Here is a 45,511-nt window from a genome sequence, read left to right as displayed (position 1 = left end):
CCCCCCCCCCCCCCCCCCCACTACCGGAATACGACCGTGCGGTGCCCGTTGAGCAGGATGCGGTGCTCCACGTGCCGGCGCACGGCGCGGGCCAGCACCTGCGACTCGGTATCGCTGCCCAGCCGCACCAGTTCGCGCGGTGCCATCGCGTGGTCCACACGGGCCACGTCCTGTTCGATGATCGGGCCTTCGTCCAGATCCTCGGTGACGTAGTGCGCGGTGGCACCAATGATCTTGACCCCGCGTGCGTGCGCCTGGTGGTACGGCTGCGCGCCCTTGAAGCTGGGCAGGAAGCCGTGGTGGATGTTGATTGCCCGGCCGGCCAGCACGCGGCACAGCGTGGGTGACAGGATCTGCATGTAGCGTGCCAGCACCACCAGGTCGATGCGCTCGCGCTCGACCAGGTCGATGATCTGCTGTTCCTGCACGGCACGCGTTTCCGCGTTCACCGGCAGATGATGGAACGGCACCTGGTAGGACGCGGCCAGCGGCGCGAAGTCGGCGTGGTTGGACGCCACCGCGGCGATGTCCACCTTCAGCTGGCCACTGTGGGCGCGGAACAGCAGATCGTTGAGGCAGTGGCCCTGCTTGCTGACCAGCACCAGCAGGCGCGCGCGGCGGCGGCCATCGTGCAGCTGCCAGTCCATGCCGAAGCCTTCGGCGAGCGCAGCCATGCTCGTGTGCACGGTCTCCAGCGGCAGGCTGGCGTCGCGGTCGAAGTGCACGCGCAGGAAGAAGCGGCCGCTCTCCTCGTCACCGAACTGCTGGGCGTCGAGAATGTTGCAGCCGTGGTCGAACAGCAGGCCGGACACGCGGTAGACGATGCCGGTACGGTCGGGACAGGAGAGGGTGAGAATGGAATCGGGGCGCATCGTCCGAGTGTAGGGCAGCGGCCTGCCCTCAGGATCGATGGTCACCGATGCAACCGACCTGCTTGGTTCAGTCCCAAGCGATACTTGGGTGTCCCCGTGGCAAGCTGGTTGGTCATGAACCTGTTGCAACTGATCCGCAGCTTCACCCGTACCGCAGAGACCGGCAGCATTGCCGCCGCGGCCCGCATCCTTGGCATCAGCGCCACCGCAGTCGGCCAGAACATCAACCGGCTGGAGGCCCATCTGGGCGTACGATTGCTGAACCGGAGCACGCGCCAGCTGGCCCTCAGCGAGGCCGGTGCGCTGTACCTGTCCCAGGTGCGCCACATCGAAGCCGACCTGGCGCGTGCGCAGGCCATGGTCACCGCCGGCGACATCGAACCGGCCGGGCCACTGCGCATTGCCAGCAGCAGCGCGTTCGGTCGTCATGTGCTGGCACCGTTGCTGCCTTCACTGCAGCAGCGCTATCCACAGCTGCAGCTGGAGCTGCGCCTGACCGACCGCGCCGTGCAGCATGGGCCGGAAGCGGTGGATGCCAGCATCCGCATCGGTGCGCAGCTGGAAGATGGCGTGGTCGCGCGGCAACTGGCGCGCGTACCGTTCGTGTTCTGTGCCTCGCCGGCCTATCTGAAAGCGCACGGCACCCCGCAGCAACCCTCCGACCTGGGCAGCCATCGTGGTCTGCTGCACCGCTTCCCCACCGATGGCCGACCATTGCGCTGGGGCCTGCTGAAGGACGGTCAGCGCGTGGACGCCGCGCTGCCACCGAGCATGGTCTGCGATGACATCGATGCGCTGGCGACGCTTGCCGCGACCGGTGCCGGCATCACCCGGCTGGCCGCATTCGTGGCCGAGCCGTACCTGCGCGATGGCCGCCTGCAGGCCGTATTCGACGCCGACACTGCGTGGCGCCCGGAACCGATGGAGGTCTACTTCTGCGTCAGCGACCGCCGCGACTTCACCGCCAAGATCCGCGCGCTGTTCGAACACCTGCAGGCCGGCATGGCGCCGGCCTGGCGGGTGTGAGCCTCAGCGCGCCTTGAACACGCCGCGCGCATCGCGCGGCTCGCAGCGCAGGTACTGCGGCGCCGGTTCCACGCTGTCGCGCAATGCAGCAGCAGCGTGCCACGGCCAGCGCGGGTCGTAGAGGATGCCGCGAGCCAGGGCCACGGCATCGGCGTGGCGATGGCGCAGGATCGATTCGGCCTGCTCCGGTTCGGTGATCATGCCCACGGCGATGACCGGCATGCGCACCTTGGCCTTGATCGCCGCCGCGAACGGCACCTGGTAACCCGGGCCGACGGTGATCTTCTGGCGCTCGTCCAGGCCACCACTGGAAACGTGCAGGAAGTTGCAGCCACGCGCGTCCATCACCTGCGCCAGCGCTTCACTCTGCACCAGGTCCCAGCCACCGTCGACCCAGTCGCTGGCGGAAATACGCACGCCCACCGCGACCTTGTCGGACACTGCCGCACGCACGGCGTCGAACACTTCCACCAGCAGGCGCAGGCGGTTCGGTAGCGAGCCACCGTAGCCATCGGTGCGGCGGTTGCTCAGCGGCGACAGGAACTGGTGCAGCAGGTAGCCGTGGGCGGCATGCAGCTCGATCAGCTCGAAGCCCAGCCGCTCGGCGCGCGCCGCACTGGCGGCGAAGGCGGCGATGACCTCGGCGATACCGGCCTCGTCCAGTTCCTGCGGTGCCGGATCGCCGGCATGGAACGGCAGCGGCGACGGTGCCACGGTGGCCCAGCCACGCGCATCATCGGCTGGCAGCTGGCCACCGCCGTCCCAGGGGCGCCTCACCGACGCCTTGCGACCGGCGTGGCCGAGCTGGATGCCCAGCGGCATCGGTGACCAGCGGCGGACGCCGGCCAGCACCTGTGCCAGTGCCGCTTCGGTGCCGTCATCCCACAGGCCCAGGTCAGCCCAGCTGATGCGGCCACGCGGCTCGACCGCTGTGGCTTCCAGGATCAGCAGGCCGGCACCGGACTGCGCCAGGTTGCCCAGGTGCATGGCATGCCAGTCACTGGCGCGGCCGTCTTCGGCGGAGTACTGGCACATCGGCGCGATGACGATGCGGTTGGACAGGGTCAGGGGGCCGAACGAAATCGGCGAAAACAGCTGGCTCAAGACGGTGATGGACGACGAAGGGGGTGCGTATTGCACCGCCGCACGGCCTGCGAATCAACCGTCTGGATGGATCGCTGTTTCGCGGGGGCGGGTGGTCGGTAGAGTCGACTGTCAGTCGACTGCTTTTCCAACGGTCGGCGAAAGGCCCGTGCTGCGCGCGATAGCCGACTGACAGTCGGCTCTACCCGGCCGGCGGTTCGACAACCGCCGCCAACGCCTCGGCGCAGTCCCGCTCATCCTTGAACTGCAGCAGGTCATCGGCACGGGTGCGGCCGCGGTTCAGCGCCGCCACCGGCAGCCCCGCCTTGGCCGCCGCCTGCACGAAGCGGAAGCCGGAATAGACCATCAGCGACGAACCCACCACCAGCACGGCGTCAGCTTGCTGCAGGTGCTCATGCACCGCCGCCACGCGCTCGCGCGGCACGTTTTCGCCGAAGAACACCACGTCCGGCTTCAGCAGGCCGCCGCAGTACAGGCAATCGGGGACCACGAACGCGGAGAAATCGGTCTCCAGATCGGCATCACCATCGGGCGCGATGCCGGCCTCCAGGGCATCCCAGCCGGGATTGGCGTCCAGCAGGCGCTGCTGGAAGTCCTCGCGGCCGCTACGGCGCTCGCAGCCCATGCAGCGCACAAGGTCCAGGCGGCCATGCAGGTCGATCACGTTGCGACTGCCGGCCCGCTGGTGCAGGCCGTCCACGTTCTGGGTCAGCAGCACCTGCAGCTTGCCGTGGCTTTCCAGCGCGGCCAGCGCCTGGTGGGTGCCGTTGGGCCGGGCCAGGCCGAAGCGCGGCCAGCCCAGCAGACTGCGCGCCCAGTAGCGCTGGCGGGTGGCCGCTTCGCCCATGAAGGCCTGGTAGGTCACCGGCGGCGTGCGTTTCCACTGGCCGTCGGCATCCCGGTAATCGGGAATGCCCGAGGCGGTGCTGCAGCCGGCGCCGGTCAGCACGAACAGGCGCTGGGCACGGTCGATGAAGTCGGTCAGTGGCAGGGTCATGGCTGCCAGATGGGGGCGCGGTGGCGCCCCCGCAAGCACCGGTTCAGCCGGCGTACTCAGGCCGCCGGCAGCGGAGGCACCGCGATCGGGTGGCCTTCCTCGTCCAGCGCGATCATCACGAAGTGGCCGCGGGTGCACAGCTTGCGCTCGCCGCTGTGCAGGTCTTCGGCGACCAGTTCCACCTCCACCTTCATCGAGCTGCGGCCGACTTCGACGATGCGGCCGATGGTTTCCACCATCTGGCCGATGCGGATCGGCAGCTTGAAGTCGACCTGGTCGCTGCGCGCGGTCACCACGGTGCGGCGCGAGTAACGGGCGGCGGCCAGGAATGCGGCCTTGTCCATCCACGCCAGCGCCTGGCCACCGAACAGGGTGCCAAGGTGGTTGGTGTGGTTGGGAAAGACGATTTCGGCCATGCGCACTTCGGTGGGCGGCACGGTCTCGGGGATGGGGGTCATGGGGGGGCTTCGGTGTGGGGTGCTGCGGATTCTAAGCGACCGGCGTGATGGCCATCGGAATGCACGTGCAACGGTCACCCGGCAGCGGTGCCTGCGCAGGCCGCGCCTGCGGCAGGCGTTACACTGCGCCACGCCCACTGCCAGGACCGCCCATGCCCGCCACTTCTGACCTGCTGGCCTTCGCGCTGGTTTCACTGGCCATGGTGCTCACGCCCGGGCCGAACATGATCTACCTGATCTCACGCTCGATCTGCCAGGGGCCGATGGCAGGCCTGATCTCGCTGGGCGGGGTGGCGCTGGGCTTCGTGTTCTACATGCTGTGTGCGGCACTGGGCATCACCGCCCTGCTGATGACCGTGCCGTTCGCCTACGACGCGCTGCGCATCGGCGGCGCGCTGTACCTGCTGTACCTGGCCTGGCAGGCGCTCAAGCCCGGTGGCCGCTCGCCGTTCGCGGTGCGCGAACTGCCGCAGGACAGCCCGCGCAAGCTGTTCACGATGGGGTTCCTGACCAACCTGCTGAACCCGAAAGTGGCGGTGATGTACCTGTCGCTGCTGCCGCAGTTCCTGCATCCGGACGGCGAGGGCAGTGTGCTGATGCAGTCGATCGTGCTGGGCTCCACCCAGATCGCGGTGAGTGTGACCGTGAACGGCATGATTGCGCTGACCGCTGGCAGCATCGCCGGTTTCCTGGCCGCGCGCCCGACCTGGCAGGTGGTGCAGCGCTGGCTGATGGGCACGGTGCTGGCCGGGCTGGCGGTACGCATAGCGGTGGAAGGGCGACGCTGATTGTAGAGTCGAGCTTGCTCGACCGCTTTGCGCGAACGGCAGTCGAGCAAGCTCGACTCTACAAAGGCCCGCGTGCAGCATGACGGCCGGTAGCACCAGGCAGGCTCCGCCGGGCATGGCCCGGCGCTACCAACAAAAAACCCCGGCGTTGGCCGGGGTTTTTCGTTGCGACAGATCTGACCGGTTCGATCAGAAGTTCATGTCGAAGGCGACTTCGCCCTGCACGCCCACCTGGTAGGCCGAGACGCGGCGTTCGAAGAAGTTGGTCAGTTCCTGCACGTCCTGCAGCTCCATGAACGGCAGCGGGTTGCGCACGTTGTACTTCTTTTCCATGCCCAGCTTGGCGAAATGCTGGTCGGCGCAGTGCTGCAGGTACTGGCGCATGTCGCGGGTGGAGATGCCCGCCACGCCGCCGGACAGCACGTCCTCGGCGAACTGCACTTCGCATTCGATGGCTTCGGCCAGCATGTCGTAGACCTGCTGCTTCATTTCATCGTCGAACAGGTCCGGCTCTTCCTCGCGGACAACACGCACCGACTCGAACGCGAACTCCATGTGCGCGCTCTCGTCGCGGAACACCCAGTTGGTGCCCGAGGCCAGGCCCGGCAGCAGGCCGCGCGAACGGAAGTAGTACACGTAGGCGAACGCGGCGAAGAAGAACAGGCCTTCGATGCAGGCGGCGAAGCAGATCTGGTTGAGCAGGAACTGGCGACGCTCGGCACGGGTCTCGATGCGCTTCAGGTCCTGGATCGAGTCGATCCACTTGAAGCAGAAATCGGCCTTCTTCTTGATCGAGTCGATGTTCTCCACCGCAGCGAAGGCTTTGACGCGCTCCTCCGGGTCCGGCAGGTAGTTGTCGAGCAGGGTCAGGTAGAACTGCACGTGCAGCGCTTCTTCATACAGCTGGCGCGACAGGTACATGCGCGCTTCCGGCGCATTGAGGTGCTGGTACAGGTTCAGCACCAGGTTGTTGGACACGATCGAATCACCGGTGGCGAAGAACGCGACCAGGCGATGGATCAGGTGACGCTCACCCGGCGACATCTTGCTGTGCAGATCGGTGATATCGATCTGGAAGTTGATCTCTTCCACCGTCCAGGTGTTCTTGATCGCGTTCCGGTACATGTCATAGAACTGCGGGTAGCGCATCGGACGCAGGGTCAGTTCAAAACCGGGATCGAGCAGCATCTGCTTGGGCTTGTCGGCCATGGGTGTTTCCTTGAATTCCTGGGTGAGACGCCGGGCATGGCCCGGCGCTACCGTGGGTGTTTTTCCGCAGCCGAGCATGGCTCGGCTCTACTGGTGCGAGGTGCCGGCGGGGCCGGCACAGCGCGTTTTACTGGCAGGCCTCGCAGGCTTCCGGGTTTTCCAGCGAGCAGGCGATGGCTTCGTCCGGGCTGAACACCTTGGCCGGGGCTGCGGTGCTCACCGTGGTCTTGGCGATCTTGGTGGCCGGGCGCGAGCGCAGGTAGTAGGTGGTCTTGATGCCCTGCTTCCAGGCGTACATATACATGGAGGACATCGCGCCGATGTTCGGGCTTTCCATGAACAGGTTGAGCGAGGCCGACTGGTCGATGAAGGCACCACGCTCGGCGGCCATGTCGATCAGCGAACGCATCGGCAGTTCCCACGCGGTGCGGTAGACCTCGCGCAGCGTTTCCGGAATCTGCGCCACACCGGCGATGGAACCTTCGGCCAGCTTGATGGCATCGCGCATGTCGGCGGTCCACAGGCCCAGCTTCTTCAGCTCGTTCACCAGGTAACGGTTGACCTGCAGGAAGTCACCGGACAGGGTCTCGCGCTTGAACAGGTTGGACACCTGCGGCTCGACGCACTCGTAGCAGCCGGCGATCGAGGCGATGGTCGCGGTCGGGGCAATCGCGATCATCAGCGAGTTGCGCAGGCCGTGTTCCTTGATGCGCTCACGCAGGGCATCCCAGCGTGCGGTGTCTTCCGGCACCACGTTCCAGGCGTCGAACTGCAGTTCGCCGCTGGCGGCACGGGTGTCGTTGAACGACGGGTGCTTGCCGCGTTCCTGGGCCAGTTCGGCCGAGGTTTCCAGGGCGTGGAAGTAGATCGTTTCGGCGATCTTCTTCGACAGGGCGCGGGCTTCGGCGCTGTCGAACGGCAGGCGCTTGCGGAAGAACACGTCCTGCAGGCCCATGCAGCCCAGGCCGACCGGACGCCAGCGCAGGTTGGCGCGGCGGGCGGTTTCGATCGGGTAGAAGTTCAGGTCGATGACGCGGTCGAGCTGGCGCACGGCCAGGCGCACGGTCTCGGCCAGCTTCTCGAAGTCGAACTCGTTGTGCTCGTCGATGTGGTTGCCCAGGTTGATCGAACCCAGGTTGCACACTGCGGTTTCATCGTTGGAAGTGACTTCCAGGATTTCGGTGCACAGGTTGGACAGGTGGATCACGTTGCCCGGACGCAGGGTCTGATTGCTGGCGCGGTTGCACTTGTCCTTGAAGGTCATCCAGCCGTTGCCGGTCTCGGCCAGCGTACGCATCATGCGGGCGTACAGCTTGCGCGCGGAGATGGTGCGGTTGGCCTTGCCCTGGGCTTCGGCCTGCAGGTAGGCGGCCTCGAAGGCTTCGCCGAACAGGTCGGTGAACTCCGGCACGACGCGCGGATCGAACAGCGACCATTCCTGGTCGGCTTCGACGCGCTTCATGAACAGGTCCGGCACCCAGTTGGCCAGGTTCAGGTTGTGCGCACGGCGGGCTTCGTCACCGGTGTTGTCACGCAGCTCGAGGAAGTCCTCGATGTCGGCATGCCAGGTTTCCAGGTACACGCAGGCTGCGCCCTTGCGCTTGCCACCCTGGTTCACTGCGGCCACGGACGAGTCCATGGTCTTCAGCCACGGCACGATGCCGTTGGAATGGCCGTTGGTCGACTTGATCAGCGAACCACGCGAACGCACGCGGGTGTAGCTGACGCCGATGCCGCCGGAGAACTTCGACAGCTGGGCGATGTCGCCGTACTTGGAATAGATCGACTCCAGCGAATCCTGCGGCGAGTCCAGCAGGAAGCACGAGGACAGCTGCTCGTGGGTGGTGCCGGAGTTGAACAGAGTCGGGCTGGACGGCAGGTAGTCCAGGTTGCCCATGCGCTTGTACAGCGCCAGGGTCTCGGACACGTCCTCGCTCAGCGCGCTGGCGATGCGCAGGAAGAACTGCTGCGGGGTCTCGATCACCTTGCGGGTGTGCGGGTGGCGCAGCAGGTAACGGTCGTACAGGGTACGCAGGCCGAAGTAATCGAAGTTCAGGTCCAGCGAGATGTCGATGGCATCGTTGAGCTTGCGCGCGTTGGTCTGCACGAAGTTCAGCAGGCGGTCGTTGATCAGGCCGACTTCATGGCCACGGCTGACCGACTGCGAGAAAGCGTAGATTTCCTGGCCCGAGACTTCCTTGGCGATGTAGTTGGCCAGCAGGCGCGCAGCAAGGCGGCCGTACTCAGGCTCTTCACCGATCAGCAGGGCGGCGGTGCGGATGGACAGTTCGTCCAGCTCGCGGGTTGTGGCGCCGTTGTACAGGCCGGAAATGGTGCGGGTGGCCACGCGCATCGGATCGACGGCGTGCAGGCCTTCGGAGGAACGCTGCACCGCGCGCACGATCTTGTTCAGGTCCACCAGTTCGGTCGTGCCATTGCGCTTGGTCACACTCATCGCGTTGGCCGTCGGCGGCGACGTCAACAGGAATTCGCTTTCCTTCTCGATGGTGGCGCTGGATTCGGTGGTCACGGCGTGTGTCCTCTTGGCGTGATTGGTGGGTGCTCGATGCATCGGGTGACGCAGCCCGGGACATGACAGCCCAGGATGGCAGGACGGCGTCGCAGGGGATGAGACCCTGCGCCTGCCACTGCCGTTGACGATCGCGGATGGGTACCCCGGGCACCCCTGGAATTGGGGTTGCTGCGACCGACGGCCACAAGATAGTGGGGGTGATGGGGTCCGTCAACGCCAAATGTAGTGAAATTCGGCAACCCCTTGCGCCGCAAGGATCGTGCCATCGGCGCCCGGATCAGACGCTTCAGACCTGCCGGAACGGGCTGCGCAGTCAAGCCCGAAAGGCGTCATTGCGGTGGTACAACGCACCGCGAAAACGGAACAATGACAGCTTCACATGACAGTGATGAAACTGGCTAGGGACAACCCTGTGGATAGGTGGTGGGCAGCCGGTGGGAAAGCCGGTATGGCCGGTTCGATTGCCATCGGGCAGTGACTTCCGGCCGGTGACGTCACCGTGCGGGCGCGGGATGCTGGGGCCCTGCACTGACCGGAAAGGATTCCACCATGCGCCTGCCCCTGCCCGCCCTGGCCCTGCTGGCCTGCCTGGCCACCGCCCCGGTGCTGGCCGGCGACGCCCCGAAGCTGCGCTCGGACCAGTGCGGCATCCGCACCGACTACGACGTGCTGGTGGACAGCGGCGGCATCTGGCTGCGGCATGGTCCGCAGGCGCCGCACGAGGTAGTGTTCCACGATGGCGTGCTGAGCCTGGACGACACGGTCGTGCCGGTCAGCGAGGCCGACGCCGCCCGCCTGCGGCAGATGGAGGCCGGGGCGCGGCAGCTGATGCCGGCGGCCACGGCGCTGGCCCAGGAAGTGAGCGGACTGAGTTTCGACGTGCTCGACGGGGTCTATGAGAGCCTCACCGGCACCGCCAACAGCCGCAAGGTCCGGCGCCTGCGCCGGCAGGCCGATGACTGGATCGGCGGCACGCTGGGCAAGGGCTACTGGGAACAGGCGGTGTTCGGGCCGGGCTTCGAGGCCAAGGTGCAGGACATGGCCGAGTCGCTGTCCGCGTCCATCGCCCGCAGCATGCTGTGGCAGATGGTCACCGGCCGCAGCGACGCGATGGAGGAGCGCGCCGACCGCCTGGATGCGCAGATGGAACGGCAGCTGGAGGGTCGCGCCGAGCGCATCGAGGCCCGCGCGCAGGCGCTGTGCCCGCTGGTGGCCGCCGTGGCCGAGGCCCACGACGCGCTGGAGGTGCGCTACCAGGGGCAGCCGCTGCGGCTGATCCAGCGCAGTGAGGGCGTGCAGGTGGCGGCCAGCGTGCGCGAGCAGCCGCAGGATGATGCGGTGGCGCCGAGCCGGTAAGCGCGCCGTGGATGCCGGCCAGCGGCCGGCACTACCGGGACGATAGCGGGGTAGTGCCGGCCGCTGGCCGGCAACGCATTCCCGCACTCCCCTCACGCCCGGTGCGGGGTGCCTAGGTATTCAGCGCTCTGCATCTCGATCAGGCGCGAGGCGGTGCGCTCGAACGCGCCCTGCAGGCGCTGGCCGGTGTACAGCTCGATCGGCGAGGTGCTTGCGGTGCACACCAGGTTGACGTGGCGGTCGTACAACTCATCGATCAGGTTGACGAAGCGGCGCGCGGCGTCTTCGTTCAGGCGATCGAATGCCGGAATGCCGCCCAGCAGCACCGTGTTGAACTCGTGCGCGATCTCGATGTAATCCGATGGGCCGCGTGGGCCTTCGCACAGCGCGGCGAAATCGAACCAGGCAATGCTCTTGCCACGGGCCCGCACCGGAATCTTGCGGCCCTCGATCTCGATGTTGCCGGCCTTGGCCGCCTGCCCACCGCTCAGCTCGCCCCAGCGGCTGCCCAGCCACTCATCGCTGTCAGCCGCCAGCGGCGCGCGGTACACCGGCGAGCGGGTCAGCGCGCGCATGCGGTAATCCTCGGTGCCTTCGGCGTACAGCTCGACGCAGAAGCGCTGCAGCAGGCCGATGGCCGGCAGGAAGCTCTCGCGCTGCAGGCCGTTGAGGTACAGGTTCTCCACCGCCGTGTTGGAGGTGGTGACCAGGGTCACGCCCTCGGCGAACAGGCGCTCCAGCAACCGCGCCAGCAGCATGGCATCGCCGATGTCGGTAACGAAGAACTCGTCCAGCACCAGCACGCGCAGGTTGCTGCGCCATTCCTGGGCGATCTTCGCCAGCGGGTCGCTCTGTCCCTGGTGCTCGCGCAGGCGCTCGTGCACGCTGCGCATGAAGCGGTGGAAGTGCGTGCGGTACTTCTGCTTGATCGGCAGGCCGTCGTAGAACAGGTCGACCAGGAAGGTCTTGCCGCGACCGACGCCGCCCCAGAAGTACAGGCCCTTGACCGGATCGGGCTTCTTCCAGAACGAGGACAGGCGGTCCAGCCAGCCGTCTTCGGCGCTGTCCACCAGACCCAGGTGGATGCGGTCCAGCTCGGCCAGTGCTGCATGCTGTGCCGGGTCGTTCTGCCAATCACCACGGGCAACCCCTTCCGCGTACCGCTGCGACGGGGTCAACTCGGTTGCACTCATGCCGCCGCGCCCAGCCAGTGCTTCACGCCGTGGGTCAGCGCGCCGCGCAGGTCGATCAGCTTGCGGTGGAAGAAGTGGCTGGTCTCGGGCATGCGCACCAGTTCATGCGGGAAATCCAGCGTGTCCAGCCACTGGTAGACGGCCTGCGGGTCGACGATCTCGTCCTGCTCGCCCTGGATCACCAGCCAGCGTGCCGGCGGTGCGATGCCATCGAAATCCCAGCGGCCGGCCGGCGGCGCGATCGAGATCAGCGCTTCGGGCTGCAGCGCGGCAGCGGCCTTCAACGAAACGAACGAACCGAAACTGAAACCGGCCAGCCACAGGCGGTCGTCGGGGCGCTGGCTCTGCACCCAGGCGGCGACGGCCTTCAGGTCGTCCTGCTCGCCCACGCCGTGGTCGAACTCACCGGCCGAACCACCGACGCTGCGGAAGTTGAAGCGCACTGTGGCGATGCCCAGCTCGCGCAGGGTGGTGGCGGTCATGGTGACCACCTTGTTGTGCAGGGTGCCGCCTTCGGTGGACAACGGGTGGCAGATGATGGCCACGATCGGCTGCACCGGCACATCGGCCTTGGGCAGGTCGACGACCACTTCCAGCGGGCCGGCCGGGCCGTCCAGTTCGAGGCAGGCGGTTTCGCCGGGGGCGACGGGGAACGAGGGCTTGTGCATGGCACCATGATACCGTCCCCCGCCCCTGCCCTGTGCCCGCCCCATGCTCTACCTGTCTTTGGCCGTGATCTGCAGCGTGCTGGTTTCGGTGTTGCTGAAGCTGGCCAACCGCCGCCAGCTGGATGTCGCGCAGATGGTCACCTGGAACTATCTGGTGGCCGCGGCAATGACGGCGGTGGTGCTGCAGCCGCCGCTGGATGCACTGCGCGCGCCGCATGCGCCGTGGCTGTCATTGCTTGCGCTGGCGGTGGTGCTGCCGTCGATCTTCCTGGTGCTGGGCCGCGCGGTGGCGGTGGCCGGCATCGTCCGCAGCGACGTGGCGCAGCGGCTGTCGCTGTTGCTGTCATTGACCGCCGCCTTCCTGTTCTTCGGCCAGACCGCCACGCCGTGGAAGCTGGCTGGGCTCGGCCTGGGCCTGCTGGCGATGGTGGCCATCAGCCTGCGCCCACGCGGACCGGCGGTGGCGTCCTCATCCGGTGGCTGGGGCTGGCTGCTGGGCGTCTGGGCCGGGTTCGCGGTGGTCGACGTGCTGCTCAAGCAGGTGGCGCTGTCGGGCACGCCGTCGATGGCGGCGGTGCTGGCCAGCTTCAGTGTGGCCTTCGTGCTGATGCTGGCGCTGCAGCTATGGCGGCATTTCAGTGGCCGCAGCCTGCTGGCCTGGCGCAACCTCGGCGCGGGTGCACTGCTGGGCCTGCTCAATGGCGGCAACATTCTCTTCTATGTGCACGCGCATCAGTCGATGCCGGACAGCCCGGCCACCGTGTTCGCCGGCATGAACATCGGCGTGGTGGTGCTGGGCGCGCTGGTGGGCGTGTTCGCCTTCGGCGAGGCGACCACGAAGTGGAACCGCGCCGGACTGGCGCTGGCGGTGCTGGCGATCGGGTTGATCGCCTGGGGTTGAGGTATCGGTTGTACCGGGCCATCCCCGGCAAGTCGTTTCCGCAACTCCGGAGAGGTGTCACTTTCTTTGCGCGCAAAGAAAGTAACCAAAGAAACGCTCCGCCAATCGCGAGCCGGCGCTGTGCACCGGTACCCTGCGCTTCTCGGTGAATCAGGGGACGGCGCCGAACTCGCTGCGCTCAGACATCGGCGCCTCTTCGCCCCTGATTCACCTGCGATGCTCGGCTCGCTTGAAGGCGGACTGGAAGATCAAAAGCAACAGCAGGATCAGTGACGCCCCATGTGTGCGCCACACCCAAGCGGATGCCCAGCCGCAGGATTATTTATCGAAGCCCAGCAGCAGCGGGTCGTGGTCGGAACTGCGCCACGGGCCCTGCACGTTGCGGCTCTGGTAGCCGCTGGCGTCCTGTTCGTCGGCGTTGCTGTGCCATTCGGCGGCGCCGGCCAGGCGCTTGGCCATGCTGGCGCTCAGCAGCGCGTGGTCGAGGCGGCCGGTATAGCCGTTGTACACGTAGCTGTAGGGGTGCTCCACCTTGGCCACCTTGAATGCATCCTGCCAGCCCAGGTCATGCAGGGTGCGAACGGGGTCTTCCATTGCGTAGGCGTTGAAGTCGCCCAGCAGCACGATGTCCTTGACCTTCAGGCGCGCGGCTTCGGCATTCACCCATTGGTTGAGCTGGCGCGCCGATTCCACGCGGGTGGCGTTCCAGCAGCCCTGGCCATCGTTCTGGTCGGTATCGGCACCGCTGGCATCGCGGCAGCCCTTCGACTTGAAGTGGTTGGCCACCACCATGAACGGCTGTCCCTTGCCCTGGAAGGCCTGGGCCAGCGGCGCGCGACTGTGTTCGGCGAACGGACCATCCAGACGGGTCAGTGGCCGGCCCAATGGCTTGAACGACCCGCGCTTGTAGATGATGCCGACCCGGATGGGATTCGTGCCCGGACCTTCACCTGGATCAACCGCCACCCATTCGTCGTTCGGGTCGGTGCGCGGCAGTGCATTGAGCGCCGCCAGAAGTTCGGCAATGGCCGACTGCGGACCGTAGCCGTCATTCTCCAGTTCCATCAGTGCGGCGATGTCGGTATCGAGGGCGCTGATGGTGGCGACCAGCTTGGCCACCTGCGCCTTGTGCTCGTCCAGCGTGCGCGCACCGCGCGGGGTCGGGAAACCGCCGCCCTGGCCGTCACCGTTGAAGTAGTTTTCCAGATTGAATGCGGCGATCTGCAGGGTGCCCGGCACCGTCGGCACCGGCGGGCGCTGCAGCTCCGGCAGCTTCAGCGCCCCCTCCACCTTCAGGGTCGGGCGGCCCTGCGCATCTACGCGCACGGTGCCTTCGACATTGCGCAGCTGCATCCCGGTGCGCAGCACCGGGTTGCCCGGCAGGTAGGGCACGCTGCCCGGGTCACGTGCCTCGCTGCCATCGTCCAGCAGCAAACGGCGACGCTGGTTGTCAGCCATCACCTGCTCGTAGCCGGCAGTCCCTGGAGCGGCTACTTCGGTGGGCTGCCAGAGGCGGCCATCAAAGGACACGGTGAGCTGGCCGAACCGCTCCAGGCCATCGGTGCCGGCCAGGGTGAGCGGGGCAGCGATGCGCACGCGCTGGCCATCCAGCGCACGCCAGTCCGAGGGCGCGGCGGTCAGCACCACGGTGGCACTGCCGCGCGCGGTCGGCGTTACCGGGGCCGGTGCGGCCTGCGGCTGGGCCTGGGCGAAGGCGATGGCCGGCAACAGCAGGGACAGGGCAAGGGCAAGGGAGCGGCGGCGCATCGACGGGCGATTCCAGGGAAGAGGGGGCACAGACTAACCCCGAAATGCGAAACCCCGCTTGCGCAGCGGGGTTTTGGCCGTGGTGGGCAAAACCCCGGGCGATGACCGGGGCACCGGGGGCGACCGGGGCGACCGGGGCGACCGGGGCGACCGGGGCGACCGACGGGTAGAGTCGACTGTCAGTCGACTATCGCGCGCAGCGCGGGCTTTTCGGTGCCCTTGGGAAGAGCAGTCGACTAACAGTCGACTCTACCGTTCGCCCGATCTACCGTTCGCCCCAACGACCGTCCGGTGGTTCGGGCGTTCGCCGGCTACTTCAGGTTGCCCAGCATCCAGTCCACGGTGGCGTGGATCTGTTCCTCGGTCAGGGCCGGGTTGCCGCCCTTGGGCGGCATGATGCCGCCGTCCGGGCCGGTGTAGCCCTCGATGGCGTGCTTGTAGAGGGTGTCCTTGCCCTGTGCGATGCGCTTGTCCCAGTGCGAATGGTCCAGCGTCGGCGCCATGCCCACACCGGTGGTGTGGCAGGCGGTGCACAGGTTGTCGAAGATGACCTTGCCGTCCTTGGTGCCGCCGTAGGCGACCTGCGACGCGGCCTTGGCCAGCGCGGCGGCCTTGGCTGCGGCCTGCGCGGCGGCGCCGGTGCTGCCGGCATAGACCGCGCCGGTGGGCGAAATGCGCTGTTCGGTGCGCTTGGCCGCGGTCGGCGACACCTCGGGTGGGATCCGGGTGTGGATGTAAGCAGCAAGAAGAATGAGGCCGAGGGTGATGGTCGCCAGCAGCGCGATCACCATGGAGAAGCGTTTCAGGAACTCCAGATCGTAATTCCGCACTCTTCGTTACCCCTGGCTGATAGTCGTTGGACCACGGCTGAGCGACTGCGTGATGGACCGAGTATAGAACGCGCCTTGCGTGCGACAACAGGCGTCACTGCTGGTGCGGCGCAACATGCCTACTCGGTAGTGCCGGCCGCWGGCCGGCATCGCCATCTGCCGGATGGATCGTGCGGAAGCCGGCCAGCGGCCGGCTCTACCGGATTGCCGGGGCGCCGATCGCGCGCAGGCAGAAGCTGCAGATCGCATCCACCAGCGCGTCTTCGTCGCGGTGTGCTTCGCGGCTGGGCGCGGTGGGGCCGACCATGGCTTCGGTGAAGGCGCCGACCAGGCAGGCGGCGGCCACATGCGCGTCCTGCGCCGGCAGCTCACCGGCCGCCACGCCCTCCTCCACCAGCCGCAGGAACACGTCACCGAACGCGCGACGACCACGCATGCGTTCGGCCTCCACATCCGGGTCGACCGGTTCGACGATGAAGGCGTGCGCCAGCCCCGGCCCGGCCAGGGCGCGGCGGACGAAGGCGGTGATTGCCAGGCGCAGGCGCTCGCTGGCCACCTCCGGACCACTGGCGATGCGCTCCATGATCGCGACCTCGTGGGCCACGGCGGCATTGAGGACTTCCACGAACAGGTCGGCCTTGGACGGGAAATGCCGGTAGATCAGGCCGGTGGACACCCCCGCCTGGGTCGCCACGGCGGTCACCGGGGCATTGCGCCAGCCGCCAGTAGCGACCAGCTCACGGGTGGCCAGCAGGATCCGTTCACGGGCCCCGGCCAGGCGTTCTTCCATCAGTGCAGAGCGTTTGTAGGCCATGTTTTGATTCTGGTTTCAATTTTTGAATTTGTATTCACTTCTTACCCGAACCCCGCTACGCTGGGGTCCAATCGCCCGTGCGGGCAGCGGTCCTGCAGACCGCCGCCCGCTCCCCCGCCGGGTGCGTCCATTTCCTGCCATCCCGCCGTGGAGCCACCACAATGCACGTGCCATCCCTGAACTTCGACCTTGGCGAAGACATCGACCTGCTGCGCCAGAGCGTGGCCCATTTTGCCGCCGCCGAGGTCGCGCCGCTGGCCGCCGAGGCCGATGCCAGCAACCAGTTCCCGCTGGCGCTGTGGCCGAAGCTGGGCGAACAGGGGCTGCTGGGCCTCACCGTGGAAGAAGCATACGGCGGCACCGGCATGGGTTACCTGGCCCACGTGGTGGCGATGGAAGAAATCTCGCGCGCCTCAGGCGGCATCGGCCTGTCCTACGGCGCGCACTCCAACCTGTGCGTGAACCAGCTGCGAAAGAACGGCAACGAGGAACAGAAGCAGCGCTTCCTGCCCGACCTGTGCAGCGGCGCCAAGGTGGGCGCACTGGCGATGAGCGAGCCGGGCGCCGGTTCGGACGTGGTGTCGATGAAGCTGCGCGCCGACAAGCGCGGTGACCGCTACGTGCTCAACGGCAACAAGATGTGGATCACCAACGGCCCCGACGCCGACGTGCTGGTGGTCTACGCCAAGACTGACATGGAGGCCGGCGCCAAGGGCATCACCGCCTTCCTGGTCGAGAAGGGCATGAAGGGCTTTTCCACCGCGCAGAAGCTGGACAAGCTGGGCATGCGCTCCTCGCCCACCTGTGAACTGGTGTTCCAGGACTGCGAAGTGCCGGAAGAAAACGTGCTGGGTGCCGTCGGCGGTGGCGTGCGCGTGCTGATGTCCGGCCTGGACTACGAGCGCGTGGTGCTGTCCGGTGGCCCGCTGGGCTTGATGGCCGCGGCCATGGACGTGGTGATGCCGTACGTGCACGAGCGCCACCAGTTCGGTGAGGCGATCGGCAGCTTCCAGCTGATCCAGGCCAAGATCGCCGACATGTACGTAGGCCTGGGCGCCTGCCGCGCCTACGTGTACGCCGTGGCGCGCGCCTGCGACCAGGGCCGCACCACCCGCCAGGACGCGGCCGGTGCCATCCTGTACGCCGCCGAGAAGGCCACCTGGCTGACCGGCCAGGCGATCCAGATCCTGGGCGGCAACGGCTACATCAACGAGTACCCGACCGGCCGCTTGTGGCGCGACGCCAAGCTGTATGAGATCGGCGCCGGCACCTCGGAGATCCGCCGCATGCTGATCGGCCGCGAACTGTTCCAGCGCACCCTGTAAGGCCACCGCGATGACCGTCCTGAACAGCCAGCTGCAACCGGGCAGCGATACGTTTGAAGCCAACCGCACGGCCATGCAGGTCGTGGTCGACGACCTGCACGCCACGCTTGCCCGCACGGCACTGGGCGGCAGCGAGGCGGCACGCGCCAAGCACACCGCGCGCGGCAAACTGCTGGTGCGTGACCGCATCGATGCCCTGCTCGACCCCGGCAGCGCCTTCCTGGAAATCGCGCCGCTGGCCGCGCATGGCATGTACGACGATGCCGTGCCCGCCGCCGGCGTGGTGGCCGGCATTGGCCGCGTGAGCGGCGTGGAATGCGTGATCGTGGCCAACGACGCCACGGTGAAGGGTGGCACCTACTACCCGATGACGGTGAAGAAGCACCTGCGCGCGCAGGAGATCGCCGAGCAGAACCATCTGCCGTGCATCTACCTGGTCGACTCCGGTGGCGCCTTCCTGCCGCTGCAGGACGAGGTGTTCCCCGACCGCGATCATTTCGGCCGCATCTTCTACAACCAGGCCAACCTGTCGGCGCAGGGCATTCCGCAGATCGCGTGCGTGATGGGCAGCTGCACCGCCGGTGGCGCCTACGTGCCGGCGATGAGCGACGAGACCGTGATCGTGCGCGAGCAGGGCACGATCTTCCTGGGCGGCCCGCCGCTGGTGAAGGCCGCCACCGGTGAAGTAGTGACCGCCGAAGAACTGGGCGGCGCCGACGTGCACACGCGCATTTCCGGCGTGGCCGACCACATGGCCGACAACGACCTGCAGGCACTGGCGCGGGTACGCGCGATCATCGCCCAGCTCAACTGGCGCAAGCCGGAACCGGCAATGGCGGTGCAGGCCTGCGAAGAACCGCTGCTGCCGGCACACGAACTGTACGGCGTGATCCCGGCCGATACGCGCAAGCCCTACGACGTGCGCGAAGTAATCGCGCGACTGGTGGACGGTTCGCGTTTCGATGAGTTCAAGCCGCGCTACGGCGCAACGCTGGTCACCGGCTTTGCCCATCTGAACGGCTACCCGATCGGCATCATCGCCAACAACGGCATCCTGTTCTCCGAGTCGGCACTGAAAGGCGCGCACTTCATCGAGCTGTGCACCCAGCGCAACATCCCGCTGGTGTTCCTGCAGAACATCACCGGCTTCATGGTCGGCCGCAAGTACGAACAGGGCGGCATCGCCAAGGATGGGGCCAAGCTGGTGATGGCCGTGGCCTGCGCCAAGGTACCCAAGCTCACCGTGGTGATCGGTGGTTCGTTCGGTGCTGGCAACTACGGCATGTGCGGCCGTGCGTACTCGCCGAACTTCCTGTGGATGTGGCCCAACGCGCGCATCGGCGTGATGGGCGGCGAGCAGGCCGCCAGCGTGCTGGCCACGGTGAAGCGCGATGGCATCGAGGCCAAGGGCGGCCAGTGGCCGGCCGAAGAAGAAGATGCATTCAAGGCGCCCATCCGCGAGCAGTTCGAACAGCAGGGCCACCCCTACTACGCCAGTGCCCGCCTGTGGGATGACGGCGTGATCGATCCGGTCGATACGCGCCGTGTGCTGGCTCTGGCGCTGTCAGCCAGCCTCAACGCCGCCCCGCAGCAGACGCGCTTCGGCGTGTTCCGCATGTAATCCATGCCATGACCGAGCACGCTCCCATGAAGCCCGTTGCCATGTTCACCAAGATCCTGATCGCCAACCGTGGCGAAATCGCCTGCCGCGTGATCGCCACCTGCCGTCGCCTGGGCATCGCCACCGTGGCGGTGTATTCCGATGCCGACCGCAACGCGCGCCACGTACGCCTGGCCGACGAAGCCATCCACATCGGCCCGGCCGCCGCGCGCGAGAGCTACCTGCGCGGCGATGCCCTGCTCGACGCCGCGCGCGCAACCGGCGCGCAGGCCATCCACCCCGGCTACGGCTTCCTGTCCGAGAACGCCGATTTCGCCGACGCCTGCGCCGCCGCCGGTATCACCTTCATTGGCCCGCCGGCCGGCGCCATCCGTGCGATGGGTGACAAAAGCGCGGCCAAGGCTTTGATGGCCAAGGCCGGTGTGCCGCTGACCCCGGGCTACCACGGCGACCAGCAGGCCCCGGACTTCCTGCGTGCGCAGGCCGATGGCATCGGCTACCCGGTGCTGATCAAGGCCAGCGCCGGCGGCGGCGGCAAGGGCATGCGCAAGGTCGAGCGCAGCGAGGACTTCGTCGATGCGCTGGCCAGCTGCCAGCGCGAGGCGGCCTCGGCGTTCGGCAATGACCATGTGCTGGTCGAAAAGTATGTCGAACGCCCGCGCCATATCGAGATCCAGGTGTTCGGCGACAGCCACGGTGAGGCGGTCTACCTGTTCGAGCGCGACTGCTCGGTGCAGCGCCGCCACCAGAAGGTGCTGGAAGAAGCGCCCGCACCGGGCATGAGCGCCGAACGGCGTGCAGCAATGGGCAAGGCGGCGGTCGATGCCGCGCGCGCGGTGGGGTATGTCGGTGCCGGCACGGTGGAGTTCATCGCCGGCCCGGATGGTGATTTCTACTTCATGGAAATGAACACCCGCCTGCAGGTCGAACACCCGGTGACCGAATACATCACCGGTACCGACCTGGTGGAGTGGCAACTGCGCGTGGCTTCGGGCCAGCCGTTGCCGCTACGCCAGGACCAGCTGGCCATCCACGGCCATGCCATCGAAGCACGGCTGTACGCAGAAGATGCCGACCGCGGCTTCCTGCCGTCCACCGGCACCCTGCGCCGCCTGCGCCTGCCGATCCCGTCGGCCAACGTGCGCGTGGATACCGGCGTGGAGGAAGGGGACAGCATCACCCCGTACTACGACCCGATGATCGCCAAGCTGATCGTCTGGGACGTGGACCGCGACGCCGCGCTGCGCCGCATGAGCCAGGCCCTGGCCGACTGCCAGGTGGTGGGCGTGACCACCAATGCCGGTTTCCTGCGCCGGCTGGTGAACACCGATTCGTTTGCCCACGCCAAGCTGGATACCGCGCTGATCGAACGCGAACAGGGGGCGTTGAGCGCGGTGGGCGACACCGATGACGCCCTGTGGCAGCTGGCCGCCGTGACTGCGGTTGCAAGCGCTGCGGATGCCAGCACCGACGCGCGCGACCCGCATTCGCCGTGGCAGGCCCAGGACGGCTGGCGCCTCGGCGCATCGGCACCGCGCGTGCTGCCGCTGCAGCAGGGCGAACGCAAGCACACGCTGAAGGTATGGGCGCTGGCCGATGGCTGGCGCGTGCAGCGCGATGACGGCGCGCCGGTGCAGGTGATCGGCACGGCCGATGCGCAGCGTCTGTCAGTGCAGTTGGATGGCCGCCGCTGGCAGCTGCAGTTGCTGCGCGAAGGCGACCAGCTGTACCTGTTCGGTGCCGATGGCCAGCACCGCTTCACCCTGCACGACCCAGTAGGCGAGTCGGACCACGCCGTGGCCGATGCCGGCAGCCTGCTGGCACCGATGCCCGGGAAGATCGTGGCCACGCTGGTCGCCGCCGGCACCGAGGTCAAGCGCGGTACGCCGCTGGTGGTGCTGGAGGCGATGAAGATGGAGCACACCCTGCAGGCACCGGCCGACGGCACGGTAAAAGGCTATCGCGCCAAGGCCGGCGACCAGGTGGGTGACGGGGCGGTGCTGGTGGATTTCGAAGCGGCGTGAATGCCGGGCGACGGCCGCTCAGCAGCCGTCGCCCACCACTATCCGGCCAGCGGGATCGAATTCGGCGGTGTCCAGCGTGGCACTGCGCCAGCCCAGGCCGCAGATGGCCATCGCGCTCTGGCCGATGCCATCGAAACCGAATGCACGATCGACATCGGCATCGTTGATGGCTGCGGTGACGAACGCCGCCAGTCCACGTTCAGTCGCGCACAGGTACAGCAGCTGCGAGATGTGGCCGACATCCAGCGTCACCGCACGGTGCGCCTTGGCATGGTTGCGGTATTTCCAGAAACAGCGGTCATAGCGCGGCGCCAGCACCAGCAGCGCCGGCGCATCGGCGAACCACTCCTGACCGGACAGCATCCGCCGTGCCAGCGCGGGCAATGCGTCAGGCGGCGGCGAGGGCAACGGCAGTACCGCGTGCTGCACGGGGTGGTAGTGGTACAGCCCCGGTGCCAGCCCCTCCACGTTCTGTACCAGCAGAAAACCTTCGGTGGGATGCAGGCCGCCGCCGGAGGGCACGTTCTTCTTCAGGAACTCGGTATCGCGCTCGACCTTCTGCACGGCGTGGGCCATCAGCGTGCGCTGCAGTACCTGGGCCAGTAGCGGCAGCGGCAGCGCGCGCTGCGGGTCGAAATTGCGGCAGGTGGTGCGGCGTGCCAGCAGTTCGTCGAACGCAGCCTCTTCGCTGCGCGGCAGCGGCTGGTAGTCGCCCTGCATGGGCTGCACCACCGGCGGCGGCGGCCCCAGCCGCTGGCGCAGGCCGGCGGCGGTGTCCAGGCCCTGCCGTCGCATGTCCTCCACGCTGTCCACGGCCTGCCAGCGCGCGTGGCGATGGGCCAGCGCGGCCAGCGGCCACCACTGGCTGCGCCGTAGCGCCTCGTCGCGCATCTGGTGCCCTACCTCGCTGGGCGGATCGGTCAGCAGCAGGCCCTGCTCGACCAGGCGCGCCACCATGGCCGGGGAGGCATCGGCGGGCGGTTCACTCCATCGGTGCGCGCTGAGCTCGCCAAGCAGCTGGCGTTCCCCGGCATCCACCGGCAGGGGCTGGTCCAGATGGGCAGCCAACGCCACCCAGCTGATCTGGCTGTCCATCTCAGCGTGGCCGGCCAGCATCGCGCGCAGGTCCAGGGTGACCGACTCGCGGGGCTCGAACATCAGGCTGGCGCAACGGCGCAAGCGCATGGGATTCCTTCCTTCTGCCGCAGAACCGGCATAGCAGCAACGACCGCAGCGCGGCCAACTTTAGCAGCGTGCACGCTACGGCCCTCAATGGCAGGCTGTCGCGGCCGATACGAGAAACTCAACCTACGGACGATTCCCATGAGCACCCATCCCCGCCTTTCCGCCGCAGACGCCAGCACCCTGCTGGACCACCTGATCGGCAACGACGATTTCCGCAGCCACTTCACCGCATCACCGGGCAAAGCCCTGGCCTCGATCGGGCTGGACGGTGCCGTTGGCGAGAACGACTGCATGAAGATCGGCACCCTGGCTTCGGTCGAGGAGCTGCGCCAGGTGCGCGACGGGCTGCAGGCCCACCTGTCCGGGTCGGTGGCGGCCATGACCGTGGTGTTCTGCTTCGAAGCAGGCAAGGTCGGCGAGCGCATCGGCTGACCCACCTTCAGGGCGCGCCGGTTGTCGCCGGCGTTGCCCACGTGGAAACGTCATGCACGTTCAGGGGCTGCCAAATCTGCAGGGCGGTCACCTCGGCAATGGCCTGGCCGCGATGCTGGGCCAGCCAGGCCTGCTGACGTCGCACAGCGGCTTCATTACCCTGCGCGCGCAGCGCGAGCAGTAGCACCACGTGCGCCTGGACCGGCTCGCTGCCATCGAGCATCGGCTCGATCAGAGTACGGGCAGCATCCGGTCGCTGCATGTGCAGTTCATCCACTGCGCTGACGATGCGCAGCCAGCGGTCCGCCACCGGGCTACGCAGGCTGCGCAGCAGCGGGCGCTGCTCCTCCAGCCAGCGCTTGGCCTGCCCGAACTGGCCCTGCCGCTGCGCCAAGTGGACCAGCGCCAACCACTGCAGGCCACGGGCATGCAACATGGGATCATCGCGCTCCTTCAGCATCGGCTGCAGCAATGCCGCAATGGCCTGCAGCTCGGCCCGGTCCGCGGTCGGGCACAGGGCCGCCACACTGGCATGCTGCAGGCGTTGCTGCACCTGGAGATCGACCAGCGCCGGCACCGCTGCATCTTCGCGTACCGCCTGTTGCATGGCAGCGCAATTGCGCTGCGCGGCTGCCAGTAGCAGCTGCGCACGCAGCTTCATGCGTTGCTGCAGCTCATCGGTGGCATGGATCTGTGGCAACAGTTGCGCTGCCTTCGCGTACTGCCCCTGCGCCACCAGCACATCCACACCCGTCTCGTCGGCGTCATCCCGGCCACGCAGGACTTGTGCCTGGGCCAGTGTTTCGGCGGCCAGGTGCGGCTGGTTGGCGGCAATCTGTATCCGCACCAGATGGACCAGCGGATACAGCCGCAGCGGGTCCTGCGGCACCGCGGCCGCCCTCGCATAGGGTTCAGCCTCGCTGAACTGGTTGGCCTGCAGGAGGTACCAGGATGTGTTGGACAGCCCGGCAAACGAATCCGGGTAGACCTTGGCCAGCGTGCGCCATTGCTCCAGCGCCCATCCCCCTGGCTCCAGCTCGGCCATCCATGCCTTCAGATACAGCCGCTCGCGTGGCGGGAGGCGATCCTGGAGGTCCAGTGCATGTTGCATGGCGTCGCGTGCGCGCCGCCCTTCCTCAACGCGCGCGTGCAGCTTGGCCACGCCCATGTAGGCCAGGGCGAAACCGGGGTCGATGTCGATCGCGGCCTGGTAGAGGTTGCGTGCCTCCTCAAAGCGGCGCTGGCCCAGCGCGCTCTCGGCCAGGGCGAACGCACGCAGTGCGCGCAGGTCCTGGGTCGATGCCCGAGGCAATGGCAACGACTGTTCCAGGCTTGCCACCGACTCACCCAGTCCGCGGCGCAGGCGCCCGACCACGTCGTCCACCGCGAATACCATCTGGTCGGATCGGTCCGCGCTGGCGGTAAACGTCTGGATCACCTGGCCACTGCCCGGCGCTGCAACGTCGATGGCGAGCTCGTAGCCGCCGATCTTCTGCCGCACCGTTGGCAACAGCACGGCGCGTGCGCCTTCACGTACGGCAACATCGACGGCAGTATCCCGGTTGAGCCGGGTGTCGCCCGAGAGCCGTGCCATCTCCAGGCTTTCGCGGATCTTGCCCTCGGACAGCACGTTCACGTAGCGCGACTGCTCCAGCGCGATCCGGATCGCATGCCGCATCGAGTCGTCGAAGATCGGGTCGCCGGTGAGGTTGTCCACGTCCCCCAGCACCACCCAGTCACGCTCGGCGAACGCGATCGCCGGTTCCGGCCGCAGCAGCAGCCAGCCGCCCAGCACCGCCACAGTCAGCACCAAGCCTTGGGCGGCGAGCACCAGCGGCTGACGCCACAGCGGCAGGTCGCGGCGTGCCTTGGCATTGGCACGCGGCATGCGCAACGGCGCCGAACCGATCTCGCCCACTTCGATCACTTCCTGCACCACCGGCACGCCCTTGAAGCGCCAGCGGCCGTGTGATTTCCACAGCAGGCGCGGGCCACGTTCACCCAGCGCATCAGTGGCACGGCGGGTGAGCGATTCGGCCACGGCCGACAGCAGGATCTGGCCAGGCCGTGCCAGCATCATCAGCCGCGCCGCCATCGGCTTGGCCAGGCCTTCCACCTCCATCGACTTGGCGCCGGCCCGGATGGCCTCTGCACTGTTTTCCCAGGTCAGCACGTCACCCACGTGCAGGCCTGCACGCGCGCGCAGTTCGATCTCGCGCTGCTGGCCCAGCGCATGCAGTTCACGCTGGTAGTCCAGGGCGAAACCCAGCGCATCGACCGCGCGCTCGAACAGCATGAACAGGCCATCGGAGCGGTCGATCAGCTGGCCGTTCCAGCGGTGCTGCAATATCAGCACCAGGCGGTCGTGTTCCTGGAACAGGCTCGCTGCCGCCACATCGCCGATCCGCTCGACCAACTGCAGCGAATCACACAGATCGGTGAACAGCAGGGCGCGCAGCTGGGGGCTACGCGGGGCTGACGTTCCGTTGTCGCCATTCATCGCCTGCATCTCCCTATGGGCCGTCCGGATCAACCGCCCAGCGCAGGCAGTTGCCACCATCGCGCTTGGCCTGGTACAGCGCACGGTCCGCATGGGCGTACCACTCGCTCCAGCCTGCTTCCGGTGCCAGCAGGCTGGCACCAATGCTGACCAGGCTGACGTGCGGCGTGCCATGGTTGCGCTCGAGCAGGCCGTGCACCGCGCTGAGAATGAACTCGGCCGCGTGCTGCACGATCTCATGATTGCCACGGCGCAGGATCAGGCAGAACTCATCACCGCCCAGGCGACAGGCCAGGTCCTGCTCACCGGCCATCGAGCGCAGGATGTTGCCCATGCTCTGCAGCACGCGGTCACCGGCCTGGTGGCCGTGACGATCGTTGATCTGCTTGAAGCGATCGCAGTCGATCAGCAGCAGTGCCTGCGGCTGCCCATCGCCATCGCCATCGGCACGGCATTCCTGCAGATACAGGGTCAGGCCGCGGCGGTTGTGCAGACCGGTCAGCTCATCGGTACGCACCAGCTCACGGGTGTGGGTCAACTGGTGGGTGGTGATGTACAGGTTGTCCAGCGCGGTTTCCAGATCATGGTTGCGCCGGCGCAACTGGCTGATCAGGGCCTGCTCGTTGGTCAGCACGCGCATGATCGTGCGGCGCAGGAAATAGGCGACCAGGCCGGGATCGGATTCGACCAGCCGATGGAAATCGGCCGGCCCCAGCTCCAGCACTTCACAGTCGGCCAGCGCACGTGCACTGGCGCTGCGCAGGTGATCGCCGACCAGCAGGCCAAGCTCACCGAAGAACTCATGCTGGCCGAGCGTCTTGATCACCAGGTCCTCGCCGAAGTCCAGTTCGATCTGGCCTTCGAGGATCACATACATCCGTTCACCGCGATGCCCACGCTGGAACAACCACTGTCCGGCATGAAGCTTGCATGGACGGGCGAATCTGGCGAACAATGCGACTTCGGCATCGGACAGCAGCGCGTGCACGATCTCGGCCATCGCCACCCGGGCGATACCTGTCGTCACATCACTGTTCTCGGCCGCACCCCTGCCGGTCATTCCCTGCACCCGCCGCCAGCGTCCCCTGGTGAGCCGCGGAGCATAGCACCGCTTTAAAGTGTGCGCCCTATCTCATTTTGACCCCTCTGCCGATCTTGATTGATGTGAAGATCGGTGGTGGCCCGTTCTGGTCACGGGTGTCCGGGCAAAACCCCTGCTGGATCAATTCGATGCCGGGTTTCACAGGGTTTTGGCCAAGTTGCCGGCACACGGGGTGCGCCGGATTGACGCTGCCCGCATTCGCAGCGGTTCCATCGATACAACAACGCCGGCAGGTCCCCCGACCGGCCGGCGTTGTCTGGCCCTTCCCTGGCCACCCTGATCGGATTTCGAGGCTTCGGTAGAGCCGGCCGCTGGCCGGCTTCCCTGTGGTGCCCGGAGGATCACATGGTTGCCGGCCATCGGCCGGCATTACGGATCACGCGGCGCGTTCGCTGCGCCCGCCGTGGAACTGTTCTTCCTCGGTCGAGCCGGTCAGTGCAGTGGTCGAGGACTGGCCCTGCTGGATCGCCTGGGTGACCGCATCGAAGTAGCCGGTGCCGACCTCGCGCTGGTGCTTGACCGCAGTGAAGCCACGCTCGGCGGCTTCGAACTCGGCTTCCTGCAGTTCTACGAAGGCACTCATCTGGCGGCGTGCATAGCCGTGGGCCAGGTTGAACATGCCGTAGTTCAGCGCGTGGAAACCGGCCAGGGTGATGAACTGGAACTTGTAGCCGTAGCTGCCCAGTTCACGCTGGAACTTGGCGATGGTGGCGTCGTCCAGGTTCTTCTTCCAGTTGAAGCTGGGCGAGCAGTTGTAGGCCAGCAGCTTGCCGGGGAACTTCGCATGGATTGCCTCGGCGAACTTGCGGGCGAACTCCAGGTCCGGCTTGCCGGTCTCGCACCACACCAGGTCGGCATAGGGCGCATACGCCAGGCCGCGGCTGATCGCCTGGTCCAGGCCATTGCGCGTCTTGTAGAACCCTTCCACGGTGCGCTCGCCGGTGGCGAACGGCTTGTCGTTGCCGTCGATGTCGCTGGTCAGCAGGTCGGCGGCTTCGGCATCGGTACGCGCCACCAGCAGGGTCGGCACGCCCAGCACGTCGGCGGCCAGGCGCGCGGCATTGAGCTTCTCGATCGCCTCGCGGGTCGGCACCAGCACCTTGCCGCCCATGTGGCCGCACTTCTTCACCGAGGCCAGCTGGTCCTCGAAGTGCACGCCGGCGGCACCGGCCTCGATCATCGCCTTCATCAGTTCGAAGGCATTGAGCACGCCGCCGAAACCGGCCTCGGCGTCGGCCACGATCGGCTGCAGGAAATCGATATCGTCCTTGCCTTCGGCGTGGTGCAGTTGGTCGGCGCGCAGCAGCGTGTTGTTGATGCGCTTGACAACCGCCGGCACCGAATCGGCCGGGTACAGCGACTGGTCCGGATACATCTGGCCGGCCAGGTTGGCGTCGGCCGCCACCTGCCAGCCGGACAGGTAGATCGCTTTCAGGCCAGCCTTGACCTGCTGCATGGCCTGGTTGCCGGTCAGTGCACCCAGCGCGTTGACGAACTCGCGCTCATGCAGCGACGCCCACAGCTTCTCCGCACCCAGGCGGGCCAGCGAATGCTCGATGTGGACGGTGCCGCGCAGGCGCACCACGTCGGCGGCGCTGTAGTTGCGCTGGATGCCTTCCCAACGCGGGTTGGTATCCCAGTCGTGCTGGATCTGTTCGGCAGTGGGCAGCTTGCTCATGTCTTTCTCCAGTTCGGTTCGTGCGTGCAGCGGGGAGGGAAACGGCGGGATGGCGGGCAGTCGGTCAGTCGATGCGCGCGTAGGCCGGCAGGGTCAGGAAATCGGTCAGTTCGTTGCTGCGGCTCAGTTCGCCCAGCAGGGCGATGGCTTCGCCGATGCGGGCGCCACCGGGCAAAGCAGTGGTATCGCCCAGCCGTGCCGGGAGTTGCGCCAGCGTGGCGTCGAGCAGGGCCAGGTCGATCGCAGTGCCATCGTCCAGCTGCTGGCCCGGCGTATGCAGCCACTGCCAGAGCTGGCTGCGGCTGATCTCGGCGGTGGCCGCGTCTTCCATCAGGTGATGGATCGGCACGCAACCGTTGCCATCCAGCCATGCGGCCAGGTAGCGCACGCAGACTTCCACGTTGCCTTCGAAGCCGGCGCGGGTGATGGTGCCCGGTGGCCGCGCGATCAGCTCATCGCGACCGACGCGCACGTCCTGGCGCAGCACGCTGTGCTGGTTCGCGGTAGGCATGTGCTCATCGAAGATGGCCATCGCCACCGGAATCAGCGCCGGGTGCGCGACCCAGGTGCCGTCGTGGCCGGCAGTGACTTCGCGCAGCTTGTCCGCGCGCACGCGGGCCATCGCCTGTTCGTTGGCGGCGGCATCGTTGTTGATCGGGATCTGCGCGGCCATGCCACCCATCGCATGCGCACCACGGCGATGGCAGGTCTGGATCAGCAGTTCCGAGTACGCCTTCAGGAACGGCTGGGTCATGGTCACCTGGCCGCGCTCGGGCAGCACGCGGTCGGCATGGCGGCGGAAGGTCTTCAGGTACGAGAAGATGTAATCCCAGCGCCCGCAGTTCAGGCCGACGATGCGGTCACGCAGCGCGTGCAGGATCTCGTCCATCTCGAACACCGCCGGCAGCGTTTCGATCAGCACGGTCACCTTGATCTGGCCGTGCGGCAGGCCGAGCATGCCTTCGATGTGCGACAGCGCGGTCTCCCACAGCGCCGCCTCTTCCATGCTTTGCAGCTTGGGCAGGTAGAAGTACGGGCCGCGGTCCTTGGCCTGCAGGGTGCGGGCGTTGTGGAAGGCGAACACCGCCGCGTCGAACAGGCCGCCGGCGATGAACTGGCCATCGATGCGCACGTGCTTCTCGTCCAGATGCCAGCCGCGCGGGCGCACGATCAGCACGGCCTGTTCGTCGTACGGGCGCAGGGTGTAGTGCTTGCCATTGGCGGCGGTGAATTCCAGATCACCACGCACTGCTGCCGCCAGCGACTGCTGGCCGGCCAGCAGGTTGCGCCAGGTCGGCGAGGTCGAATCCTCGAAGTCGGCCATGAACACCTTGGCGCCCGAGTTCAGCGCGTTGATGACCATCTTCGGGTCGGTCGGGCCGGTGATCTCGACGCGGCGGTCCTGCAGCGCGGCCGGCAGCGGCGCGACGGTCCAGTCGCCGCTGCGAATGGCGGCAGTGTCATCGCGGAAATCCGGCAGGCCGCCCTGGTCGAAGAACGCCTGGCGCTCGCGGCGTGCCTGCAGCCGTGCCTGCCGGCCCGGTTCCACCGCGCGGTGCAGCGACACCAGCAGCGCCAGCAGCGGCGCCGGCAGCACGGTGTCCTGGCCGGCCACGCGGGTCGCCAGGGCGATACCGGGGGTGGCCTTGCTGGCAGGAGTGGGAACAGCGGAAGCGACGGCGGACATGAGGCGACTCCAGCAATGGGGGAACGTCTCCACGGTGCCGCCGGGGCCGAGTATTTGGCAAAACAGTTTTTGCAATGCTCTACATAAATTGTGCTAATACTTGTAACGCCATGACCACGCGCCCCTCGCCAAGTCCGCGTTTTTCCTACAAATCCGACCGGTTGAAGCCGCTGCGCGCGTTCTGCCAGACGGTGCGCCTGGGCTCGGTCTCACGGGCGGCTGAGGCGCTTTTTGTCAGCCAGCCCGCCATCAGCCTGCAGTTGCAGGCGCTGGAGCGTGAGCTGGGGGTACCGTTGTTCGAGCGCAGCGGGCGACGGCTGGTGCCCAGCCGCGAGGGCCAACTGCTGTATGAAATGGCGCAGCCGCTGGTGGAAAACCTGGATGGGCTGGAGGCGCGCTTTCGCGACAAGGTGCGCGGGCTGGACGCCGGCGAGCTGAACATCGCCGCCAACAGCTCGACCATCCTGTACCTGCTGCCGAAGATCGTCGAACGCTTCCGGACGCACCATCCGGACGTGCGCCTGACCCTGCACAACGCGATCAGCGCCGATGGCACCGACCTGCTGCGCGAGGATGCCGCCGACCTCGCAATCGGTTCGATGACCGATGTGCCGGCCGACCTCAGCTACGCCCCGGCCTACCGTTTCGAGCAGGTGCTGATCGCGCCGCACGATCATCCGCTGGCCAGCGGTGGCGAGCTGGAGCTGGCCGACATCGCCCGCCATCCGCTGGTGCTGCCACCGAAGCGGCAGATCACCTACCGCCTGGTCGACCAGGTGTTCCAGCGCCATCGCATCGCCTACACCGTAGCCCTGGAGGTCGGTGGCTGGGAGGTGATCAAGCAGTACGTGGCGATGGGCATGGGTATTTCCATCGTGCCGGCGCTGTGCCTGAACGAGGCCGACCACGAGCGGCTGGCGGCGCGCTCGATGAAGCGCTGGTTCCCCGAGCGCAGCTATGGCGTGATCGTGCGACGTGGCAAGGCGTTGTCGGCGCAGGCGCGGGCGTTCATCGAGCTGATCCAGCCGGAGTTGTTCAGTCCGCGCGACTACGACCAGAGCGGGCATTCAGAGCGGTGAGAGGTGCTCGGCAGGGCTGCGCCCTGCACCTGCCGAATCAACGTCAACGTCAAAAGCGGGCATTCCGTGGGATGGCGGGGTGGGTGTCGACCTTGGTCGACACGGTAGATCAACGCCATGCGTGGATGCCTTCGATCCACCGGGGTCAAAGCCCGCCGCTGCGCAACGGGATCTGACCCCCACTTCCGACCCCATTTCCCGCTGGCGATGAATAGACTGGCCCCATGTCCATCGAACTCCGCCACCTTCGCTACTTCCTCGCCGTTGCCGACACGCTGCACTTCGGCCAGGCGGCCGAGCGGCTGGGCATGTCACAGCCGCCGCTCAGCCAGCAGATCCGCCAGCTGGAAGAACTGATCGGCGCGCGCCTGTTCGTGCGCAGCCATCGCCGGGTGCAGCTGACGCCTGCGGGCGAGCTGCTGCAGGAACGTGCGCGCGCCATCGTGCAGCAGGTGGAAGCGGCGGTGGACGAGGTGCAGCGCGCGCAGCGCGGCGAGCAGGGCGAGCTGCACATCGGGCTGACCCGGGCCACGCCGCTGTCGCCGCAGATTCCGCGCTCGATCCTGCATTACCGGCAGCAATACCCGCAGGTGCGGTTGCAGCTGAGCGAGATGAACACGTTGCAGCAGATCGATGCGCTGCTCGATGGCAGCCTGGACGTGGGCATCATCCGCAAGCGCGCGCTGCCGCCGGAACTGGTGGCGCACAGCCTGTTCGTCGATCCGCTGGCGTTAATCGTCCATGCCGGCCACCCTGCCCTGCATCGGCTCTCGAAGCAGGGCACACTGTCGCTGCACGATTTCGCACAGGAGCCGTTCGTGGCGTTCCGTCGCAGTGCCGGCGCCGGCATCCACGACCACATGATCGCGCTGTGTGCGGCTGCCGGATTCACGCCGCGCATCGTGCAGGAAGCGGGTGAAGCCTCAACGCTGATCAGTCTGGCCGCCGCGGGCTTGGGCGCGGCCATCCTGCCGTCGTCGTGCGATCACATCCGGGTGGAAGGATCGCGCTTCGTGGCACTGGCCGATGCTGGTGCGCATTCGGAAGTGCAGCTGGCATGGCATCGCGAACGGGTGACACCCCTGATCCGCAATTTCGCCACGCTGCTGCGCTCGGCATTCGCGGGTAGAGTCGACTGTTAGTCGACTATCGCGCGCAGCACGGGATTTTTGCGGTCTGATCGAAGAGCAGTCGACCAACAGTCGACTCTACCTCGGCAGGCGCCGATGCTATCGGAGGTGCAGCTGGCCTGGCATCGGAAACGGGTAACGCCGTTGATCCGCAATTTCGCCACGCTGCTGCGCGCGGCGTTHGCCGGTAGAGTCGACTGTTAGTCGACTTTCGCGCGCAGCGCGGGATTTTTGCGGTCTGATCGAAGAGCAGTCGACCAACAGTCGACTCTACCTCGGCAGGCGCCGATGCTATCGGAGGTGCAGCTGGCCTGGCATCGGAAACGGGTAACGCCGTTGATCCGCAATTTCGCCACGCTGCTGCGCGCGGCGTTHGCCGGTAGAGTCGACTGTTAGTCGACTTTCGCGCGCAGCGCGGGATTTTTGCGGTCTGATCGAAGAGCAGTCGACCAACAGTCGACTCTACCTCGGCAGGCGCCGATGCTATCGGAGGTGCAGCTGGCCTGGCATCGGAAACGGGTAACGCCGTTGATCCGCAATTTCGCCACGCTGCTGCGCGCGGCGTTYGCCGGTAGAGTCGACTGTTAGTCGACTTTCGCGCGCAGCGCGGGATTTTTGCGGTCTGATCGAAGAGCAGTCGACCAACAGTCGACTCTACCGTAGGCGCTGGATCAGGCCGTCACCGGCTGCGGGGCGCGCTGCTGCAACGCCCAGACGATGCCACCGCCGATCAGGGTCAGCACGGCGGCGAACACACACACACCCAGCCAGTCCCAGGCCGCATAGGCCAAGCCACCGACCCCACCCAGCTGCTGGCCACCGAATGGCCACCGAAGAAGCCGAACGTCACCAGCGCGATGCCCAGCGCCATCGTGCCCAGCCACGGCATCGCCAGCAGCGCGATGCCGGCACCGATCAGCGCGAAGGAGATCGACAGGATGCGGCCACGGCCGTAGCGCGTGGCCTGCTGGCCCATCCACGCCGAACTGAAGGTACCCACCAGATACACGCTGAAGATCAACCCGACCACGGTCTGGCTGAGGTGATACGGCGGTGCCAGCAGGTGGTAACCGAGGTAGTTGTAGAGGGTGACGAACACGCCCATCAGCACGAACGAGGTAGCGAACAACCACGGCAGGCCCGGGTCGGCGAACAGCGTGCGCCAGCGTGACGGCAACTGGCGCAGGCCACCGCGCCGGGGCTGGAAATGCCGCGACGGCGGCAGTTGCAGCCACAGCAGCGCGGTGCTGGCGATGGCGATGATCGAGACCACACCGATGCCCCAGCGCCAACCCCAGTGGTCGGCGATGATGCCGGCCAGCAGACGTCCGCTCATGCCGCCAATGGCGTTGCCGCCGATGTACAGACCCATCGCCAGGCCCAGCGCGCGGCTGTCCATTTCCTCGACCAGGTAGGTCATTGCCACCGCCGGCACGCCACTCAGCGCCAGGCCGAGCAGGGTGCGCAGCACCAGCAACGTGGTCCAGTTGTCCACCAGCGCGGTGCTGAGCGACAGCATGGCCGAGGCCAGCAGCGCGGCGATCATCAGCGGGCGACGGCCGACCGCGTCGGACAGCAACCCGGCCAGCAGCATTGCCACCGCCAGCGTGCCAGTGGTCAGCGACAGTGACATCGCGCTGCCGGCAGCGGACACACCGAAGTGGCGGCTGAATTCGGGCAGCAGCGGCTGCACCGTGTACAGCAGGCCGAAGGTGGAGAAGCCGGCGAGGAACAGCGCCAGCGCAGTGCGGCGGAAGGCCGGCGTGCCCTGCTGGATGCGGGTGTCGGTGCCGGTATCGAGAGTGGAAGGACGGCCCTCAACGGCCGCCGCGGTTTCGCCAGTCATGGGATCGATGGGCCGGTGGGGGCGGCCGGGTGGAGAGGAACGGGCCCAGACTAGGCCCGTCCATCCAGTCGATCCATAACCTGTTGGATCATGATTGATACATGGAAAGTATCAATTCAGCTTACAGGCGCTGCCACTCGAAGCCGTCGCCACGGCGGTAGTACACCGCCACCGCGCGGCCATAGACCTTGTCGGCGTCGACAAACCCGAAGAAGCGGCCATCGAAGCTGTTGCCCCGGTGGTCGCCGAGCACCAGCAGCTTGCCGGCCGGCACCACCAGATCGGCGATGTCCGGGCCACCGCCCATGTCCAGGTCGAGGCGGGCGCGACGCTCGCCGAAGGCTTCCACGTCCTGCAGGTCGGCCATCTGCAACGGCTGGCCATTGATGCTCAGGTGGCCCTCGCGCATCTGCACGTGGTCACCGGCCACCGCGGCAATGCGCTTGATCAGGCGGGTGCCATCGGCCGGCGAGTCGAACACCGCCACTTCGCCGCGTTGCGGGGTGCCGGTGGCCAGCAGTTCCTTGCCGGTGAACGGCAGGCGCAGACCATAGGCGCGCATGTCCACCACCACCCGGTCGCCGGGCTGCAGGGTCGGCTGCATCGAACCGCTCGGCACCACGTAGTGGTTGGCCAGGGTATCGCGCGCGGCGGCGAGCAGGCCGAGCATCACCAGCAGCGGCAGCGCCTCCTTCTTCAGCCAGGCCAGCGCGCGTTCGGAAAAGGGAGGGCGGGCAACAGCGTCCATGGCAGGCTCCGGGTGGGTGGTATCGGCATCTGACCACATCCGGGCCGAAGAGGTTCCCGCGCCGGCTTGTTGTAGAGCCGAGCCCGCGCTCGGCTGCTCTTCGAGCGTAGGTGCACGCCAGCCGAGCGTAGGCTCGGCTCTACAGGAAGGGTTACGCAGGTTTTACGCGCGCACCCGGCCACGGGCATCGCACCTTTACGGGCAGCACGCGCATCGTGTGTCCACCGCGCCGCAGGGCGCATTCCGCAAGGTGTTGTATGACCCTCCTGGTGATCCGCCACGCGTCTCCGTCGGCGCCGCGCCCGCAGTTGCCGGCGCAGCTGAGCGGCCATCGCGTGCTGTGCAGCGACTGCGCCAGCCTGTCCGAAGTGCGCCAATGCCTGTGCCAGCCGCAGGCGCGCTCGGCCGACTGGGTGCTGCTGGACGTCGGCGTGGCCGACGAAGCGCAGTGGCAGGCCGAAGGTGGCGCACTGCAGGCGGCGCTGGAACGGCTGCCGGCGCAGTACATCGAGTTGCAGGCCCCGAGCGAGCGTGGCCTGGATGCGCGCCTGCACCTGCAGCACGGCCCGTCCGCGGTGGTGATCGACCAGCGCAGCCAGCAGGCCGGCTATCCGCTGTCGCTGGCCATTGTCGGCCGCCGCCTGGCGCAGGAGGGCTGAGCCATGTCGATCTTCATCATCCGTGGCCCGGAAGCTGCCGGCGCGCTGATCCGCACGGCCATGCCGCTGCCGGCACCGGTACTGAAATCGCTGGTGCATCGTGCGATCGACGCCGGCACCAGCGTGGCGATCCGTGCCTGCGGTTCGGAACAGGAACTGCTGGATGCGCTGCGCGTGGCCGACCACAGCCGCGGCGAAGTGACCCTGCTCGATCCGGGTGCGTGTGCCAACAGCCTGCGCCTGCAGCGGCTGCTGCCGTACCTGCACAACGCCTATGTGGAAGTGCATGACGACGGTGCGGTGGCCGAGCCGTGCCTGCCGGCCGGTGTCGGCCAGCGCCTGGGCATTGCGGCCGGGTATGGTGCGCAGAGCTATGTGCTGGCGCTGGATATCGCGCTGGACCACCTGGGGTTGGCCGAGCAGGCCAATCGCGTGCACGTGGGCACGTGACGCGCTTCTGTAGAGTCGAGCCATGCTCGACTGGTTTTCCTGGAAAGGCAGCCGAGCATGGCTCGGCTCTACAAAAACGTCGAGCAAGCTCGACGCTACACAAGGAAAAACGGCGGGGTTGCCCCCGCCGTTTTCTGTTTCTTACTTCAGGCCGCGGAACTTCAGCAGCGGTTCCACCGACGGATCCTTGCCACGGAAATCGCGGTACAGGGTCGACAGCTCCACGCTGTTACCGCGCGAGAGGATCTTGTCGCGGAATTCCTGGCCGTTGGCGGCGGTCAGGCCACCGTGTTCGGTGAACCACTGGTAGGCGTCGTGGTCCAGCACTTCGGCCCAGAAGTAGGCGTAGTAGCCGGCCGAGTAACCGCCACCCCAGATGTGGTCGAAGTAGGTGGTGCGGTAACGCGGCGGCACCTGCGGCAGGTCAACCTTGAACTTCTTCAGCGCGCTGGCTTCAAAGGCGCCGACATCCTGCAGCGGCGCGTCGGCCTTCTGCGTGTGCCAGGCCAGGTCCAGCAGTGCGGCCGACAGGTACTCGGTGGTCGCATAGCCCTGGTTGAAGCTGCGTGCCTTGAGGATCTTGTCGACCAGTTCCTGCGGCATCGCTTCGCCGGTCTTGTAGTGCTTGGCGTAGTTGGCGAACACCTTCGGGTCCAGCGCCCAGTGCTCGTTGAACTGCGACGGGAACTCGACGAAGTCGCGCGAGGTGGCGGTGCCGGCGATCGACGGGTACTTCACGTTCGAGAACATGCCGTGCAGCGCATGGCCGAACTCATGGAACAGGGTGGTGACGTCGTCGAAGCTGATCAGCGCAGGCTGGCCGGCGGCCGGTTTGGTGAAGTTGCAGACGTTGTAGACCACCGGCTTGGCACCGGTCAGGCCGTCCTGTTCGACGAACACGTCCATCCAGGCGCCGCCGGACTTGCTGTCACGCTTGAAGTAGTCGGTGTAGAACAGCGCCAGCGAGGTGCCGTCCTTGTCGAACACTTCGTACACCTTCATGTCCGGGTTGTAGGTTGGAATGTCGGTGCGCGGCTTGAAGGTGATGCCGTACAGCTGGGTGGCGGCGTAGAAGACGCCGTTCTGCAGCACATTGTCCAGCTCGAAGTACGGCTTGATCTGCGACTCGTCCAGATCGTACTTGGCCTTGCGCACCTGCTCGGCGTAGAAGTCCCAGTCCGAAGCAGCGACCTGGAAACCACCCTTCTGTGCGTCGATCACCTTCTGGATCTCGCCGGCTTCGGCACGCGCCTTGGCGGTGGCCGCCGGCACGGTGTCGGTGAGCAGCTTGAGCGCGGCGGCCGGGGTCTTGGCCATCTGGTCGCCCAGCTGGTAGTCGGCGAAGGTATCGAAGCCAAGCAGCTTGGCCTTCTGCGCGCGCAGCTGGGCCAGGCGCTGCACGGTCTGCCGGGTGTCGTTGGCATCGCCACGCTCGGCGCGGGTTTCCGAAGCCTTCAGCACGGCGGCGCGCTGGTCTCGGTCGCTCAGCGAGCCGAGCACCGGCTGCTGGGTGGTGTTCTGCAGCGGCAGCAGGAACTTGCCATCCAGCTTGCGATCCTTGGCGGCGTTGGCAGCGTTGTTGATCGCATTCTCGTCCAGGCCGGCCAGCTTGGCCTTGTCGTCGACAACGACGGCCGCAGCGGCGGTGGCGGCCACCAGACGGGTGTGGAACTGGGTGGAAAGTGTGGTTTCTTCCACGTTGAGCTTGCGCAGCGAGGCCTTGTCGGCGTCGGACAGCTGTGCACCAGCGCGCACCAGGCCGTCGTAGTAGTGCTCGACCAGGCGCTTCTGCACCGGGTCCAGTTCCAGCGTGTCACGCTGGTCATAGATGGACTTCACACGCGCGAACAGCTTCGGATCAAGGTTGATCTCGTCCTGGTGCGCGGCCAGCTTCGGTGCCACCTCTTCCTGGATCTTCTGGCGCGCATCGTTGGTATCGGCCTGGACCAGGCCGAAGAAAATGCGCGACACGCGGTTCAGGGTCTCGCCGCTGCGCTCCATCGCCACGATGGTGTTGTCGAAGGTAGCCGGCTCGCTGCTGTCGGCGATCTTGCGCACGTCGGCCAGGTGCTGGCGCATGCCTTCCTCGAAGGCCGGCAGGTAATCGCTGTCCTTGATCTTGTCGAACTGCGGCGCTTGGAACGGCAACGTGCTGGCGCTCAGCAGCGGATTGGTGGAGGCTTCGGCCGGCTGCTGGGCCGGGGTCTTCTGGGCATCGGACACGGGGGTGGACTCCTTGCCGGAACAGGCCGCCAGCGCCAGGCTGATGGCGGCGGCCAGGACTACGGTACGCGACATGTAAAACACTCCTTGGGCAGACGGTACGGGATACCAGCCCTCCACCCTACTCCTGTCGCGCGCGCCCGGCATGTGCCGGACGTGGCGTCTCTGCAGCGGCCTGCGGCCGGCTCAGACCGTGCCGCGGGTCTTGCCCATCCACGGCCGGTAGAACTCGCGGATGGCAGCCATGTCGGCGGCGTCATCGCCGCTGGGCGTGAAAAGCGGGCCGATGCCGATGGTCTTTTCCGGATAGTGGAAATACGCGGCAAGGATCGGCACGTCGGCCATCCGGGCGATCTTCAGGAAGCCGGCCTTCCAGTCCTTCACCGCCTTGCGGGTGCCCTCGGGGGTGATGGCGAACCACATCTTGTCGTTGTTGCGCAACAGGTCCACCGCCTGGCCCACCGTGCCCTGCGGCGAGCTGCGGTCCAGCGGGATCACGCCCAGCCTGTGCAGCAGCGGACCCAGCGGCCACCAGAACAGCGAGGCCTTGCCCAGCACCTTCACCTTCATGCCCAGCGCGATCTTGGCCGCCATGCCCCACAGGCCGTCCCAGTTGGACGAGTGCGGCGCGATGATGAAGACCAGCCGGGGAATGTCAGGCAGGGTGCCGATCACCTTCCAGCCGCCCATGCGCAGGGTGCAGCGCGCCAGCCAGCGCAGGAAGGCGTTGGGTTTGACCTGCGGCATCTGCGGCGGCACGGCCGGCAGCAACGAAGTCGGCTTGTTCAAGCAATCACTCCCAGTCACGTGATGAGCGCCCGCGCTTGATCTGCGCGCGCCCGCGTTTGGCGTCCAGACGACGCAGTTTCGACCCGAGGGTCGGCTTGGTGGCCTTGCGCGGTTTGGGCACGCTCAGCCCGGCCTGGATGAAGGCCGCCAGCCGCTCGCGCGCATCCTCGCGATTGCGATCCTGGGTACGGAAACGTTGCGCGTCGATGACCAGCACGCCTTCGCCGGTCATGCGCCGGTCACGCCGCGCCAGCAGGCGCGTGCGCAACGGTTCGGGCAACGAGGGCGAGTTGGCCACATCGAAACGCAGTTCCACCGCGGTGGAGACCTTGTTGACGTTCTGGCCGCCGGCGCCACTGGCGCGCACGAACCGCTCGACGATCTCGCCGTCGGGGATTTCAAGCTGCGCGCTGATGCTGACCGGTCCACTGCCCATCCGCGCATTGTAGCGGCAGCCACGTGCCGGAGTGCGCATCGCGCGCCGTATGCCGCCGATCAGGTACCGAACACGCCGCCTTCGCCTTGGCTACGGGTATGCTGGCCGTCCCATGTACCGCAGGAAGCTCCGCATGACCCGCTCCGCACCCGCCCTGCCATCCCTGCTGCGCCGCGCCGCCCTGCTGCTGGCGCTGGCCGTGGCCAGTGTCCCCGCCCTGGCCGCGCCGCCGACCGACGGCGACATCAACCGCCTGCTCTCGGCCTCGCGCGCGCAGAGCATGATCGACACCATGCTGCCGCAGATCGAGGCGATGCAGCAGCAGCAGTTCCAGCAGGTGGCCGCCCAGCGCCAGCTCAACGCCCAGCAGCAGGAACAGCTGAAGCGGATCCAGGCCCGCACCAGCCAGACCCTGCGCCAGGCGCTGTCATGGCAACAGCTGCGGCCGATGTACGTGGACCTGTACAAGAAGACCTTCAGCAAGGAGGACGTGCTTGCGATGGCCGAGTTCTACGAGAGTGCGGCCGGCCAGAGCCTGCTGGACAAGACCCCGGCGCTGATGCAGAACGTGATGGTGGCCATCCAGGCACGCATGCAGCCGCTGTTCGCGGACCTGCAGAAGGACCTGGAAGCGATCGTCAACGAGCCGGAAAAGAAATAACGGGGTGCGCCAGGCCACGCCCGGCCGCTGGCTGTAGAGCCGAGCCCACGCTCGGCTTACCGCAGCAGCATCAGGCGTCGTCCACCTGCCAGCCAAACAGGTCCAGCGCCTTCTGGAACTCGCGGTCCAGCGGTGCACGCACATCCACCGTGCCACCGTCCGGATGCGGGAAACGCAGCCGCTCGGCGTGCAGCAGCATGCGATGCACACCCTGCATGCGGAAGATGCGGTTGTGGCGGCCATCGCCATGGCTGGTGTCACCGATCATGTGATGCGAGAGGTGCTTGAGGTGCCGCCGGATCTGCCGGAAGCGTCCGGTCTGCGGCTGGCAGCGCAGCAGCGCGTAACGCGAGCTGGTGAACTCGCCGACCGGCACCGACAGCTCGCCGGTGGCCAGGCGCTGGAAGTCGGTGATCGCCGCCTTCTTCACCGGCTTTCCCGGCCCCCCGTCGAGGTCGTGGTCGACCCGCCAGGAGAGTTCGGCCGGCCAGCCCCGGCAGACGGTCAGGTAGTCCTTCAACACCTCGCCGCCCATCAGGGCCTTGCCCAACGCACTAGCGGTATCGCGGTCGAAGGCCAGCAACAGGCAGCCACTGGTGGCGCGGTCCAGCCGGTGAACCAGGAAGATCGGGCGGCCCAGCTGCTCGCGCAGGCGGTCGGCCAGGAAATCGTCTTCGCCACGGGCCAGCTTGCTGTCGTGGACCATCAGCCCGGCAGGCTTGTTGACCACGGCCAGGCGTTCATCCAGGTGCAGCAGCTGCAGGAGCGCGGTGTCGGTCTCGACCGCGGCGAGGGTGTCAGGTTCGGTGCTCACCGCAGGATTATCGGGGCTGGGCACTGAATGGGGTAGAGCCGGGCGCTGGCCGGCTGCCTCCGGGTCGCCTGATTGCCGCGGTTGCCGGCCAGCGGCCGGCACTACCGGATCAGGCGCGGGCAGCACGGAGGTCAGACGTTGCGCACGGCCAGCAGCTCGCCGTTGCCCACCGACACCAGGCTGGTGCTGAAGTCCGGATCAGCGTCCAGCAGCACGCGCAGCGGTTCCATCTGTTCTGCATGCGAGGTGGCGTTGTCCACCACCAGCAGGCCCCCCGGCCGCAGTACACGGCGCAGCTGTGGCCACCAGCCGGCGTACTGTTCGCGGTCCGAATCGAGGAACAGCAGATCGATGCTGCCGTCGGCGGCCTGCGCCAGCCACGACCCGGCATCGCCGTGCACCAGCGTGATGCGCTCGCCCAGACCGCTGCGCGCGAAATTCGCACGCGCCATCGCTGCCTTGTCCTCGGCAAATTCAAGCGTAGTTACATGGCCATCGATGGCTGTGGCGGCCTCGGCCAGCCACAGCGTCGAGTAGCCGTTGGAGGTGCCGACTTCCAGCACCCGCCGTGCGTTGCCGAAGCGCACCAGCACCGACAGCAGCTCGCCGGTGTCCGGCGTGATGTTGAGCATGCGCCGGCCGCGCTCGCTTTCGCGGGCGTCATTGTCGGCGCCGAAGTGGGCCAGCTCGTCCTTGAGCGCCTGCAGCATGGCGGCTACTTCCACCACGCGCGTGCCAGCGCAACGACGCCAATCGCGCCGGACAACCAGCTCCACATCGGCAGGTCGCCCCAGTACCAGCCCGGCGGCTGCACCACATACATCAGCGCGGCGATGGCCAGCAGGCCGACACCGGTGATCGCCCCGACCGCGCGCTTCTGCAGCCGCTGCAGGCTGGCATCGAGCGCGACCAGATCGCGCGAACGCATCGCAAGTTCGTGGCGGCCTTCCACCTGCTGGGTCAACCAGGCGTGCACCAGGCGCGGCATGTCCGGCGCATGGGTCATGATTTCCGGCAGGCGCTTGCCGAGCTCGCGCACCACGCGGCGTGGGCTGTAGCGCTCGCGCAGGATCTTCGCCAGCACCGGCTTGGCCACCGCCCAGATGTCGATCTGCGGGTCCAGCTGGCGGCCGACGCCCTCGATATTCAGCAGGGTCTTCTGCAGCAGGATCAGCTGCGGCTGCAGGGTCAGCTGGTAGCGCTGCGCCACGCGGAACAGCTTCATCAGCACTTCGGCCAGCGAGATCTGCGACAACGGACGGGTGAAGTACGGCTCGCACACCGAGCGCACGGCGGCTTCAAGATCATCGATGCGCACGTGGTCGGGCATCCAGCGCGCCTGCACGTGCAGTTCAGCGATGCGGCGGTAATCGCGGTTGAAGATGGCCATGAAATTCTCGGCCAGGTAGTACTGATCTTCCTGCGAAAGCTGACCCATGATGCCGAAGTCCAGCGCGATGAAGCGCGGGTTGGCACGGCGCGCTGGATCGGTATCGACCCAGATGTTGCCGGCGTGCGCATCGGCGTGGAAGAAGTTGTCGCGGAACACCTGGGTGTAGAACACCCGCACGCCCTTGGCTGCCAGCGCCTTGCGGTCGATGCCGGCCTTGTCCAGCGCGGCGATGTCATCGGACGGGATGCCCCACACGCGCTCCAGCGTCAATGCGCGCTCGGCAGTGTGGCTCCAGATCACTTCCGGCACGTACAGGTCGTCGGAATTTTCCCAGAAGCGGCGCAGCACGCTGGCATTGGCACCCTCGCGCTGCAGGTCCAGCTCGGCGGCCAGCGTGTTCTCGACTTCGGCCACCACCTCGCGCGGGCGGATCTTGTCGGCGCGCGGGTGGGTACGCTCGACCAGCGCAGCCAGCGAGTTGAGCAGCGCAATGTCGGCGTCGATCTGCTTCTCGATGCCCGGGCGCAGCACCTTGACCACCACCTGGCGGCCGTCAGCCAACGTGGCCGCGTGGACCTGCGCGATCGAGGCCGAAGCCAGCGGTTCGGTGTCGAAGCTGGCGAAGGCCTCGCTGACCGGCAGACCGAGCGCATCCTCGACGATGCGGCGCGCGGTCTCGCCATCGAACGGTTTGACCCGGTCCTGCAGCAGGGTCAGTTCGTTGGCCACGTCCGGCGGCACCAGGTCGCGGCGGGTGGACAGGATCTGGCCGAACTTGACGAAGATCGGGCCGAGGTCCTGCAGCGCCAGACGCAGGCGGGCGCCGCGCGACTGCGAAGCGATGCTGGCCGAGGCGCGCGGCACGAAGGGTTTGGCCAGGCGCAACCAGCGTTCGGCCGGTGTGCCCTGCAGCAGATCGTCGAGACGGTAACGCAGGATCACCCGGCCGATGCGGCTGGCCCGCAGCACGGCCTTCATGCGGCACCCCGCAGGCGCTGCACGCGTGCGCCAAGGCGCTCCACGTCATCGCGCAGCACATCCACGTCGTCGTGGAAGGCATCCAGCTCGGCACGTGGCACCACGTCGCGCGATTCCTCGGTGATGAACTCGGCGGCGCTGTGGGCCAGGTCGATCGCTCCCTGGCGCGCGTGCTGCAGCGCGCTGCGCAGGGTGTTGGCGACCTGCACGCCCAGTACTTCGCCGAACACGCTGACGAAGGGTTGCTGCCAGTCCGGATCAAAGCCCTTGGCCAGCTGCTGCAGGCGGCGCGCCAGTTCGGCGTCACCCGCTACACGAACCCGGCCCTTGCCGTTGTCGTTACCGCGGCGGGCGTTGGCCAGCAGCGGCAGCTGGGCCAGCACGCCAGCCAGGCTGCTGCGTACGGCCAGGTCGGCTTCCTGCGTGTCCACCGGACCGACCCGCAACTGGTCGCCGTCGACGCTGATGCGCATGGCCAGCGACGGTGCTTCCAGAGTCAGGTCGATATGCCGGCCGTCAAGGCTGGCCAAGGCATGGCGGGTATCCGGATCCAGCGCCAGTGCGCGGTTCAGGGCGATCTGCAGGGCGCGGCCAGCGACCGGCTTGAGGGACTTGAGCAGGGAGAGAGCCATGTACGCATTCTACCTGCGTGGGTGGGGGGCTTGGGCCGGGCGGCCGCCCGGCACCCGCAGAGGCACCGGCCGCTGGCCGGCAAGATCAACATCAAAAGCGGGCTATCCGTGGGATGGCGGGGTGGGTCCGGTTGCGGGGGACGCTGCAAGTACGTCCATGTAAGCTCGGTCGCCCCATCCATGCGGCTCACGCCCCCGCAACCGGACCCACCCCGCCTTCGACAGGTTCCCGCTGMTGTTGGTRGGTGTCGACCTTGGTCGACACGRTAGATCCACGCCATGCGTGGATGGATTTCTGGTTCATCTGTGCCTCACGCGGAGGGCCGATGAAGGTTCATGCTATGAGGCCACGCAAGCACAGGACATCGCATTCCCCATGGCACGGACCCGGGTCGGCATCATCTTCGGTGGCAAGTCTTCCGAGCACGAAGTTTCATTGCAGTCGGCGAAGAACATCCTCGATGCGCTCGACCGCGAACGCTTCGAGCCGGTGCTGATCGGCATCGACAAGCAGGGCCAGTGGCATCTGAGCCAGCCGGAGACGTTCCTGGTCAATGCCGATGATCCGTCGCGTATCGCGCTGCATCGGTCCGGCACGTCGCTGGCGGTGCGTCCGGGTGTGAAACAGGGGCAGCTGCAGCCGTGCGATGCGGCCAGCGCGCTCGGCCAGATCGACGTGGTGCTGCCGATCGTGCACGGGCCACTCGGCGAAGACGGTGCGCTGCAGGGCCTGCTGCGCATGGTCAACCTGCCCTTCGTCGGTTCGCCGGTGCTGGGCTCGGCCGCTGCGATGGACAAGGACGTGACCAAGCGCCTGCTGCGCGATGCCGGCCTGCAGGTGGCGCCGTGGCTGTGCATCCGCCGTCATCAGGCCGCAACGGTCGATGTCGATGCGGTGATCGCCCAGCTCGGCCTGCCGTTGTTCGTCAAGCCCGCCAACCAGGGTTCGTCGGTGGGCGTGAGCAAGGTCAAGGATGCCGCGGATTTCGCCGATGCGCTGGAACTGGCGCTGCGCTACGACCACAAGGTGCTGGTGGAATCGGCCGTGGTCGGCCGCGAGATCGAATGCGCGGTGCTGGGCAACGAGCAGCCGCAGGCCAGCGTATGCGGCGAGGTGGTGGTGCACGACGAGTTCTACGCCTACGACACCAAGTACATCAATGCCAATGGCGCTGACGTGGTGGTGCCGGCCGACATCGATGCCGCTACCCAGGCGCGCATCCAGCAGATCGCGCTGCAGGCCTACCAGGCGCTGGAATGCGCGGGCATGGCGCGGGTCGATGTGTTCCTCACCGCGGAGGGCGAGATCGCCATCAACGAGATCAACACGCTGCCGGGCTTCACCCGCATCAGCATGTATCCGAAGCTCTGGGGTGCCAGCGGCGTGGACTACACCACGCTGATCACGCGGTTGATCGAGCTGGCGCTGGAGCGCCATGCAGCGGATCGGGCGCTTCTGTAGATCTGTAGAGTCGAGCCACGCTCGACTCATGAAAAGCAGTCGAGCATGGCTCGACTCTACAAAGGGTGTGCCTACCAAGGTAGGCACCTACCAGACGATGGTGTGCTGACCGAGGTCGGCTTCCACCGGGAAGCGGCGTGC

The 45,511-nt window shown here is 67.1% G+C and carries 38 protein-coding genes and 2 pseudogenes; 15 read left to right on the top strand and 25 right to left on the bottom strand.

The window, feature by feature from the left end:
* Positions 1-20: 20 nt before the first annotated feature.
* Positions 21-872, bottom strand: a complete 852-nt coding sequence (purU, locus tag D7Y61_RS12185) for a formyltetrahydrofolate deformylase (RefSeq protein ID WP_180866457.1) — start codon at positions 870-872, stop codon at positions 21-23.
* 114 nt (positions 873-986) lie between these two features.
* On the opposite strand from purU, the gene D7Y61_RS12180 reads away from it, so the two are divergent.
* On the top strand, positions 987-1,898 hold the full coding sequence (locus tag D7Y61_RS12180; protein ID WP_180866456.1) for a LysR family transcriptional regulator: 912 nt from the start codon (positions 987-989) through the stop codon (positions 1,896-1,898).
* A 3-nt stretch (positions 1,899-1,901) separates the two neighbouring features.
* Here the strand turns inward: D7Y61_RS12180 and D7Y61_RS12175 are convergent, their stop codons facing one another.
* From D7Y61_RS12175 to D7Y61_RS12165, 3 genes are all read right to left on the bottom strand, one after another.
* A complete protein-coding gene (locus D7Y61_RS12175) occupies positions 1,902-3,002 on the bottom strand; it encodes an NADH:flavin oxidoreductase/NADH oxidase (protein WP_180866455.1) in 1,101 nt (366 codons plus the stop codon).
* A gap of 181 nt (positions 3,003-3,183) precedes the next feature.
* Positions 3,184-3,999 (bottom strand): NAD-dependent protein deacetylase, encoded by an 816-nt coding sequence (locus D7Y61_RS12170; RefSeq protein WP_180866454.1) that lies wholly within the window; start codon positions 3,997-3,999, stop codon positions 3,184-3,186.
* A 56-nt stretch (positions 4,000-4,055) separates the two neighbouring features.
* Positions 4,056-4,457, bottom strand: coding sequence for an acyl-CoA thioesterase (locus D7Y61_RS12165; protein WP_004153688.1), 402 nt, complete (start codon positions 4,455-4,457; stop codon positions 4,056-4,058).
* A 152-nt stretch (positions 4,458-4,609) separates the two neighbouring features.
* Between D7Y61_RS12165 and D7Y61_RS12160 the strand changes: the two genes are divergently transcribed.
* On the top strand, positions 4,610-5,245 hold the full coding sequence (locus tag D7Y61_RS12160; RefSeq protein WP_180866453.1) for a LysE family translocator: 636 nt from the start codon (positions 4,610-4,612) through the stop codon (positions 5,243-5,245).
* Between the two features lie 189 nt (positions 5,246-5,434).
* Here the strand turns inward: D7Y61_RS12160 and D7Y61_RS12155 are convergent, their stop codons facing one another.
* Both D7Y61_RS12155 and D7Y61_RS12150 read right to left on the bottom strand, forming a co-directional pair.
* The gene (locus D7Y61_RS12155; RefSeq protein ID WP_008264781.1) at positions 5,435-6,454 is read right to left on the bottom strand and encodes a ribonucleotide-diphosphate reductase subunit beta; all 1,020 of its coding nucleotides are present in this window, start codon (positions 6,452-6,454) and stop codon (positions 5,435-5,437) included.
* A 127-nt stretch (positions 6,455-6,581) separates the two neighbouring features.
* The gene (locus tag D7Y61_RS12150) at positions 6,582-8,984 is read right to left on the bottom strand and encodes a ribonucleoside-diphosphate reductase subunit alpha (RefSeq protein ID WP_180866452.1); all 2,403 of its coding nucleotides are present in this window, start codon (positions 8,982-8,984) and stop codon (positions 6,582-6,584) included.
* A gap of 552 nt (positions 8,985-9,536) precedes the next feature.
* Between D7Y61_RS12150 and D7Y61_RS12145 the strand changes: the two genes are divergently transcribed.
* A complete protein-coding gene (locus tag D7Y61_RS12145) occupies positions 9,537-10,343 on the top strand; it encodes a DUF2884 family protein (protein WP_180866451.1) in 807 nt (268 codons plus the stop codon).
* A gap of 92 nt (positions 10,344-10,435) precedes the next feature.
* Here D7Y61_RS12145 and zapE read toward each other — a convergent pair whose 3' ends face one another.
* The gene (zapE, locus tag D7Y61_RS12140) at positions 10,436-11,536 is read right to left on the bottom strand and encodes a cell division protein ZapE (protein ID WP_180866450.1); all 1,101 of its coding nucleotides are present in this window, start codon (positions 11,534-11,536) and stop codon (positions 10,436-10,438) included.
* On the bottom strand, positions 11,533-12,204 hold the full coding sequence (locus D7Y61_RS12135; RefSeq protein ID WP_180866449.1) for an alpha/beta hydrolase: 672 nt from the start codon (positions 12,202-12,204) through the stop codon (positions 11,533-11,535). The genes zapE and D7Y61_RS12135 overlap by 4 nt, the downstream gene beginning before the upstream one ends.
* A gap of 43 nt (positions 12,205-12,247) precedes the next feature.
* Between D7Y61_RS12135 and D7Y61_RS12130 the strand changes: the two genes are divergently transcribed.
* Positions 12,248-13,105, top strand: coding sequence for an EamA family transporter (locus tag D7Y61_RS12130; protein ID WP_180866448.1), 858 nt, complete (start codon positions 12,248-12,250; stop codon positions 13,103-13,105).
* 318 nt (positions 13,106-13,423) lie between these two features.
* On the opposite strand, the gene D7Y61_RS12125 is transcribed toward D7Y61_RS12130, so the two are convergent.
* The 3 genes from D7Y61_RS12125 to D7Y61_RS12115 all read right to left on the bottom strand — a co-directional run bounded on the left by D7Y61_RS12125 (position 13,424) and on the right by D7Y61_RS12115 (position 16,516).
* Complete coding sequence (locus D7Y61_RS12125) at positions 13,424-14,872, bottom strand: ExeM/NucH family extracellular endonuclease (protein ID WP_180866447.1); 1,449 nt, start codon at positions 14,870-14,872, stop codon at positions 13,424-13,426.
* 311 nt (positions 14,873-15,183) lie between these two features.
* Positions 15,184-15,702, bottom strand: coding sequence for a c-type cytochrome (locus D7Y61_RS12120; RefSeq protein WP_005407662.1), 519 nt, complete (start codon positions 15,700-15,702; stop codon positions 15,184-15,186).
* A gap of 196 nt (positions 15,703-15,898) precedes the next feature.
* The gene (locus tag D7Y61_RS12115; RefSeq protein WP_180866446.1) at positions 15,899-16,516 is read right to left on the bottom strand and encodes a TetR/AcrR family transcriptional regulator; all 618 of its coding nucleotides are present in this window, start codon (positions 16,514-16,516) and stop codon (positions 15,899-15,901) included.
* 161 nt (positions 16,517-16,677) lie between these two features.
* Here D7Y61_RS12115 and D7Y61_RS12110 point away from each other — a divergent pair, with 161 nt between their 5' ends.
* Genes D7Y61_RS12110 through D7Y61_RS12100 form a run of 3 tightly spaced genes read left to right on the top strand, consistent with a single transcriptional unit; the run spans position 16,678 to position 21,486 of the window.
* Positions 16,678-17,841, top strand: coding sequence for an isovaleryl-CoA dehydrogenase (locus tag D7Y61_RS12110; protein ID WP_180866445.1), 1,164 nt, complete (start codon positions 16,678-16,680; stop codon positions 17,839-17,841).
* A gap of 10 nt (positions 17,842-17,851) precedes the next feature.
* Positions 17,852-19,462 carry a carboxyl transferase domain-containing protein gene (locus D7Y61_RS12105; protein WP_180866444.1) on the top strand — a complete coding sequence of 537 codons (1,611 nt, stop codon included), beginning with the start codon at positions 17,852-17,854 and terminating at the stop codon, positions 19,460-19,462.
* 8 nt (positions 19,463-19,470) lie between these two features.
* The gene (locus D7Y61_RS12100) at positions 19,471-21,486 is read left to right on the top strand and encodes an acetyl-CoA carboxylase biotin carboxylase subunit (RefSeq protein WP_430543708.1); all 2,016 of its coding nucleotides are present in this window, start codon (positions 19,471-19,473) and stop codon (positions 21,484-21,486) included.
* Between the two features lie 18 nt (positions 21,487-21,504).
* On the opposite strand, the gene D7Y61_RS12095 is transcribed toward D7Y61_RS12100, so the two are convergent.
* Positions 21,505-22,671, bottom strand: coding sequence for a putative peptide maturation dehydrogenase (locus tag D7Y61_RS12095; RefSeq protein WP_180866442.1), 1,167 nt, complete (start codon positions 22,669-22,671; stop codon positions 21,505-21,507).
* 138 nt (positions 22,672-22,809) lie between these two features.
* Between D7Y61_RS12095 and D7Y61_RS12090 the strand changes: the two genes are divergently transcribed.
* Positions 22,810-23,103 carry an NHLP-related RiPP peptide gene (locus D7Y61_RS12090; protein ID WP_180866441.1) on the top strand — a complete coding sequence of 98 codons (294 nt, stop codon included), beginning with the start codon at positions 22,810-22,812 and terminating at the stop codon, positions 23,101-23,103.
* 7 nt (positions 23,104-23,110) lie between these two features.
* Here D7Y61_RS12090 and D7Y61_RS12085 read toward each other — a convergent pair whose 3' ends face one another.
* The 4 genes from D7Y61_RS12085 to aceB form a co-directional block, all read right to left on the bottom strand.
* The gene (locus D7Y61_RS12085) at positions 23,111-25,603 is read right to left on the bottom strand and encodes a putative peptide modification system cyclase (RefSeq protein WP_258010347.1); all 2,493 of its coding nucleotides are present in this window, start codon (positions 25,601-25,603) and stop codon (positions 23,111-23,113) included.
* Between the two features lie 13 nt (positions 25,604-25,616).
* Positions 25,617-26,663: a GGDEF domain-containing protein gene (locus D7Y61_RS12080; RefSeq protein WP_180866439.1), complete on the bottom strand. Its 1,047-nt coding sequence runs from the start codon at positions 26,661-26,663 to the stop codon at positions 25,617-25,619.
* A gap of 418 nt (positions 26,664-27,081) precedes the next feature.
* Positions 27,082-28,383 (bottom strand): isocitrate lyase, encoded by a 1,302-nt coding sequence (aceA, locus tag D7Y61_RS12075; protein ID WP_004153647.1) that lies wholly within the window; start codon positions 28,381-28,383, stop codon positions 27,082-27,084.
* Positions 28,384-28,447: 64 nt separating this feature from the next.
* Positions 28,448-30,070, bottom strand: coding sequence for a malate synthase A (gene aceB / locus D7Y61_RS12070; RefSeq protein ID WP_180866438.1), 1,623 nt, complete (start codon positions 30,068-30,070; stop codon positions 28,448-28,450).
* Between the two features lie 110 nt (positions 30,071-30,180).
* Here aceB and D7Y61_RS12065 point away from each other — a divergent pair, with 110 nt between their 5' ends.
* From D7Y61_RS12065 to D7Y61_RS22780, 3 genes and pseudogenes are all read left to right on the top strand, one after another.
* Positions 30,181-31,149 carry a LysR family transcriptional regulator gene (locus D7Y61_RS12065; RefSeq protein ID WP_180866437.1) on the top strand — a complete coding sequence of 323 codons (969 nt, stop codon included), beginning with the start codon at positions 30,181-30,183 and terminating at the stop codon, positions 31,147-31,149.
* A gap of 224 nt (positions 31,150-31,373) precedes the next feature.
* Positions 31,374-32,291, top strand: coding sequence for a LysR family transcriptional regulator (locus D7Y61_RS12060; RefSeq protein ID WP_180866436.1), 918 nt, complete (start codon positions 31,374-31,376; stop codon positions 32,289-32,291).
* A gap of 474 nt (positions 32,292-32,765) precedes the next feature.
* Positions 32,766-32,867, top strand: a pseudogene (locus tag D7Y61_RS22780) (LysR family transcriptional regulator); the annotation flags it as partial.
* Between the two features lie 83 nt (positions 32,868-32,950).
* Here the strand turns inward: D7Y61_RS22780 and D7Y61_RS12055 are convergent.
* Positions 32,951-34,125: pseudogene (locus tag D7Y61_RS12055) on the bottom strand (MFS transporter).
* Between the two features lie 121 nt (positions 34,126-34,246).
* Positions 34,247-34,873 carry a signal peptidase I gene (gene lepB / locus D7Y61_RS12050; protein WP_180866435.1) on the bottom strand — a complete coding sequence of 209 codons (627 nt, stop codon included), beginning with the start codon at positions 34,871-34,873 and terminating at the stop codon, positions 34,247-34,249.
* A 257-nt stretch (positions 34,874-35,130) separates the two neighbouring features.
* On the opposite strand from lepB, the gene D7Y61_RS12045 reads away from it, so the two are divergent.
* Together D7Y61_RS12045 and D7Y61_RS12040 are read left to right on the top strand one after the other, a co-directional pair.
* Positions 35,131-35,532: a hypothetical protein gene (locus D7Y61_RS12045; RefSeq protein ID WP_180866434.1), complete on the top strand. Its 402-nt coding sequence runs from the start codon at positions 35,131-35,133 to the stop codon at positions 35,530-35,532.
* Between the two features lie 3 nt (positions 35,533-35,535).
* Positions 35,536-35,982: a 3-dehydroquinate dehydratase gene (locus D7Y61_RS12040; RefSeq protein ID WP_004153636.1), complete on the top strand. Its 447-nt coding sequence runs from the start codon at positions 35,536-35,538 to the stop codon at positions 35,980-35,982.
* 141 nt (positions 35,983-36,123) lie between these two features.
* Here D7Y61_RS12040 and dcp read toward each other — a convergent pair whose 3' ends face one another.
* The 3 genes from dcp to arfB all read right to left on the bottom strand — a co-directional run bounded on the left by dcp (position 36,124) and on the right by arfB (position 39,430).
* On the bottom strand, positions 36,124-38,280 hold the full coding sequence (dcp, locus tag D7Y61_RS12035; protein ID WP_180866433.1) for a peptidyl-dipeptidase Dcp: 2,157 nt from the start codon (positions 38,278-38,280) through the stop codon (positions 36,124-36,126).
* A 111-nt stretch (positions 38,281-38,391) separates the two neighbouring features.
* Positions 38,392-38,952, bottom strand: a complete 561-nt coding sequence (locus D7Y61_RS12030) for a lysophospholipid acyltransferase family protein (protein WP_258010348.1) — start codon at positions 38,950-38,952, stop codon at positions 38,392-38,394.
* Positions 38,953-38,998: 46 nt separating this feature from the next.
* Entirely contained in the window at positions 38,999-39,430 is a 432-nt protein-coding gene (gene arfB / locus D7Y61_RS12025) for an alternative ribosome rescue aminoacyl-tRNA hydrolase ArfB (RefSeq protein ID WP_180866459.1), read from the bottom strand.
* Positions 39,431-39,563: 133 nt separating this feature from the next.
* On the opposite strand from arfB, the gene D7Y61_RS12020 reads away from it, so the two are divergent.
* Positions 39,564-40,091 carry a DUF2059 domain-containing protein gene (locus D7Y61_RS12020; protein WP_005407643.1) on the top strand — a complete coding sequence of 176 codons (528 nt, stop codon included), beginning with the start codon at positions 39,564-39,566 and terminating at the stop codon, positions 40,089-40,091.
* A 70-nt stretch (positions 40,092-40,161) separates the two neighbouring features.
* Here the strand turns inward: D7Y61_RS12020 and D7Y61_RS12015 are convergent, their stop codons facing one another.
* Genes D7Y61_RS12015 through D7Y61_RS12000 form a run of 4 tightly spaced genes read right to left on the bottom strand, consistent with a single transcriptional unit; the run spans position 40,162 to position 43,908 of the window.
* A complete protein-coding gene (locus tag D7Y61_RS12015) occupies positions 40,162-41,040 on the bottom strand; it encodes a pseudouridine synthase (protein WP_430543709.1) in 879 nt (292 codons plus the stop codon).
* A complete protein-coding gene (locus D7Y61_RS12010) occupies positions 41,037-41,615 on the bottom strand; it encodes an O-methyltransferase (protein ID WP_180866458.1) in 579 nt (192 codons plus the stop codon). Before D7Y61_RS12010 ends, D7Y61_RS12015 begins: the two co-directional genes overlap by 4 nt.
* 5 nt (positions 41,616-41,620) lie before the next feature.
* The gene (gene ubiB, locus D7Y61_RS12005; RefSeq protein WP_180866430.1) at positions 41,621-43,276 is read right to left on the bottom strand and encodes a ubiquinone biosynthesis regulatory protein kinase UbiB; all 1,656 of its coding nucleotides are present in this window, start codon (positions 43,274-43,276) and stop codon (positions 41,621-41,623) included.
* Entirely contained in the window at positions 43,273-43,908 is a 636-nt protein-coding gene (locus tag D7Y61_RS12000) for a ubiquinone biosynthesis accessory factor UbiJ (protein WP_180866429.1), read from the bottom strand. Before D7Y61_RS12000 ends, ubiB begins: the two co-directional genes overlap by 4 nt.
* A gap of 376 nt (positions 43,909-44,284) precedes the next feature.
* Here D7Y61_RS12000 and ddlA point away from each other — a divergent pair, with 376 nt between their 5' ends.
* Complete coding sequence (ddlA, locus tag D7Y61_RS11995; protein ID WP_180866428.1) at positions 44,285-45,370, top strand: D-alanine--D-alanine ligase; 1,086 nt, start codon at positions 44,285-44,287, stop codon at positions 45,368-45,370.
* Positions 45,371-45,511: the final 141 nt, after the last annotated feature.

Source organism: Stenotrophomonas maltophilia (genome assembly GCF_013464485.1).
Lineage (GTDB): Bacteria > Pseudomonadota > Gammaproteobacteria > Xanthomonadales > Xanthomonadaceae > Stenotrophomonas > Stenotrophomonas maltophilia_AW.
This window is presented reverse-complemented; position numbering and strand designations above follow the sequence as displayed.

Bases quoted from the DNA above. Each gene is read 5' to 3' on its own strand.
- purU (WP_180866457.1), bottom strand. From the start codon at position 872: ATGCGCCCCGATTCCATTCTCACCCTCTCCTGTCCCGACCGTACCGGC.
- D7Y61_RS12180 (WP_180866456.1), top strand. From the start codon at position 987: ATGAACCTGTTGCAACTGATCCGCAGCTTCACCCGTACCGCAGAGACC.
- D7Y61_RS12170 (WP_180866454.1), bottom strand. From the start codon at position 3,999: ATGACCCTGCCACTGACCGACTTCATCGACCGTGCCCAGCGCCTGTTC.
- D7Y61_RS12165 (WP_004153688.1), bottom strand. From the start codon at position 4,457: ATGACCCCCATCCCCGAGACCGTGCCGCCCACCGAAGTGCGCATGGCC.
- D7Y61_RS12160 (WP_180866453.1), top strand. From the start codon at position 4,610: ATGCCCGCCACTTCTGACCTGCTGGCCTTCGCGCTGGTTTCACTGGCC.
- D7Y61_RS12155 (WP_008264781.1), bottom strand. From the start codon at position 6,454: ATGGCCGACAAGCCCAAGCAGATGCTGCTCGATCCCGGTTTTGAACTG.
- D7Y61_RS12145 (WP_180866451.1), top strand. From the start codon at position 9,537: ATGCGCCTGCCCCTGCCCGCCCTGGCCCTGCTGGCCTGCCTGGCCACC.
- zapE (WP_180866450.1), bottom strand. From the start codon at position 11,536: ATGAGTGCAACCGAGTTGACCCCGTCGCAGCGGTACGCGGAAGGGGTT.
- D7Y61_RS12135 (WP_180866449.1), bottom strand. From the start codon at position 12,204: ATGCACAAGCCCTCGTTCCCCGTCGCCCCCGGCGAAACCGCCTGCCTC.
- D7Y61_RS12130 (WP_180866448.1), top strand. From the start codon at position 12,248: ATGCTCTACCTGTCTTTGGCCGTGATCTGCAGCGTGCTGGTTTCGGTG.
- D7Y61_RS12125 (WP_180866447.1), bottom strand. From the start codon at position 14,872: ATGCGCCGCCGCTCCCTTGCCCTTGCCCTGTCCCTGCTGTTGCCGGCC.
- D7Y61_RS12115 (WP_180866446.1), bottom strand. From the start codon at position 16,516: ATGGCCTACAAACGCTCTGCACTGATGGAAGAACGCCTGGCCGGGGCC.
- D7Y61_RS12110 (WP_180866445.1), top strand. From the start codon at position 16,678: ATGCACGTGCCATCCCTGAACTTCGACCTTGGCGAAGACATCGACCTG.
- D7Y61_RS12105 (WP_180866444.1), top strand. From the start codon at position 17,852: ATGACCGTCCTGAACAGCCAGCTGCAACCGGGCAGCGATACGTTTGAA.
- D7Y61_RS12100 (WP_430543708.1), top strand. From the start codon at position 19,471: ATGACCGAGCACGCTCCCATGAAGCCCGTTGCCATGTTCACCAAGATC.
- D7Y61_RS12095 (WP_180866442.1), bottom strand. From the start codon at position 22,671: ATGCGCTTGCGCCGTTGCGCCAGCCTGATGTTCGAGCCCCGCGAGTCG.
- D7Y61_RS12090 (WP_180866441.1), top strand. From the start codon at position 22,810: ATGAGCACCCATCCCCGCCTTTCCGCCGCAGACGCCAGCACCCTGCTG.
- D7Y61_RS12085 (WP_258010347.1), bottom strand. From the start codon at position 25,603: ATGAATGGCGACAACGGAACGTCAGCCCCGCGTAGCCCCCAGCTGCGC.
- D7Y61_RS12080 (WP_180866439.1), bottom strand. From the start codon at position 26,663: ATGACCGGCAGGGGTGCGGCCGAGAACAGTGATGTGACGACAGGTATC.
- aceA (WP_004153647.1), bottom strand. From the start codon at position 28,383: ATGAGCAAGCTGCCCACTGCCGAACAGATCCAGCACGACTGGGATACC.
- aceB (WP_180866438.1), bottom strand. From the start codon at position 30,070: ATGTCCGCCGTCGCTTCCGCTGTTCCCACTCCTGCCAGCAAGGCCACC.
- D7Y61_RS12065 (WP_180866437.1), top strand. From the start codon at position 30,181: ATGACCACGCGCCCCTCGCCAAGTCCGCGTTTTTCCTACAAATCCGAC.
- D7Y61_RS12060 (WP_180866436.1), top strand. From the start codon at position 31,374: ATGTCCATCGAACTCCGCCACCTTCGCTACTTCCTCGCCGTTGCCGAC.
- lepB (WP_180866435.1), bottom strand. From the start codon at position 34,873: ATGGACGCTGTTGCCCGCCCTCCCTTTTCCGAACGCGCGCTGGCCTGG.
- D7Y61_RS12045 (WP_180866434.1), top strand. From the start codon at position 35,131: ATGACCCTCCTGGTGATCCGCCACGCGTCTCCGTCGGCGCCGCGCCCG.
- D7Y61_RS12040 (WP_004153636.1), top strand. From the start codon at position 35,536: ATGTCGATCTTCATCATCCGTGGCCCGGAAGCTGCCGGCGCGCTGATC.
- dcp (WP_180866433.1), bottom strand. From the start codon at position 38,280: ATGTCGCGTACCGTAGTCCTGGCCGCCGCCATCAGCCTGGCGCTGGCG.
- D7Y61_RS12030 (WP_258010348.1), bottom strand. From the start codon at position 38,952: ATGCCGCAGGTCAAACCCAACGCCTTCCTGCGCTGGCTGGCGCGCTGC.
- arfB (WP_180866459.1), bottom strand. From the start codon at position 39,430: ATGGGCAGTGGACCGGTCAGCATCAGCGCGCAGCTTGAAATCCCCGAC.
- D7Y61_RS12020 (WP_005407643.1), top strand. From the start codon at position 39,564: ATGACCCGCTCCGCACCCGCCCTGCCATCCCTGCTGCGCCGCGCCGCC.
- D7Y61_RS12010 (WP_180866458.1), bottom strand. From the start codon at position 41,615: ATGCTGCAGGCGCTCAAGGACGAGCTGGCCCACTTCGGCGCCGACAAT.
- ubiB (WP_180866430.1), bottom strand. From the start codon at position 43,276: ATGAAGGCCGTGCTGCGGGCCAGCCGCATCGGCCGGGTGATCCTGCGT.
- D7Y61_RS12000 (WP_180866429.1), bottom strand. From the start codon at position 43,908: ATGGCTCTCTCCCTGCTCAAGTCCCTCAAGCCGGTCGCTGGCCGCGCC.
- ddlA (WP_180866428.1), top strand. From the start codon at position 44,285: ATGGCACGGACCCGGGTCGGCATCATCTTCGGTGGCAAGTCTTCCGAG.